Here is a 54,606-nt window from a genome sequence, read left to right on the forward strand (position 1 = left end):
GGCTTCGACGACATGCAGGAGTCGGCGAGCTTCTGGCCGGCTCTCGCGGACGATGAGGCGGGTCGGCACGAGCGAGACACCGGTGCGCTCACCCGACTCGAGCTCGCGCAGGAGGATGTCGACCGAGCGGCGGCCCGTGTCCCCGAAGAACTGGCGCACCGTCGTGAGAGGCGGCCAGAAGCTCGCCGACTCCTGCATGTCGTCGAAGCCCGCGACGCTCACCTCGCCGGGCACGGCGCGTCCGGCCTCGTGCAGGGCGCGCAGCACGCCGAGCGCCATCTGGTCGTTGGCGGCGAAGATCGCGGTGACCTCCGGATCGGCGGCGAGCCGCTTGCCGAGGCGGTAGCCGGAGTCGGTGGACCAGTCGCCGACCAGCACCTCCGGCACCGGGGCGCCGCGCTCGATCAAGGACGACTCCCACGCCTCGTGGCGGCGCTCGGCGGAGTAGGAGCGGTCCGGGCCGGCGATGTGGTGCACGGTGCGGTGGCCGAGTCCGAGCAGGTGCTCGACGGCCTGGCGGGCGCCCGACATCTGGTCGGTGTCGACCACCGGGTACTTCTCGCCGCCGGCGGAGTCGACGACCACCACGGGCAGGTCCGGCGGGAGGACGATGTCGGCCTCGTCGAGCAGGTGCGCCTCGACGATGATGATGACGCCGTCGACCGCCTCCTCGCTCAGCCGGTGGAACGCGACCGACACCTCGCCCTGGGTGGGGTGGGAGACGGGGATGAGGGTGATCGAGTAGCCCGCGTCGGCGGCCGCGATCGCGATGGCGTCGAGGGTGCGCATGTTGCCGAACGAGGACAGCGTGAACATGATCACGCCGATGCTGTGGAAGCGGCCCGTCCGCAGGGCCCGCGCCGCGCTGTTGGGCCGGTAGCCGAGGGCCCGCATCGCCTCGAGGACCCGCTCGCGCGTCTCGCCGTCGACGTTCTGCTTGCCGTTCGACACCCGCGAGACCGTCTGGCCCGAGACGTTCGCGCGCCGGGCCACGTCGGCCATCGAGACGCCGCGTCGCGGCCGGGTGGACGGGGACGGGCGGTCGGTCTCGAGTGACATGGGCTTCCCTTTATAGCGCGCCGCCCGTCAGCCGTGGTGCATCGTGCGCCGAACCGTGACGCAGGAACAGTCGCGGGTGGCGACGTGGACATGCTACGGTGACGCTCTGCCATGTTGACGTGAACATGACGGGCCCGCACTACTCCCCGAACGGAATCCCATGACGACGACGTCTCCCCCCGTCCCGCTGAGCGAGGTCGCCCCTCCGGCGTCCCCCCTCGCGGCCCCGAAGTCGCGGGCGAAGAGCGAGTGGAAGGGCCTGGCGTTCGTCGCCCCCTTCCTCGTCGTCTTCCTCCTGGTCTTCATCGCCCCGGTCGTCTACTCGATCTACCTCAGCCTCTTCCGCGAGCAGCTGGTGGGCGGCAACTCCTTCGTCGGCTTCGCGAACTACGCCGCGATCTTCACCGACCCGAACTTCTGGGAGGGCTTCGGCCGCGTCCTGCTGTTCCTCGTCGTGCAGGTCCCCGTGATGCTCGTGCTGGCCCTCGTCGCGGCGCTCGCGATCGACAGCGGCCGCCTCCACGGCACCGGCTTCTTCCGCATCGTGGTCTTCCTCCCCTACGCCGTCCCCGCGGTCGTCGCGGTGCTGATGTGGGGCTTCATCTACGGCGACAACTTCGGCCTGGCCGCGAACGTCAACGACCTGCTCGGCTCCGACGTCGTCCAGCCCTTCTCGCGCGACTGGATCCTCGCCTCGATCGGCAACATCGTCACGTGGGAGTTCGTGGGCTACAACATGCTCATCTTCTACTCCGCGCTGAAGACGATCCCCGGCGAGCTCTACGAGGCGGCCGAGATCGACGGCGCCGGCCCGATGCGCGTCATCCGCTCGATCAAGCTGCCCGCCCTGCGCGGCGCGATCGTCATCGCCACGATCTTCTCGATCATCGGCAGCTTCCAGCTGTTCAACGAGCCGAACATCCTCCGGACGCTGGCGCCGAACATCATCACCACCTACTTCACCCCGAACATGTACGCCTACAACCTGTCCTTCGCCGGTCAGCAGTACAACGCGTCGGCCACGGTCGCCATCGTCATGGGCGTGATCACCGCGGTGATCGCCTACGTCGTGCAGCTCCGCGGCGCGCGGAAGGAGAACTGATGGCCCTCGCGACCGCTCCCCGGACGCCCGCCCGCGCCCCGAAGCGCCCGGCCGCCCGCCGCGGCTCCTCGGTGCAGCCCAAGAAGTCGATCGCCTTCACCCTGCTGATGTCGGTCTTCATCCTCTACAGCCTCGTGCCGCTGGCCTGGCTGGTCATCAACGCGACGAAGACGCAGGCCGGCCTGCTCTCGAGCTTCGGCCTCTGGTTCGACGGCGATTTCGTCTTCTTCCAGAACATCGCCGACACCCTCAGCTACCGCGACGGGATCTTCCTCCGCTGGCTCGGCAACACCCTGCTCTACGTCGTCGTCGGCGCCGGAGGAGCGACGCTCCTGGCCACGCTCGCCGGCTACGGCCTCGCGAAGTTCCGCTTCACGGGCCGCAAGGCGGTCTTCGCCGTGGTGCTCGGAGCGATCGCGGTCCCCGGCACGGCCCTCGCCGTCCCGACGTTCCTCATGTTCAGCCAGCTCGGCCTGACCAACACCCCGTGGGCGATCATCATCCCCTCGCTGATCAGCCCGTTCGGCCTGTACCTGGTGTGGGTCTACGCGGTGGAGTCGGTGCCCACCGAGCTGCTCGAAGCGGCGCGGATGGACGGGGCGGGCGAGTTCCGCACCTTCTTCACCATCTCCATCCGCCTCCTCGCCCCCGGCATCGTGACCGTGCTGCTGTTCTCGGTCGTCGCGACCTGGAACAACTACTTCCTCCCGCTGATCATGCTGAGCGACCCCACCTGGTACCCGCTCACCGTCGGCCTCAACCAGTGGAACGCGCAGGCCACCGGCGTCAGCGCGCAGCCGATCTACAACCTCGTGATCACGGGCTCGCTCCTCACGATCATCCCCATCGTCGTCGCCTTCCTCGGACTCCAGCGCTTCTGGCAGTCCGGTCTGAGCGCCGGCAGCGTCAAGGGCTGAGCCCTCCCCCTACCCATCCCCCGGCCGGAGCGTCCTGCCCCGTCCACAGCACCCGCAGCACGAAGAAGTGAAGGGAAACACCACCATGAAGATCGCCCGTTCCGCCCTCAGGCGGACCCTGACGGTCGCGGCCGTCGCGGCCCTGGCCGCCGGCTCCCTCGCGGCCTGCTCGTCCACCTCCGGTGGCGGCACGACCACGAGCGCCGGCTCCGCCGCCGACCTCGACTCCGCCCTCGAGGCCGGTGGCAAGATCACCTACTGGAGCTGGACCCCCAGCGCCGAGGCGCAGGTCGCCGCGTTCGAGAAGGCCTACCCCAAGGTCGACGTCGAGCTCGTCAACGCCGGCACCAACAAGGACGAGTACACCAAGCTCGAGAACGCGATCAAGGCCGGCTCGGGCGCCCCCGACGTCGTCCAGATCGAGTACTACGCCATGCCGCAGTTCGCGCTGTCGGACTCGCTCCTCGACCTGTCGCAGTACGGCATGGGCGACCTCGAGGACAAGTACTCCGCCTCCACCTGGGGCAGCGTCAACATCGACGGCAAGCTCGTCGGCCTCCCGCAGGACTCGGGCCCCATGGCGCTGTTCTACAACAAGACCGTCTTCGACCAGTACGGCATCGCCGTCCCCGCCACCTGGGACGAGTACGTGGCCGCGGCCGAGAAGCTGCACACCGCCGACCCGTCGAAGTACATCACCGCCGACACCGGCGACGCCGGCTTCGCGACCAGCATGATCTGGCAGGCGGGCGGCGAGCCGTTCACCACCGACGGCACGGACGTGAAGATCGACCTCGCCGACGAGGGCACCGCCAAGTGGACCGGCGTCTGGAACCAGCTCGTCGAGAAGAAGCTGCTCTCGGACACCCCCGCCTGGGGCGACGAGTGGTACAAGGGCCTCGCCGACGGCTCCATCGCCTCGCTGGTGACCGGCGCCTGGATGCCCGGCGTGCTGGAGTCCAGCGTCCCCGACGCCTCCGGCGACTGGGCCGTCGCGCCGATCCCGACCTACGACGGCACCGCCGTCAGCGCCGAGAACGGCGGTGGCGGCCAGTCCGTCACCAAGCAGAGCGAGAACCCGGCGCTGGCCGCCGCGTTCCTGCGCTGGCTGAACAGCGACCAGGCCTCGGTCGACGTCTTCCTGCAGAGCGGCGGATTCCCGTCGACCACGGCCGACCTCGACAGCTCGGACTTCACCGGTCAGGAGTCGGAGTACTTCGGCGGCCAGAAGATCAACGAGGTGCTGACCCAGGCCTCGAAGGACGTCCGCTCCGGCTGGTCGTACCTTCCCTACCAGGTCTACGCGAACAGCGTCTTCGGCGACACCGTCGGCCAGGCGTACGCCAACGGCACCAGCCTCGACCAGGGCCTCGCCGACTGGCAGAGCAAGCTCGTCCAGTACGGCAACGCGCAGGGCTTCACCGTCTCGGAGTAGCACCACTGCTCGACGCGGGGCCGGCCGGATCGCTCCGGTCGGCCCCGCGTCGTTCTCACGCTCGGACACACCGGGCACCGATCCTGAGGGGGATCCAGATGACCACCGCTCCCGAGAGCCGCTTCGCCATCGGCACCGCCGACTTCGAGCTCGACGGCCGCCCGCACCGCATCCTGTCGGGGGCGCTGCACTACTTCCGCATCCACCCGGACCTCTGGGCCGACCGGATCCGCAAGGCCCGCCTGATGGGCCTGAACACCATCGAGACCTACGTCGCCTGGAACGCGCACGAGCCGCGCCGCGGCGAGTGGCGCGAGGACGCCGGGCTCGACCTGGGCCGCTTCCTCGACCTGATCGCCGCCGAGGGCATGCACGCGATCGTGCGCCCCGGCCCCTACATCTGCGCGGAGTGGGACAACGGCGCCCTTCCGGCCTGGCTCTTCCGCGACCCCGAGGTGGGCGTGCGCCGCTCGGAGCCGAACTACCTCGCCGCGGTCAGCGACTACCTGCGCCGCGTGTACTCGATCGTGGCCCCGCGCCAGATCGATGCCGGCGGGCCCGTGGTCCTCGTGCAGATCGAGAACGAGTACGGCGCGTACGGCTCCGACAAGGAGTACCTGGCCGAGCTCGTGCGGGTGACCCGCGACTCCGGCATCACGGTCCCGCTGACCACCATCGACCAGCCCACTCCGCAGATGCTCGCCGACGGCAGCCTGCCGGGCCTGCACCTCACCGGCTCGTTCGGCTCGCGGACCACGGAGCGCCTCGCGACGCTGCGCGAGTTCCAGCCCACCGGCCCGCTGATGTGCATGGAGTTCTGGTGCGGCTGGTTCGACGACTGGGGCACCCAGCACCACACGACGGACGCCGACGCCTCCGCGCAGGAGCTCGACACCCTGCTCGCGGCCGGCGGCTCGGTCAACATCTACATGTTCCACGGCGGCACCAACTTCGGCCTGACCAGCGGCGCGAACGACAAGGGCCGCTACGCCGCGATCACGACGAGCTACGACTACGACGCCCCGCTCGACGAGGGCGGCGACCCGACCGCGAAGTTCTGGGCGTTCCGCGACGTCATCGCGCGCTACGCGCCGGTGCCGGAGGAGGTGCCCGCGGTGCGCCCGCCGGCCCCCGCCCTGACCGCTCCGCTCGTCCCCGGCCCGGCGCTGCTCGGCCTCGGCCAGGCGTTCGGACCGGCCGCGCACCTCGACGCGATGGCCAGCTTCGACGACCTCGGCCACGACGACGGCTTCGTGCTCTTCACGACGACGCTCGACGGCTCCTCCGCTCCGGCCCGCCTCGTGGTGGGCGAGGAGGTGCGCGACCGCGCCTGGGTGCTGCTGGACGGCGTGCCGGTGGGCGTGCTGGCGCGCGACCACCACGAGCGGGCGCTGACGCTGCCGAGCGGACGGGGCGAGCTCGCGATCCTGGTCGAGAACCAGGGCCGGGTGAACTACGGCACGCGCATCGGCGAGCACAAGGGCCTGATCGGAGGCGTGACGCTCGACGACGCCGCGCTGACCGGCTGGGCGGCGCGTGCCCTCGCGCTGGAGTGCCTCCCCGACCTGGCCGTCGCGGCGCCGGCGTTCTCGGCCGGACCGCAGCTCGCCTCCGGCTCGTTCGACCTCGACGAGCAGGCCGACCTGTACGTGGACACGCTGCACTGGGGCAAGGGACTGGTCTGGGTGAACGGCTTCCTCCTCGGGCGCTACTGGCGCCGCGGACCGCAGCGGACGCTGATCGTCCCCTCGCCGGTCACCCGCGCCGGACGCAACCGCGTCGTGGTGCTCGAGCTGGAGGGCATCGCCGAGCCGGAGATCCGCCTGCTCGCGGGAGCCGAGCTCGGGCACACCGAGATCTGAGCTGCGGAGCGGAGGCGGCGGGAACGGCCGTCGGAGGCGTGGGCTCGGAGTTCCGGGCTCCGTTGTGCGAGTGGGGCCGGGCCGCCTCCGGGACGCACGCGCTGCCGGACCGCCTCCGGTCTGCGGGTGCCACCGGGTCGCCTCCGTCCTGCGGGCGGCGCCGGGCCGCCTCCGGGACGCGAGGCTCTGCTAGCCTCAGGCGCCCCGGTGCGGCGCCGGCGGGCGAAGGGGGAGACATGATGTCCAAGACACTGCTGCGCACGACTCTGATCGGAGGCGCGCTGCTGCTCGCCCTCTCGGGCTGCGCGGGGACCGCGACGAGCGGATCGACCCTCCGCCCGTTCACTCCGACGCTCCCCTCGTCGTCGGCCGCCCCGTCCGCCACCGCGACGGCCGCCGCCCCTGCCGCCGACACCGCTCAGAAGACCGGCGAGCAGGTGGCCGCCGTGCTGACCGGCGTGCAGTTCGTGCCCGGCGAGTACGCGAGCATCCAGGAGATGCTCGACTCGATCTACCCTGGCCTCACCGCGACCGACGCGAGCTGCCTCTCGCCGTTCGGCCTGGGCTGGGACACCGCGCAGCCCGCCGCCGGACTCTCGTACGGCACCAGCGCCGACCGCTCCATGACCGCCGTCGTGTCGAGCACCGGCACCGCCGACGCGGCCGCCTCGCTCCTCGCGAGCGCCACCGACGCGACCACGCGCTGCGCCTCCGGCTCGACGCTCTTCGCGATGCAGGGCGTGCCGGTCGAGACGACCGTCGAGCGCACCGAGCAGACGCTGACCGGCGCCGACGAGACGCTCGGCTGGAAGGTGTCCGGAGCCGTGGGCGGCAAGCCGTTCTCGCTCGTGGGCATCACCGCGCGCGTCGGCGGCGACGCGGTCGCGCTCGTGGGCTGGGACCCGACGACGAACACCTCGTACGTCCCGCGCGCGACGCAGCTCGTCGTCGACGGGCTGTAGGGCGCTGGGCGCTGGGCGCTGGGCGCTGGACGCTGGACGCTCTGAGCTCTGGCTCTGAGCTCTGAGTCCTGCGCTCGGCCGTCCTCCCCTCCGCGAGAGTCCAGGAGTTGTCGCACTCGACGCCGAGTGCGACAACTCTTGAACAGTGGGCGGACGATCGGGCCGAGCGCCTGAGCTCAGAGCGCTGGTCGCTGCGCGTTGGGCTTCGGGCTTCGGGCTTCGGGCTTCGGGCTTCGACGCTCGCTCCTCCGCGAGAGTCCAGGAGTCGTCGCAGTCGACGCCGAGTGCGACGACTCTTGAACAGTGGGCGGAGGATCGGGACGGAGCGGGCACCGGGCACCGGGCACCGGGCACCTCCCCGGGCTCCGGTCACCCCGCACCCGGCGCGGGAGCGCGGCTCAGGCCAGCCAGGAGAGGGTGCCGCCGTGGGCGGCCGCGCTCGCGAGCGGGACGCCGTCGGCGGCGAGCAGGAACGGGGTCGGCTCGGGAGCCGTGCGGTCCCCGCGCGCGGCGACGAGGTGCGGGAGCAGCGCCTCCGCCTCGAGCGTCACCAGGCTCGCGCCGCGATCGGCGACCGTCGCCAGGACGCTCTCGCGCGCGGCCCATGGCAGGTAGACCAGGGCCCCGAGCGAGACGACGACCGTCCGCAGACCCGGCGGCACCGCGTCGAGCAGGGCGGGCAGCTCGGCGGCCGCATCGCCCGCGACGATCGTGGGAGGGTCGTCCTGCAGAGTCTCCACGGCCGAGCGGAGCCGCGCGGTCCGCTCCGGGCGGTCGGGCGGGAGCAGTGCCTCCAACCAGGCGACGTCCTCGGGCGAGCGGACGTCGAGCGGCGCCAGGTCGAGCCCCCGGCGCCACGCGACGACCGGCAGCCGCCCCGGCGCCTCGCCTCCGCTCACTGCGCACCGCAGCAGAGGCGCGCCCGACCCGAGCCGCGTCTCGCCGTCGCTCGCCGTGACGGCGTAGGAGTACCGCTCCGGCGCCAGGCAGAGCCCTGCGGAGGCGCCGATCTCGACGAGCGCCACCGGCTCACCGGGCTCCGTGATCCGCTCCAGCGCCGCGACCAGGGGCGCGCACCGCAGCGCCTCGTTGGTCTGCGTCCTCCGCTCCGCCGCCACCGGCGCCACCCGCGCCCACTCGCTCCGGAGCCACGCGGCGAATCCGGCGCCGTCGACGTCGGGCACGCCGAGCAGCCGCGCGACCGAGAAGAGCAGGGACGGCTGCCGGTGCTGCGCGGGCAGCTCGTCGATCAGGGCGAGGAGGCGCGCATCCTCCGCGACGGCGAGCGCCCACTCGACCTGCTGCTCGGAGGTCTGCGCGAGCTCGACGGCGGCGCGGCGGAAGCGGTCGGCGGAGGAGGGCATGCCTCCATCCTGAGGGAGCGGCGGAACGGTGCCCGCATGCGGGCGGAGGACCTGCGCGCCGGGCAACGGCCCCGCCCCAGCGGATGTCGGTGGTCGCCGGTAGAACGGACTCATGTCCGACACCGCTCCGAACCCCGCGTCCGCGCCGGTCCGCGAGCGGCGCCTGCTCGACATCCGGCGGATCTACGCCGAGCCGGCCGCGCTCGAGCTGCCCCGCGGGCAGGAGGTCGTGGCGCGATGGCCGGGCGCCGAGATCGTTCCCGTCGAGTCGCACTGGCTGATCCCGGAGGTGCACGGCGACGAGGCGAACGTCGCGCGCTGGGTGCGCATCAAGACGGAGGCGCTCGTGCTCGGGGTGAAGAAGTCGCTCGTCACGCGCCCGAACGGCCGCTCGGCCGACTTCATCGCCCCCTCCACCGCCAACGGCTGCGCCATGGCGTGCGTCTACTGCTACGTGCCGCGGAGGAAGGGCTACAGCAACCCGATCACGCTCTTCACGAACATCGAGCAGATCCAGCGCCACCTCGCCCGGCACATCGCCAAGCAGGGCCCCAAGGCCGAGGCGAACCAGTGCGACCTGGAGGCCTGGGTCTACGACATCGGCGAGAACAGCGACTGCTCCGTCGACGCGCTGCTGAGCGAGAACGTCCGCGACCTCTGCGAGCTGTTCCGGATGTCGCCCACCGCCAAGGCGTCCTTCGCGACCAAGTACGTCAACCGCGAGCTCCTCGAGTGGGACCCGCTCGGGCGCACGCGCATCCGCTTCTCGCTGATGCCCGCCGAGACAGCGAAGGTCACCGACATCCGCACCTCGCCGATGGCCGAGCGGATCGCGGCGATCAACGACTTCGTCGACGCCGGCTACGAGGTGCACGTCAACTTCTCGCCGGTGATCCTCACCGAGACCTGGCAGCAGGACTGGACCGAGCTCTTCGACCAGCTCGACGCCGCCCTCCACCCGCGGGCGAAGGCGCAGCTCGCGGCCGAGGTGATCCTCCTCACCCACAACGAGGGCCTGCACGAGGTGAACCTCGGCTGGCACCCGAAGGCGGAGTCGCTGCTCTGGCAGCCGGGACGCCAGGAGCAGAAGGTCTCCGAGAACGGCGCCGTCAACATCCGCTACCGACGCGACCTCAAGCGCGCCGCCCTCGACCGCTTCCGCGCCCTCCTCGCCGAGCGCCTCCCCTACTGCCGCGTCCGCTACGCCTTCTGAGCTTCGGCACCCCCGCCGGAGCGGTGGCGCGACGACTCGCGCAGGAGCGCACCCTCCTCCTCCCGCACACGCCGAGACACCGCCGTCTCGCCGGGACACCACCGCCGAGGCGGCGTCTCGCGCACGAGCGCGCCGTCTCGACGCAGCCGCACCGCCCACCGGCGGCACCCCGCAACTGAGCCCCGGAGTCGCCCGGCTGGGAGTCCGCCCGGCGGCCGGGGCCACTGCTTCGCATTACGGATAGCGGCACGTGCCCTCCGAACGAGGGGCGTACTTTCGGAGAACAGCCGGAGGGACGGCCCGACCGCCCGACTCCACGGGCCTGCAGAGCAGGCGTCAGCGGGGATCGACGGCTCGGCGCGACGGCATCCGGACTCGACATCCCGGAGCCCGGCACCCCCGGCTCGACACTCCGGACACTCGACTCGGCGGCACAGCACACCCCGGGTCCTGCTCCCCACGAACACCCCCCACCATCTCGCACTCCCCCTCCCGGCGGCACTCGCCGGGGCACCTCACAGTCGCGGTCGGCACCCGCGACACAGCACAGAACGGCGGCACGCACCATGGGCGCTCTCCTCTACGGCACTCCCCCCACCTCGCACGAGATCGACGACCGCGCGCTCGCGCACCTCCAGATCGTCATGATCAACAAGTTCCGTCGCGACGAGGCGTTCGCCTTCCAGCTCGACGCCTCGAGCGCGCACGGCACCGGACGCCAGACGCTCTGGCTGCACCCGACCATCCCTCTCCAGTTCTCGTTCCACGGAAGCCGCATGCCGGCGATCAACGCCACCTGGGTGCGCGCACTGATGGAGGAGGCCAACAGCGGCCGGGGCCTGCGGATCGTCACCGAGCCGGCGCAGCAGCCCGAGTCCTCCGGGCTCACGCACGCTGCCTGAGCGCGCCGTGTCCAGGCGCGACGACGACGAGCCGATGGAGGTCACCGACTTCGTCGAGCTCGCCGGTGCGGTGCACGACGACGCGGGCTTCGAGTGCTCCTCCACTGTCGACGGTGTGACGGGCGCGCTCTGCGTGCTGCCCGACTCCCTGGTGCTGCGGAGCGCCGGCACCGGCGACTCGACCCGCGTCGGCACCCGCGACATCCGCTCCTGGCGGGCCACTCCGGCCGGCGCCACCTTCTCGCTCGCCGTGGAAGCCGGAGCGCGGCACACCGTGGTGCTGCTCACGCAGTTCCAGGCGGCGACCGTCCAGGCCATGACCCGCGCCGCCGGACCCGCGACTGGTTTATCCGCTTAACGAATTCCCCGTTCGGGGCACGCGGTGAGGAGCGCTCCTCGTGCGACCCTGATCGGGATGAACGAGAAGGACGAGGTCATGCGCTCCGACATCGGCGGGCGTGACATCGAGCAGGCGCGGGCCCTCTTCGAGCAGTCGTACAACGGGCACCGCTTCGTCGTCGAGCCCGGCGAGGACTTCTCGTACCGCTACACATCCGTCGGCGACGGCGATGTGACGCTCCGCGGCAGCCAGTTCGCCGGCTCCGTGCAGGGCTCGATCCAGACCGAGGGCGAGTACGTCGTCTCGTGGCTGACCGCCGGCGCGGGCGTCACCGATCTCGACGGCGACGCGGTGACCCTCGGATACGGGCAGCCGGCGATCTTCGTCAACGACCGCCCCAGCCGGTTCGAGTTCCACGACTACCGCCAGAACCTCATCCACTTCGACGGCGCGTACCTCGAGGGCATCGCGGAGGAGGTCGAGGGCACCCGCGGCCCCCTCCTCTTCGACACGACCTCACGGCCCGAGGGCGCGGCGCTGCGGCGCTGGTCGGCGACCGTCGCGACGGTCGCCCGGGTGATCTACGACGCCGACAGCTCGCCGCTGCTGCGCCGCGAGGCCGACCGCGCGGTCGCCGTCGCCCTGCTCGAGACCTTCCCGCACTCGACGCTGGACACCCCCGGCGACCTCCGAGTACCCCGCTCGGGGCGCCTCCGCCAGGCTATCGAGTACATGTACGAGCACGCCCACGAGCCGCTCCGGACCGAGCAGATCGCCGACGCGGCGGGCATCGGCCTGCGGACGCTGCAGACCGAGTTCCGGCGCGAGTTCGGCTTCACCGCGGTCGACTACCTGCGGCGGATCCGGCTGGACGGCGTGCAGAAGGAGCTGCGGGCGGGCGAGTCCGGAGTCGTCAGCGTCAGCGAGGTCGCACGGCGCTGGGGCTTCGCGCACCTCGGCCGGTTCTCGGCCTCGTACGCCCACCGCTTCGGCGAGCGCCCCAGCACCACGCTCGACACCTGAGGCGTCAGAGGTAGTCGGTCCCGCCGTCGTCCTCGCTGTCGTCGCCCTCGCCGCGCGGCTGCACGGTCGGCCGCGCGGGCTGGAGCCGTCGGGTCTTCTCGCGCATCGACTCCACCGCCTCCGGATCGTCGAGGTCGACGCCGCGGTCGAGCGCCGGGCTGGTGAAGAGCTGGCTGGCCGGTCCGACCAGGAGACGGGTCTCGCCTCGCAGCCCCTCGTCCGAGAGCGACGGCACCACGACCAGGTCCGACTTCCCCACGTTCGCCAGCGCCTGCGCGTACTCGACGACCGCCGAGCACACCTCGTCGCCCAGCAGCACGAATCCGCTCGCGTAGTACAGCTTCTGCATCTCGCCCTCCCCTGGATCCCGGACCGCCCCTCCGGTCGGCCCGTCCCCCGACGCTAGGACGGCGCCGACCGGCCGCCCCACCCCTTGACGGGGGTGGGGCGGAGGGGTCAGAGTCCGCGCGGAGGGGCCAGAGTCCGCGCGGAACGGGCAGTCGCAGCGCGGTCGCGAGCGCCTCGACGACGCGGGTCGCGCGCACGTCGCCGACCCCCTCCATCCGGTTGGTGAGGAACGCGAAGCCGACTCCCGCGTCCGGGTCGGCGGAGGCGACCTGTCCGCCCGCGCCGTCGTGCCCGAAGCCGCTCGGAGTGAGGCGGCCTACCAGGCGGTCGCGGAGGCGGGGCTCTCGATCCCCGGCGACGTCGCCGTGGTGTCGTTCGACGACGACGAGCTGGCCGCCTACCTCCGCCCCGGGCTGACGACCGTGGCGCTGCCGCACGAGGAGATGGGCCGCCGGGCGGTCGAGCTGCTGCTGAGCGGCGCGCTGGGCGAGCGGGTGCTGGTGCCGATGCCGCTGGTGGAGCGGGCGTCGACGCGGCGGGCCGGCTGAGGCGACTCCGGCGCCGCCCGCGTCGCCCTGGTAGTCGTCGGGCGAGAGGGCCATGCCGCTCGCGACGAAGTCCGCGGTCGCCGCGCAGTCCGTGACGACGACGTCGCCGTCGGAGCGCGCGAGCCCGTAGAGGCAGACGGACTCGTCGGCGAGCTCCGCGGCCGAGAAGGAGTCGAGGCTGAGGGTGGCGAAGTAGTCGACTCCGGCGATGCTGCCCAGGTAGCGCGTCGGCCCCCAGTGGAAGACGCGGAGGCTCGCGAGGGTCGACAGCGGGCGCGTGGCGACGTCGTCGGGGACGGCCCAGGGCTCGGTGAAGACATCCAGCGACGGGCGAGGGGCCAGCGCGACGGAGGCGGCCGTGCCGAGGGCGGCGAGCCCGAGCACGGCGACGAGGGCGGCGATCACCCCGAGGCGGCGGCGCGGTCGGGGCGTGGCGGAGGTGCGGGAGTCGGAGTCGTCGCCTCCGGTGGTCTCACTGCGCTCGCCCCAGCCGGGCGCCGCGTCCCGGCCGGTCTCGTCACGGCCGACCTCGTCCCGGCCGGTCTCGTCCCAGCCGGTCCGGTCACGGCGCGTCCCGCCCCGGCCGCTCGCCGTCCCGCGGCCGATCCGGCCCTGGGCCGCTGCGGGCCCGACGGACGCGGCCAGTCCCGCGACCGCGGCGTCGAGCGCCTCCTCCCGCTCGCGGAGCTGCGCGCGCAGCAGTGCCAGCTCCGCGAGCGCCGCGGGGTCCGCCTCCGCACTGAACGCCCGGCGCTCGAGCGCGGCCCGCTGCCTCCGCTCCTCCGGCGACGCCCCGTCGCGGCGCCGCTGCAGGGCGGCCCGGCCGCGACCGCGACCTCCGAGAGCCGCGTCGAGCGCCGCCTCCGTCGCGGGATCGAGCTCGTCGAGCAGCCGCGCCGCGCGTGCCGGCGTGACCGCGGTGCCGACGGACGCCGGCACGTCAGCCCCGGTCGCGCACGGCGCGCGCCAGCGACTCGAGGCGCTCCCGGTACTCCGGCCACCACTCCTCCGGCACCGGCGGGAGGTTGTCGCCGGGCGTCCGGAGTCCGACCCGCCCGTCGATCAGCTCGCGGACGATGTCGGCGTGGCCGGCGTGCCGGTGCGTCTCCGCGGTGATGTGGACGAGGATCCGGTGCAGCGTCACGTCGCGGTTCGTCCACCAGGGGACCTGCCCGGGAGCGTCGAGCGGGAGGGCCGCGACCGTCGCGTCGGAGTGGGCCCACACGCGGCGGTACAGCGCGACGACGTCGGCCAGGGACTCGTCGGCCGTCGCCCACATGTCCGAGTTCGGCTCCGACTCGTCCTCCATCCACGGCATCGACTCCGGGAACGGCCGCCCGAACACGGCGCCGAGGTAGCCCGCCTCGGTGCCCGCCACGTGCTTCACCAGGCCGAGCAGGTTCGTGCCCGTCGCGACCAGCGGCCGCCGCACGTCGTACTCGTCGAGCCCGTCGAGCTTCTGCAGCAGGGCGTCGCGCCCCTCCTGCAGGTAGCGGAGGAGGGTCTGCTTCGCGTCGTCGCTCATCCCCCCAGCCTGCCGCGCCCGCCCGAGCCGCGCCAGAGCGGTGCCGGAGCCGCGCCGTGCCCAGACCGCAGGAAGGATCGCCCCGCGGGCACCGGGATCCGCGGATCCACGGCCCGCCGGAGCGATCCTTCCAGCGTTGTCCACGGGGTCAGGCCGGGACGCCCGCTCCCGCCCGCTGGACCCGCGTGCCGACGAGGCGCTGCGAGGAGGCGTCGACAGCGGCGGCCGCGCCGACCAGCTCGAGCGCCGCCTCCGTCTCGCGGGTCGCGCAGTCCGGGCCCACCCACAGCTCGACGCGGCCGGGCTCGACGATCCGCACGCCCTCGCGTCCGGTGAAGGCCAGGCGCGCGGCCGGGACCTCGAACCGGACCTCCGCCTCCTCGCCGGGCTCGAGCGCGACCCGCGCGTAGCCGAGCAGCTGCGCCACCGGCCGGGTCACGCTCGCGAACACGTCGCGGGCGTACAGCTGCACCAGGTCGGTGCCCGCCCGCTCGCCCGTGTTGCGCACGCGCACGGTCGCCGTGAAGGAGCCGTCCGTCGGGGCGGACTCCTCGACCGCCAGCTCCGTCCGGGCGAAGGCCGTGTACGAGAGGCCGTGGCCGAACGGCCGCACCGGCGTGCTGTCGGCGGAGGTCACGTCCGACGGCCCGCCGAGGATCGGGTGCAGGTACGAGAACGGCTGCGCCCCGGCCGAGCGCGGCAGCGAGACCGGCAGGTGGCCGGAGGGGTCGACCCGTCCCGAGACGACGCCCGCGATCGCGCCGGCGCCCTCCTCCCCCGGGAAGAACGCCTGCAGCACGGCGGCGGGAGCCGACGGCCCGTCGAGCGCCCAGCCCACGGCGTAGGGGCGGCCGGTCAGCAGCACGAGCACGACCGGGGTCCCGGTCGCCACGACGGCCTCGACCAACTCGCGCTGGCGGCCCGGGAGCTCGAGGCTCTCGACGTCGTTGCCCTCGCCGACCGTGCCGCGGCCGAACAGGCCCGCCCGGTCGCCGACGACCACGATCACCACGTCGGAGTCGGCGGCCGCCCGGACCGCCTCGGCGATCCCGGAGGCGTCGTCGCCCTCGACCGAGCAGCCCTCGGCGAGCAGCAGCTCGGCCGAGCCGAACTCGTCCGCCAGCGCGTCCGCGACCGTCGGGATCTCGAAGCCCAGCGGCACGCCCGGGTGGTGCGCCAGCACGTGGTTGGCGAAGGAGTAGCAGCCCATGAGCGCGGGCGCGCTGTCGGCGTTGGGGCCGATCAGCGCGAGGCGGCGCGGCGCAGCGAGCGGCAGGACGCCGTCGTTCGCGAGCAGCACCACCGACTCCTCGGCCAGGCGGCGGGCGATGTCGCGGTGGGCCGGCGAGTCGAGGTCGATCGACTCGGGGGCGTCGTCGAAGCGCGCGTCGAGCAGTCCGAGCCGCTCCTTCTGCGCGAGCACCCGCAGCACGGCCCGGTCGACGAGCGCCTCGTCGGCCTTCCCGGCCCGGATGCGCGCGGCCAGCGGCGCGAGGAACGCGTCGCCCGTGGGAAGCTCCACGTCGATCCCCGCGGCGAGCGCCAGCTCGGCCGCCTCGCCCAGATCGGCGGCGACCGCGTGCATGAGGTGGAGGAACGCGACCGAGAAGTAGTCGGCGACGACCACGCCGTCGAAGCCCCAGCGCTCGCGCAGCACGCCCGTGAGGTAGGTGGGCGTCGCTCCGACCGGGTCCCCGTCGATCTCGGCGTAGGAGTTCATCACCGAGCGGGCGCCCCCGTCGCGGATCGCCATCTCGAACGGCGGCAGCAGCACGTCCGCGATCTCGCGCGGTCCGGCGTGCACCGGCGCGTGGTTGCGGCCGCCGCGGGAGGCGGAGTAGCCGATGAAGTGCTTCAGCGTCGCGTCGACGCCGGTGGACTGCAGTCCCTGCACGTACGCGGTGCCGATCGTGCCGACCACGTACGGGTCCTCGGCGATGCACTCGTCGACCCGGCCCCAGCGGGGGTCGCGGATCACGTCGAGCACCGGCGCCAGGCCCTGGTGGATCCCGAGCTCGCGCATCGAGCCGCCGATCACGGCGCCGAGCTCGGCCACGAGCTCCGGGTCGAACGAGGCTCCCCAGGCGAGCGGAGTCGGGAACGTCGCGGCCTGCCAGGCGGCGAGCCCGGTCAGGCACTCCTCGTGGACGATCGCCGGGATGCCCAGCCGCGTCTCCTCGACGAGTCGGCGCTGCTCCGCCCACAGCCAGCGGGCGCGCTCGAGCGGATCGACGGGGCGCGTGCCGTAGACGCGGGTCAGCTGGCCGATCCCCTCGCGGGTCGCCTCGGCGTACCCGGTCGAGGTGGCCATCTCTCCGGCGAGCGGGGCGACGACCTCGCCGCCCTGGTCGACCCAGTAGCCGACCAGCTGGGAGAGCTTCTCCTCCAGCGTCATCCGGCCCAGCAGCTCGGTGGTGCGGGCGGACGGGGCCTGGGGATCCTCTGGTGCGTGCGGTGCGGTCACGGTGCGACCCTCTCTGCGGGTGGGGCGACGGGTGCGGACGGGACGGGGGACGCGGCGGACGGGCGGAGCGATCCGCTCATCCCTTCACCGCCCCCGTCAGCCCGCCGACGATGCGGCGCTCGAAGACGCTGAAGAAGATCAGCGCCGGGATCATCGACAGCGACACGAAGGCGAGCACCTTCGCCGTGTCGACCGAGTACTGCGACGAGAACGCCTGCACTCCGAGCGGGAGCGTGAAGGTGGACTCGTTGTTGAGGATGAACAGGGGCAGCAGGTAGCTGTTCCAGCTCGCGATGAACGCGAGGATCCCCGTGGTGATCACGCCGGGCATCGCCAGGCGCACGACCATCCGGAAGAAGAAGCCGATCCGGCTGCAGCCGTCGATGAAGGCCGCCTCCTGGATCTCGTCCGGGATCGCGCGGAGGAACGGCACCAGGATGATGATCGTGGTCGGCAGGCCGAACGCGATCTGCGGCAGCACCACTCCGGCGAGCGAGTTCATCAGGCCGAGGCTCTTGATCACCAGGTAGAGAGGAGTGATCGCCACGGTCATCGGGAACATCAGGCCGGCGGCGAAGAGCGCGTAGAACACGCCGCGCCCGGTGAAGTCGTAGCGGGCCAGGACGTAGCTCGCCATCAGGCCGAGCACGACCACGCCGAGCGTCGTCGCGAGGCCGGCGATGGTGGAGTTGCCGACCTCCTGCCAGAAGACTCCGCCGGTGATCACGTCGAGGTAGTTCTGCACGTTCCACGGCGAGGGCAGGCCCGCCGGGTCGGTGGTGATCTGCGCGTTCGTGCGGAAGCCGCCGAGGATGATGTACGCCACCGGGGCGAGCATCAGCGCGATCACGACGATCGCCACGACGTAGGCGATCGTGGTGCCGCGGCCCAGGGGCTGCCGGCGCCGCTTCACCGCGAGAGGCCGAGGGGTCTCCGGAGTGATCGGCGGGGCCGTCATCGTCGTGCCGGTCATCGCTTGTCTCCCGTCAGTGCGCCCGCCGTATCGCGCCGGAGCACGAAGCGCTGGTACAGCAGCGCCACCACGAGCGAGATCAGGAACAGGACCACCGCGACGGCGTTCCCGTACCCGTAGTTGCCGGCGTTGCGGCCGTTGGTGACCAGGTAGATCGCCATGGTCGAGGTGCCCGCGGTCGAGGACACGTACTGGCCCCAGATGATGTAGACGAGGTCGAACAGCTGCAGTGCGCCGATGATCGACAGGAACGCCCAGATCCGCAGGGTCGGCGCGAGCAGGGGCAGGGTGATCCGCCGCTGCACCTGCCAGTAGGAGGCGCCGTCGATGGCCGCGGCCTCGGACAGCTCCTCGGGGATGCCCTGCAGACCCGCGAGGAAGAGGATCACGGCGAAGCCGATGTACTTCCACGTGATGATCAGCATCAGCGTCCAGATCGCGATCGCCGGATCCGAGAGCCAGTCCTGCTTCAGCGCGCCGAGGCCGACCTTCTCGAGCAGGCCGTTGACCGCGCCGCTGGTCTGGAGCATCAGGCTCCAGCCGGTGCCGACGACGACCTCCGAGATCACGTACGGCACGAAGATCAGGACGCGGATGATCGACTGCCCGCGCAGCTTGCGGTTCAGCAGCAGCGCCAGGAGGATCGCGACCGGCCCCTGGAGCACGAGCGAGAGCACCACGATGATGCCGTTGTGCGCGAGGGCGTCGTGGAAGGTGGGGTCCTGCAGGATCGTCAGGTAGTTGCGGAAGCCGACGAAGTCCGTCGGCACTCCGTAGCCCTGCCAGGTGAAGAAGCCGTAGTAGGCCGCCATCACGACCGGGAAGATCACGAAGGCGAGGAAGACGATCAGCGCCGGGCCGACCAGGAGCGCGATCTCGAAGCGCCCCGCCCAGCCCACGCTGCGGCGGCGCCGGCGCACCGGAGGCGTCGAGGTGACGCCTCCGGTGCGCGCGGTCCCGCGGGGCTCATCCACTCCGAGGAGCGGGCTCTCGCGGAGTGCCATGGTGGCTAGGCCTTCGCCGCGGCGGCGTTGACGGCCTCGACCAGCTGCTCGGGGTCGCTCTTGCCGGCCAGCAGGTCGACGACTCCGACGTTCAGCGCGTTGCCGACGTTGAGGCCGTAGACGGTGTCGAGCCACTGCGAGACGTACGGGGCCGAGTTGTAGGCCTCGAGGATCTGCTGCAGGTACGGCTCGGTAACCGCCTCCTGCGCCACGGTGTTCACCGGGGGCGCGTTGAAGGCCGCGTAGTACTCCTTCTGCACGTCGGAGGTGGCCAGGTAGTTGAGGAAGTCCACGCACTCGTCGGGAGCGCCCGCGGAGCAGGAGTAGCCGTCGACGCCGCCCATGATCGCGCCGGCCTCGCCGTCGCCGCCGTCGATCTCGGGGAACGGGAACCAGCCCAGGTCGGGCAGCGGCTTCTCGTCGGGGGTGAGGGAGGCGATCACGCCGGGGTTCCACGCGCCCATGAGCTCCATCGACGCCTGGTGGTTGGCGAGGAGTCCGGCCGAGCTGCCCGCGCCCTGCTGGGCGGCGGTGGTGAGGAAGCCCTCGTTGAACGGCTCGGTGGCCGAGAAGTCCTGCAGGTCCTCGCCCGCGCGGACCCAGCAGTCGTCCGAGAAGTCCTTGGTGTCGGCCGCCTCGGCCATGGTGTCGGCGCTGCACTCGCGGAGCGCGAAGAAGTAGTACCAGTGCGCGGCGGGCCAGGCGTCCTTCGCGCCGAGCGCGACGGCCTGGGCTCCGCTGCCCTTGATCTTGGTGATCGCGGAGTCGAGCTCGTCGATGGTCTTCGGGGTCTCGGTGACGCCCGCCGCCGTGAAGAGGTCCTGGCTGTAGAACAGGCCGCCCGGGAGGACGGCGACCGGCATCGCCCAGACCTTGTCGTCGAGCGTGTTCGCCGAGAACGAGCCCTCGGGGATCTCGCTGCGCGCCTGGTCCGAGATGCCGTCGGTGAGGTCCTTCAGCTGTCCGCCCGCGACCATGGCGGCGAGCTTGCCGCCTCCGCGCTGGAGGAAGACGTCGGGGGCGTCGCCCGAGTTGAGCGCCGTCTGGAGCTTGCCGTCGAGGTCCTCGTTCTGGATGGCCTGCGACTCGATGGTCACTCCGGGGTTCGCGGCCTCGAAGTCCGCGATCGTCTTGTCCCAGAACTCCTGGCCGGGGCCCGTGGTCGAGTTCTGCCAGAGGGTCATCGCGACGGTGCCGTCGCTCGATCCCGAGTCCTGGCCCGAGCAGCCGGTGAGGGCCGCGACCGTGCCGAGCAGGGCTGCTGTCGCCACTGCGATCTTCCTGAACTTCATCGTCCAACCGTTCTCTTCATCGAGGGCGCCGCCTGGTGCACCGGCGCCGTGGGGGTTCCCGCCTTCGCGGGTGGAGTCAGTGTCCGCAGTGCTTGCGAAAGTGGTCAAACGTTTTCGAAATGGTTTTCGAAGCACGGGTTACAGTCGGCCACATGACCACCCGACCGACCATCCACGACGTCGCCGCTGCCGCCGGCGTCTCGGTGGCGACGGTGTCCAAGGCCGTGAACGGCCGCTACGGCATCGCCCCCTCCACCGCCACCCGCGTGCTCGAGGTCGTGCGCGAGCTCGGCTACGAGTCGAGCCTCGTCGCGAGCAGCATGCGCTCCCGGCGCACGGGCGTGATCGGCGTGCTCGTCGCGGGGTTCGAGCCGTTCAGCGCCGAGATCCTGAAGGGCGTGGGGTCGGTGCTGGCGGAGTCGCGGTTCGACCTGCTCGCCTACTCCGGCTCCCACGAGGGCGAGCAGGAGGGCTGGGAGCGGCGCTCGCTCAGCCGGCTCAGCGGCACCCTCATCGACGGGGCGATCATGGTGACGCCGAGCGTGGTGAGCGCGCCCTCCGACATCCCGCTCGTCGCCGTGGACCCGCACACCGGCCGCGCCGACCTGCCGACCGTCGAGTCCGACAACTTCGGCGGCGCCCTGCTCGCCACCCGCCACCTCGTCGCCCTCGGGCACCGCCGCATCGGCTTCGTCGCGGGCCGCGGCGACCTGCGCTCGGCGCGGCTGCGGGAGGCCGGCTACCGGGCGGCGCTGGCGGAGGCCGGCATCGCCTTCGACGAGCGCCTGCTGCGGGTGGGCAACTACCACCGCGACACCGCCCGGCGGCCCGCCTCCTCGCTCCTGTCGCTGCCCGACCGGCCGACCGCGGTCTTCGCCGCCAACGACGTCTCGGCGCTGGCGATCATCGAGACCGCCGCGCACCTGGGCCTCGCCGTGCCCCACGACCTGTCGGTGATCGGCTTCGACGACGTGCCCGAGGCCGCTCGCTTCGATCCGCCGCTGACCACCGTCCGCCAGCCGATGCAGACGCTCGGAGCGACCGCCGCCGAGATGCTGATCGCGCTGATGGCCGGGCGCGAGCCGCGCTCGCTGCACGTGCAGCTGCCGACGCAGCTCGTCCGCCGCGCGACGACGGGACCGCCGGCATGAGCGGCGACGGGACCGCCGGCACGGGCGACGAGCTGGAGGACGACGGCCCGACCGCGGTGCACGCCGCCCTCTTCGACGCGCTGGAGCTGGTGGACCTGCCCGCGCTCGAGGCGCTGCTCGACGAGCGCTTCGTGATCGAGCACCCGACCGGCCTGGTGCAGTCGCGGGAGGAGTGGCTCGCCGACATCGACGAGGCGCGCAAGGAGTACCACGAGATCGACCACGTCGAGAGCGCCCTCTCGGGCGGCGCCGCGCACCCGGTGCTCACCTCCCGCACCATCACCGAGGCGACCATCGGCCGCCTGCACGCGACCTGGCGGCTCCAGCTGACGAGCCGCCTCGTCCGCCGCGACGAGGGGTGGGTGATCACGCGGACCGTGGTGACGAGCTGGTGAGGCGGGCGGACCGGCGCGTCCGTGGCCGGCTGCGGGCGCGGCGGGCAGGATCGACACCGTGCTCCTCCAGGTCGTGACCCGCTCCGCCCGCCCGGCCGCCGAGATGTTCGACCGGGCGCGCGACATCGACCTGCACACCGCCTCGCAGGCCGGCGCTCGCGAGCGCGCGGTGTCCGGGACGACCACCGGGCTGATCGGCCTGGGCGAGCACGTGACCTGGAGCGCCCGGCACTTCGGCGTCCCGCTCCGGCTGACCAGCACCGTCACCGCGCTCGACGCCCCGCACTCCTTCGTCGACGAGCAGACCAGCGGGCCCTTCGCGACCTTCCGGCACGAGCACCGCTTCGAGCCCCACGGCTCCGGCTCCGTGATGATCGACCGGCTCGAGTACTCCGCGCCGCTCGGCGTCCTCGGGCGGATCGCGGAGCGGCTGGTGCTCGACCGGCACCTGCGGCGGCTGCTGGAGGAGCGCGGCGCGTTCCTCGCCGGGGGCGACCGGTGAGGCTCCTGATCCGGACCCTGCTGACGCTCGTCGCCGTCGCCGGGGTCCTCTCGCTCGCGACGACCTCGGTCCTGTTCGCCCTGTCCTCCCTCGACACCGGCCGGGACCCCGGCGAGCTGCTCCCCCCGCTGGCCCGAGCGCTTCTGGCGACCGCCGTGACGGCGGCCGTCGGCGGGCTCCCCTACTCCGCGGGACGGGGTCGCGCGCCCTGGCCGGTCCTCTGGTCGGCCTCCGCGGTCTGCATCCTCGCGATCGCCTGGATCGTGGTCTCGATCGCGGCGTGGACCGACGCGGGCGACGGGACGGACGCCGTCGTCACGCTGCTGACCGTGGTGCCCGCGGCCTGCTGCTCGATCGCCGCGGTGCCGGTGACCGAGCTCGTCCTCCGGGTGGGAACGCGCAGGATCGACGCCCGCTAGCGGATCCGTCCCGCCGCTTGACCTTGACGTTGCGTCAACCCGTACCGTCGCTTCCATCGCCGCCGGAGTCCCCGGCGACGCGGAGACGGAGGGCGCTGTGGAGCAGGAGTGGACCGTGCACGAGGTGGCGCGGCTGGCCGGCACGACCAGCCGGACGCTGCGGCACTACGGGGCCGAGGGGCTGCTGCCGCCGAGCCGGGTGGGCGCGAGCGGCTACCGCTACTACGACGCCGCCGCGCTCGTGACGCTGCAGCGGATCCTGCTGCTGCGCGACCTCGGTCTCGGGCTGCCCGAGATCGGGCGGATCCTGCGGCGCGACGCGGAGCCGGTGGCCGCTCTCGAGCGGCACCTCGGCGTGCTCCAGGAGGAGCGCCGACGGCTCGACCGCCGCATCCGGGCGGTCACCGGGACGATCACCACGATGAGAGAAGGGAACGGGCCGATGGCCGAGGAGATGTTCGACGGGTTCGACCACGCGGAGCACCGCGAGGAGGTGGAGCGCCGCTGGGGTGCCCCGGCGTACGCCGACGGCGACCGCTGGTGGCGCTCGATGAGCGCGGACGAGCGCGAGCAGTGGCAGCGGCGGCAGGCGGACCTCGCCGACGCGTGGACCGCCGCGGCGGCGAGCGGGGCGGATCCGACCGGGGAGGAGGCGCTCGCTCTCGCCGATCGGCACCGCGCCTGGCTCGCCGAGGTGCCGGGCACGCCCCGCGACGCGACCGGCGGCCCGAGCGACGAGTACCTGCTCGGGCTCGGCGAGATGTACGTCGACGACGAGCGGTTCGCGGCGCACTACGGCGGAGTCGCCGGCGCCCGGTTCGTCCGCGACGCGCTGCGGGCGCTGGTCGAGCGGCGGGACTGACGGAGGTTCCGTCTGCCGGGCCGGGACCCCGCTCCGGAACGGCATGATCGCCTGATGGGACGCATCCGATTCAGCAGTCCGGGCTGGGACGAGGACACCGATCGGGGGCCTGCGCCCGACCCCGACCGTGCCCGGCACTCCCGGGACGACGGGGCGAGGTTCACCGCGATCGCGCTCACCTGCCTGTCGGTCCTCCCCGCGATCGTCCTCACGGCCGCGTTCCTCCTCGTGCGGCTCCCTCCGCTCGACCGCGACGACCAGCCCGACTGGACGGCGCCGAGCGCGGACGTCCTTGCTCCGTGGCTGCTGCTGTTCCTGCTCCCGCCGCTGGTCACGGGGCTGCTCGCCCGTCTGGTCGGCGGGCGGGACTCCTCCCACGGGTTCGGTCGCTCCGCCGCGGTCTGCCTCGTGGTGATGGCGCCGTTCCTCGGGCTCTCGGCCCTGTCGCTCCTCGGCTAGGCGCGGCCTCTCACGCCTGCAGGACCACCGCGCCGTAGTGGGTGCCCGCGCCCGTGCCCACCAGCAGCACCGACTCCCCCGGCTGCACGCGCGAGCGGTGCAGGGCCAGCGGGATCGCGCTGCCGATCGTGTTGCCGACCTCGCCGAGCGTGATCGTCATCCGGTCGCGGCCCCAGAGGCGGGCCATGCCCTCGAGCCCCGCCGCGCTGGTCTGGTGCGGGACCACCCGGTCGATGCCGGGGAGCCCAGTCGAGAGGCCGGGCCGCACCTCCTCGAGGAACCCCGGGAAGTGCCGCAACGCGTCGACGAGCAGCGCCTTGCCCTGCATGTCGAAGCGGAAGTCGGCGAGCCGGTCCTGCGCCTCCTCGATCCGGATCCGCGAGCCGAAGCCGCGCAGCTCCGCGTGGCGCACACCGCTCGGGCGGGTGCGGAAGTGCGTGGTGACCAGGCCCTGCCCCGGAGTCTCGGCGCGTCCGATCACGACGGCGGCGGCCGCGTCGCCGAAGAGCAGGGCGCTCTCGGGCTGGCCCGGGTCGATGCCGCGGCTGCCGCAGTCGGTCGAGACGATGAGCACGGTGTCGGCGCGACCCGTGGCGAGGAGGAATCCCGCCTCCTGCAGCGCGAAGAGGAACGACAGGCAGGTGGCGCCGACGCTGTACGCCGAGACGTCGTCGAGGCCGAGTCCCGCCGCGAGCAGCGCGCCTCCGTCCGGGATCGCCTGCAGCTGAGTGCCCGAGGCGTTGAGCACCACGTCGACCGTGTCGAGCCCGGCCGCCGCGAGCGCCCGGCGGGCGGCGAGCAGGCCGAGCTCCAGCGGGTCCTCGTCGTCGGTGACCCAGTGGCGGGTGCGTACGCCGGAGCGGCGCTCGGCCTCGTCGGCGGGCAGGCCGCAGAGCGCGGCGACCTCGGCGGTCGTGACGATCCGCTCGGGCAGCGCTTCGCCCGTGCCGAGGACGCGGAGCGGGAGGAGGTCGGGCACGCGGGCCCCTTCCTGCCCCGGGACGTGCGGAGCGAATCCCTGTATAGCGCGCCTCTGCACCTCCGCGCGCACTGTTCGGCGCGGTTTGACGGCACGGGCCCCCGCCGACACCATGGTCCCGGAGCGGGGGACGGATGGACGCGCGCGGTTTCTGGGTGGTCGTGCCCTTCCTCGACGAGGAGAAGCTGCTCGGCGGCGCCCTCGACGCGCTCGCCCGCCAGACCGATCCGGACTTCACCCTCCTGCTCGTCGACAACGGCAGCACCGACGGCTCGCGCGCCGTGATCGAGGAGTTCCGCCGCCGACGCCCGGAGCGGCAGGTCGCCGTGATCGACGAGGCGCAGAAGGGCACGGGAGCCGCCTCCGACACCGGCTTCCGCCACGCGATCGCCGAGGGCGCGTCGGCCGTCGCCCGCACCGACGCCGACTGCCTGCCGAGCGCCGACTGGGTGGCGCGCCTCAAGGCCGACCTCCGCGGCGGCGCCCGTTTCGTCGGCGGCCGCCTGTCCCCGCGGCGGGACGAAGCCGTCTACCGCTGGTACGACGGCGTGCTCGGCACCGCGCTGATCCGCCTGATGGAGCACGCGCCGGGCGTCTTCTACCGCCGCCCCGGCCAGCGGTACCGGATGTTCATGGCGGCCGGCTGCAACCTCGCGATCGACGCCGCGCTGTACCTCCAGGTCGACGGCTTCCCGCGCTCGAGCATCGACGACACCGACGAGGACCTGGAGCTGCACCTCAAGGTCTGCCAGGTGATCGGGCGGAGCGAGGCGCTGCTCGACAAGGACGCGGTCGTGCTGATGTCGATCCGGAAGGGCAAGGCGCTCGGGTACCTGGGGATCCTGCTCTGGTACTGGGGCCGCAAGCGCGGGTTGGAGGTCGTCGATGTCCGCTGAGCGCCGGCGCCGCGTGCTGATCACCGGGGCGACGGGCTTCCTCGGCGGCTACGCGGTGCGCGAGTTCCTGGCCGCGGGCGACGACGTGCTCGCTACCGGTCGCGCCCCCGAGGCGCTGGCGCGGCTGGAGGAGGAGGGCGCCACGGTCCTCCGCGCCGACCTCGCCGAGCTGGGCGCGACGACCGTCGAGGCCGACGTGCTCGTGCACGCCGCCGCTCTCTCGAGCCCGTGGGGCACGTGGAGCGAGTTCGAGCGCGCGAACGTCGCGGGGACCGAGGCGATGATCGCGCTGGCCGAGCGCTGCGGGATCCGCCGCTTCGTCTTCGTCTCCTCGCCGAGCATCTACTCCGCCCGCCGCCACCAGTACCTGGTTCGGGAGGAGGAGGTCGACACCGGCAGCCGGATGAGCCTCTACATCCGCAGCAAGATCGAGGCCGAGCGGCTGCTGCAGGAGGCGCACCGCTCCGGCCGGATCCCCGAGCTCGTGATCCTGCGCCCCCGCGGCCTGATCGGCGTCGGCGACCCCAGCCTCCTCCCCCGCTTCGTCGCCGCGAGCCGCCGCCGAGGCATCCCCCTCTTCGACGGCGGCCGGAACCCCGTCGACATCACCTGCGTCGAGAACGCCGCGCACGCGCTGGTCCTCGCGGCCGACGCTCCCGTGGCCGACGGCGGCGTCTACAACATCACCAACGGCGAGCCCGCTCCGCTCGGCGACCTCCTCGAGCGCTTCTTCGCCGCGATGGGCGAGGAGCCGCGCTTCATCCGGGTGGACCTGCGCGTGCTGACTGCGCTCGCCGAGATCCTGGAGCGGGTGTACCGGCTACTGCCCGGCCGCGAGCCGCCGTTCACCCGCTACACCGTGGCGACCCTCGCCTACGCGCAGACCCTCGACATCTCGCGGGCGCGGACCGAGCTCGGCTACGAGCCGACCGTGCCGCTGGCCGAGGGCATCCGCCGGGTCGGCGAGCACCTAAGGAGGACGCGTGGCTGAGTCGTCGCTGCAGGTGATGGCGTGCGGGAGCACCGTCTTCCCGCTGTCCCGGGTGTTCCGCGGGAAGGGGCTCCCCCGCCGCGTCTTCCCCTCGAACGTCTTCCTCTACACGCACGCGAGCGGCCGGCGGGTGCTCGTGGACACGGGCTACCCGCTGACGTTCCGCGGAACAGGCCTCGTCGGACGGCTGTACGAGCGCATCCTGCCCGCGTCCGTGCCGGACGACGAGACCGTCGACCAGCGGCTGCTCGCCCTCGGCCTGACCCCGGCCGACGTGGAGTTCGTGGTGCTCACGCACCTGCACCCGGACCACGTGGGCGGCGTGCGCTGGTTCCCGGACGCGACGTTCGTGCTGTCGTCTGGCCAGGTCGCCTCCGTGCGGCGGAACCGCGTGCGCGAGGGGATCTTCCGCGCGCTGCTGCCGCCGTGGTTCGCGGCCGGGATCGTGACGGACGAGCAGCCCGTGACGACGATCAAGGGGCTGAGCGGATTCGACCTCTTCGGCGACGGATCGCTGCTCGTGGTGCCGCTCCCGGGGCATGCGCGCGGGCACCTGGGGGCGCTCGTCGAGGGGCGCGTGCTGGTCGCCGGGGACGCGGCGTGGGGGCGGGAGTTCCTCGGCTGGTCCGGGCGCCTGCGCCGGCTGCCGCGGTTCATCAGCGACGACGCGCGGGCGCACGAGCGGACATCCGAGATGCTCGAGCGGGTCGAGGCGGCGGGCGTGCGGCTGCGCTTCTCGCACGACGCGTATCCGGAGGGGGACGTGCGGCTGGGTGGGGCGGCGGCCAGTGGCGGACAGGACCTCATCGACCTCGACGGTGAGAGCTCCCGTCTCCGCTAGACGGGAGGCGACTCAGGTTCACGCGATCCTCGGCGGATCAGCCGTTCGGACGTCCCGCGAGAGGCCCTGTCACCGAGGCTTGTCATCGGGCATGTCTTTCGGGACGCTGCGGACCGCGAGATCTCGAGTTCCGATGCTCGACCAGCCGGCGGTCGTCAGCGGGGCAGGTGCTCGTAGGGGACGCGGCGGCTCAGCCAGGCGAGCAGACCGGCGGCGAGCGCCGCGATCGCCGCCGGGATGAGAAGCAGCCAGAGGGCCGAGGTCACGGCGACGAGGACGAGCGCCGCCGCGGCGACGCCGGCGCCGATCGCGAAGTTCCAGCGCACGTCCGTCGCCACTCCGCCCTCGGGACGCGTCCACAGCACCACGAGGGCCGTCGCGATCGGCCCGAGCAGCAGCCCCAGCACGAACCAGCGCCAGCGCGAGCGGCCCTTCTGCTCGGCGAGACCGGCGGTGACGATCGCGAGTCCGAACCAGATCCAACCGGAGTCCTGGGTGAGTGTCATGCGTGGAGCCTAGGGCGCGGGCAGGATCGCCCCGGCGAGGTCGCCGATCGGGCATGTGGGCCTGTCGCCCGCGTCTCCCGCCCAGCGTTCCCCGGCACGGCCGCTGACCTGGACCGCTACCCAGGCACCACCGCGAAGGCGACTCCGACGACGACGCCCAGCACGAGAGCCGCCGAGCCGAACCCGATCAGGAGGGCGAACGTCAGCGGACGGGTCTCGCGGAAGCTCATCGTGCCGGGGATCAGCTCGTTGATCTCGGCGGGGCTGAGCGTCTTCTCCGGGGCGGGCGGCGCCTCGATCTTCCGCCGACGAGCGGCTCCGGTCAGGCGCGCCCACACGCTCCGGCCACCGGTGTGCACGCCACGCGCCGCCGGCAAGAGCGGCGTCGTCACGGCGGCGACGACGGCTCGCAGATCCTCGATCTCCCAGTCCGACCCGCGGAGCCGCAGCGACCGGCTCCCGTCCGACAGGAACAGGATGAGCGACGGGGGCAGATCGATCCCCTCACTGTTGGGGCCGGCGGGCACCCACGCGAGCAGCGCCTTCACCGACGGGTCGGCGCGGTCGAAGGTCACGACCCTGCCTCGAGCGTCCGTGCACTCGATCGCCCGGACCGAGATCCGCAGCGACGCGCTGGCGAGGAACCGCCGGTTGCGGAGCGCCAGCACTCCGACGATCACCAGAGCCACCACGGTGGCGAAGCCGAACAGCCCGAGGTAGACGGCCAGCGCTGCCCCGCGGTCGTCGGCGATCACGACGCCCCAGACGCTCCCCGCCAGCAGGACCAGCGCGGGAAGGACGGCGACGGGCCTCAGCCGTCGCGACTCGTTCTTCTGCCGGGCCCTCGAGGGCCGGAACTCGCGAACCGGCTCCGAGCGGTCCGTCCGTCGCCGTTCCATCAGACGGACGCGACGGCCGGGGAGCCGGCGCGGGCGCGATTCCGAGGAGGGTCGTCGAGGCTGCGGCGCATGGCGTCAGGGTAGCGGTGGCGTTTGGTCGGGCCGCGCAGGACGTCACCTGACGACAGGTCGACCTCTCCCGAGGTGCCGCCGCCGAGCACGATCATCCGAGCGAGGGCGCGTCCGGGGCGACAGACTGGGCTGGTGTCCTCACCGATGACGATCCGCGCCGTGCTGACCTCGGCGCCGCGTGAGGAGATGCACCTCAGGCTCCATCTCGCGATGAGCGAGCGAGCGCGGCCCCTCGCGGCCGTCCCCGACGACCGGCCTCCTCACGACCTGCCGTACCGGGCGGCGCGCTCGACGCACCCTCGACGCCGGGCGCGGCGGCAGCACGCCGGGCGCACAGCGCCCTGACGCGACTCCCGCGCCGCCGACAACACGCCGCCCCCACTCGACGCCCGCACGTACCCACTCCAGACAGGACCCGCCATGACCTCCTCCCTCTCCCACCCGGCGAGCCGCTGGGCTCTCGACCACATGCCCCTCACCGCGCAGGCCGTCCGGGAGCTCGCTCCGGTGCTCTCCGGGAGGAAGCTCGCGATCTGCCTCCACGTCGAGCCCAAGACCGCCGCCCTCGTGTCGCTCCTCGTCGAGGCCGGCATGGACATCGCCTTGACGGGCTCGCCCGGAACCACGAAGGACGACGTCGCCGACGACCTCCGCGCCCTCGGCGTGCACGTGCACACGAAGCAGAGCGACGGCGAGGCGGAGCACCTCCGCAACATCGAGAAGGTGCTCGAGCACGATCCCGATCTCACCCTCGACAACGGCGCCGACCTCACCCTCCGCCTCATCGACTCGGGCGTCCCGGACCACTACCTCGGCGGCACCGAGGAGACCACCACCGGCGGCCTCCGCCTGCGGGAGAACAGCGCGACTCTCCCGCGACCGGTCGTCGTCATCAACGACTCGCCCCTCAAGCTGATCGTCGAGAACGAGTACGGGGTCGGCCAGAGCGTCGTCCAGGGCTTCATGAACGCCACGAACCTCATGATCCCGGGCACCCGCGCCGCGGTCATCGGCTACGGCCCGTGCGGGCGCGGGGTCGCCGACACCCTCTCGCAGCTCGGAGCGCGGGTCTCCGTCGCGGACGTCGACCCGATCCGCTCGCTGCAGGCGATCCTCCGCGGCCACCGCGTCGGACCCGTCGCCGACGTCCTCTCGGACGCGCAGTTCGTCTTCACCGCCACCGGCGCACCCGGCGTCATCGGCGCGGCGGAGATCGACGCGTTCGCCGACGGCGCCGTGATCGCCGGCGTCGGCCACTTCCCGTGGGAGATCGACGAGGAGGCCCTCGCGGCCGCCACGGAGTCGACCACCGAGTTCGCCGACGGACAGCGCCGGCAGGGCATCCGCCTGAAGAACGGCAAGCGGATCGTCCGCCTCGAGAACGGCCGGATGATCAACCTCACCGCGGCCGGCGGCAACCCGATCCAGGCGATGGACCTCGGCCTGACCCTGCAGGCCCGGAGCCTCGCCGCCGTCGTCACCGCGGACCTCGACGCCGCCGTGCAGCCCGTCCCGGCCGACGTCGAGCACCGCATCGCGACCGACCTCGTCGCCCTCCTCAGCCGCTGAGCGGCGAGCGGCGGGTCCTCGGCGGCGATCCGCGGAGCGGCGGCGGCGCACGTCAGAAGACGGCGATCGGAGTGACCGGAACGCCGGTGAGCCCGAGCAGGTGCGGTGGGGCCACGCTGAGCAGGAACGACCAGCGGGACAGCTCGGCGCAGACCACGGCGAGCTGCTCCACGTCCGCGCTGTCGATGAGGGGCATGCCCAGCCGTGCGAGCGCGACCCTGCGCATCGGCATCGGCATCTCGGGATCGTGAGGGGGGGGGGGGAAGCTGTCGCCGACGTCCCCCGCGTGGAGCGCCACGCCCCGCTCGTGCATCCAGGTCACGGCGTCGACGGTCCTGCCGGGGGCCTGCTCCTCCGAGTCCCAGGAGAAGCCCCACCAGCTGCGGACGACGAGCGCGTCGCCGGACTGCCGGGGGACGCCTCCCCGGCGCTCAGCCGCTTCGAGGTCGGCGGCGACGATCGCGTGCGCCGCCGGCAGCCTCCCCTGCGGCGCGAGGTCGAAGCCGGGCTTCGGAGCATCGCCGACGCAGGACCTCGTCCAGACGGTGTTCACAACGAAGGATGGATCTGCTCCAGGACCCCGCGATCCGCGCGGAACGGGCGCCGGAGCCTCATCCTCACTCCGTTGTGAACAGGACCAGGCGAGCGGGGCCGACGTAGGACGTCCACCCGGGCGCCCTCTTCCGGACGTGGCCGGAAGAGGGCGTTGCCCACGGCGCTCGCAGCTGTCACGGTCGCAGGGCGGCCGACGACGGCCGACCCGACCGGAAGACCCCCATGCGCCTCCGAAGCACTGTCCGCCCGCTCGCGCTCCTCACCGGCGCCCTCCTCCTCGGGACCGGCCTCGCCGCCCTCGACGGGCCGCTCGCCGGCACCGCGGCCGCGGCTCATGCGGCCGACAATCCTGTCGCGGGCGGGCGCGTCGTGGGCTGGGGATACGACGAGGACGGTCGGGCGAGCGCCCCCGAGGATCTGACCGACGCCGTCTCCATCGCGGCCGGCCAGTACTACGGCGTCGCGGCGAGGAGCGACGGCACAGTGGCCGTCTGGGGTGACAATCTCGAGGGCGGCCCCATCCCGGCGGACGACCTCCGCGGCGTCGCGGCCGTCTCCCCCGATCTGGCGCTTCTCGAGGACGGCACCGTCGCGCCGCTCTTCCCCCCGGAGGACCGGTACACCGAGCCGCCGGCGGGGCTGAGCGGCGTCACCGCGATCGACTCGAGCGGCACCCACAGCGTCGCGCTCCGCGACGACGGGACAGTGGCGATCTGGGGATACGACCAAGGGCGAGTGCTGGAGGCGCCTCCCGGTCTGGACGACGTCGTGGCGATCTCCGCCGGGTCCTTCCACACCCTCGCCGTCACGAGAGACGGCAGCGTCGTGAGCTGGGGCTACGACGGCCCCGACGACATCTTCGCGGGCTACTCCGACATCGTCGCGGTCGCGGCGGGACGGACCCACGACCTCGCCGTCCGCGCCGACGGCAGCGTCGTCGCCGAGGGGAGCGACAGGGACGGAGAGAGCGACGTCCCCGCCGGGCTGACCGGTGTCGTCGCGGTCGCCGCCGGGTACGGGCACAGCGTGGCGCTCCGCGAGGACGGCACCGTCGCCGCCTGGGGCGACGACGGTGCCGGCCAGTCCACGGTTCCCGCAGGACTGAAGGGGGTCACCTCGATCGACGCCGGCTACGGCTTCACCCTCGCCACCGGGACCCGTCCCGTCCTCACGGCTGCCGCGCCTCCCACGGCGACGGTCGGCACTCCGTTCTCCTTCGCCTTCGGAGGGGATGCGCGCCTCGCGGACCACACCCTCGGCAGCGGGACGCTCCCGCCCGGACTGACCCTGACTCCCGAGGGGTTCGTGACGGGCACGCCCGCAGAACCCGGAACCTCCGACTTCACCGTCACCGCGACCAACTCCTTCGGAACGACCACCATCGCCTCCCGGCGGATCACCGTCGAGGCCGCCCCGCCTGCACCCGTCGCGCCGACGATCAGCGGAACCGTCGCAGCCGGCGTCGTCGGCTCGGCCTACGACTTCACCTACGCGGTCGCGGGAACTCCGGCGCCCGTCGTGACCGTGTCGTCGGGCGCCCTGCCCCCGGGTCTCACCCTCGATCCGACGGGGCGCCTCACCGGCACTCCGACCAGGACCGGCGCCTACGTCTTCACCGTGCAGGCCGCCAGCACCGCCGGAACCGCGACCGCGCAGAGCACTCTCACCGTGTCCCCTGCGTCCGCGACCGCGAAGGCCGACCTTCGCGTCGACGTCTCCGCTCCGACCACCGCGGTGAAGGGGAGGACGTTCACGTACACGCTCATCACGAAGAACGCCGGACCCTCCACGTCGACGTCCGTCTACTCGAAGGTGATCCTCCCGCCGGGGGTGCGGTTCGTCTCCGCGACGGGGAAGTACACCCGTATCGGCAGCGTCGTGGTCTTCCAGCGCTCCAGCCTCGGCAACGGGCGGACATCCACCGAGAAGATCGCCGTCACGGCCGTGAGCGCAGGCACGGGCACAGCGCTCGCAACCACCTTCTCCGTGAGGACTCCGGATCCGTCGATCCGCAGCAACGCCGACACCGCTGCCACCACCGTCCGCTGAGGAGCGTCGGGCGGGCGACGAGGCCCTCCCGCCCGTCCTCGGGCATCACGCCGGGCGCAGCCAGTCCGTGATCGCGCTGACGACGCGGTCGAGGTGGGACTCGAGCAGGAAGTGCCCGCCGTCGACGAGCTCGATGCGCGCGTGAGGGGCGTCGCGGAGGAACGCCTGGGCGCCGGCGGGGGCGAAGATCTCGTCGTTCCGGCCCCAGACGGCGAGGACGGGGACTCCGGACTCGCGGATCCACGCATGCACGGCGGGGTACAGGGCGCGGTTGGTGGCGTAGTCGCGGAAGAGCGCCAGCTGCACGTCGACCTGGCCGGGGCGGGCGAGGAGCGCGAGGTCGTGCTCCCAGGCGTCCGGATCGACGGTGGTGGAGTCGGGGACACCGTGGGTGTACTGCCACTCGACGGCCTCCCGGCCGAGGGCCGGTCGGAGGGCTTCGCGCGTCTCGTCGGTCCGCTCGGCGGCGTCGGCCCAGATCGGGTCCCAGAAGCCGGGCACGAAGCCCTCCTCGTAGGCGTTGCCGTTCTGCGAGATCACGGCGACGACCGCGGACGGATCGGCGAGGGCGAGGCGCCAGCCGACGGGGGCGCCGTAGTCCTGGACGTAGATCGTGTACCGGGTCACCCCGATGGTCTCGAGGAAGCGGCCGGTCACCGCGGTCAGGGCCGCGAACGTGTAGTCGAAGTCGTCGACGGAGGGCGCGGACGAGCGTCCGAAGCCGATGTGGTCGGGGGCGATGACGCGGTAGTGGCCGGCGAGGGCGGGGAGGAGGTGGCGGAACATGTGCGAGCTGCTCGGGTACCCGTGCAGCAGCAGGAGGACGGGCGCGTCGACGGGCCCGGCCTCCCGCCAGAAGACGTCGAGTCCGTCGACGGACACGGTGCGGTGATGGACGACGACCATAGCTAACCCCTTCAAGTAGATTTACTGGTTAGTCGGACGCTAGCATGGATCGAACGGGCCGCACGGCGCGGGAGGACGGGGAACGATGGATCGGGACGAGGAGCTGCTCCTGGCGGTGCTGAACAGCGCGCCCGTGGTGGACGGACAGCCGACGGACGACCTCGGCGACACGTCCGGTCGCGGGCTCGCCCGGCGGTGGGGCGGAGCCGGCACCGAGGACGAGCTCGAGCGGCTGCGCCGCGCCCGCGACGCGCTCCAGGCCGTCGTGCGCTCGGGCGCGCCCGCGGCCGTCGCGGAGCTCGCGGACCTGGTCGCGCACGCCGTGCGCACTCCGCGCGTCACCGGTGAGGGCGTCGTGTGGGAGCTGAGCGCTCCCGAGCCGGATCGACTCGCGGTGGAATCCGTCCTCGCCTGGTCCGCTGTGAACGCCCGGTTCCCCGGGCGGCTCCGCGCCTGCGCGAACGACGAGTGCAACCTCTTCCTCCTCGACCGCAGCCGCCCCGGCACCGCCAAGTGGTGCTCGATGGCGACGTGCGGCAACCGGATGAAGGCCCGCGCGCACGCGAGCCGGTCGCGGGTCTGAGGGCGGCCGGGAGGCACAGCGGCGAAGGCTAGGCGCAGCGCAGCCGGGCCGTCGATGCGGACGCCTGCGCTCGAGCCCGTTGCAGGGCCTCCTCGCGTCCGGCCGCGTCCAGGCGGGCGGGACCGTAGGTGACCACCGGGGGCAGGACGTCGTACCCGACGAACTCGAGCATCCCGCGATGGATGTGGAAGAGGAACGACTGCAGGTCGCCGTAGCCGTCGGCGGCGCCGGGCGCGAAGGCCGCTTCGCCGCCGCCCGTCGTCAGCAGGAGCATCGCGCTCCTGCCACGCAGGCCGCCTTCGGCGAAGACGCCGTGCTCGCCTCCGAACGTCGCGCCCATCACGAAGACGCGGTCGATCCAGCCCTTCATGATCGCCGGCATCGAGAACCACCACAGGGGGAACGAGAGCACCAGGAGATCCGCCTGCATCAGCTCGTCGAGGTCGCTCGTGACGGGCTCCCCGAGCGTCTTCTCGAGGACCGCGGTCATCTGCTGCGCCTGCGGCTTGAAGTAGCCTGAGCCGGGCGCGAACTGGTCGCGGTGCAGCACCGGGTCCCGGCCCTCGGCGTACAGGTCGAGCCGGCGCACCTCCATGCCGTCGGCCCTCAGCTGCTCGAGGACCGCGTCCGCCTGCGCCGAGGAGAAGGACCGCTCCTCGGGATGGGCGTGGACGAGCAGAGCGCGGCGAGCGGGAGCGGCCTCGGAAGCATCGGTCATGCCGCCGATCATATCGACGATTCGCGATACGTCGCTAGATCGAGGCTCCGAGCCGCTTCAGGAGCCCGTCGACGTCGGCGTCGCTCCTCCGGTAGTGGGTGTACTTCCCGACGCGCGTCGAGCGGACGAGGCCCGCGCGCTCCAGGGATCCCATGTACGACGAGATGGTCGACTGCGCGAGACCGCTCTTCGCGGCGAGATGCGTGACGCAGACCCCGAACTCGGCGCGGTCGGCGATCGGCTCGAACTCGCTGAACGACGCCTCGGGAGAGCGGAGCCACTCCATGATCTGCAGCCGCGTGGGATTGCCCAGCGCCTTCAGCACCTCGACCAGTCCCGTGTCCACCGCGCCATTCTCCTCTGCTCGCCGCCCGGGCGCCTCCGCACCGGAATCACCCTCCGCCCGGACGCACCCCGCTCACGGCAGCAGGATCACCTTGCCGTCGAGCGTCCGGGACTCGGCGAGCTCCATCGCCTCGACGATCCCCGTGAGCGGGAAGCGGGCGGCGATGTTGGCCGTCAGCGAGCCGTCGGCGAGGAGTCCGAGCACGCGGCCGAGGTCCTCCTCGAGCCGCGCACGGAAGCGCGCGGGGCGCAGCGAGTGGCCCGCCCAGAGGTCGTAGAAGACCGCGCGCCGGCCATTGGGGGCGAGCTGGTAGGCCTGGATCCGCGCGAGCTGACGGAGGAAGGGGGGCCAGATACTCCCGGTGCTCGCGCTCACGATGGCGTAGGCGACGAGGGTGCCGCCGGGTGCGAGGAGCGACCACGCCAGCCGGGTCGTCGCTCCGCCGACGTTGTCGAACACGGCCCGCACTCCGCCGGGAGCGAGCTCGCGCACGCGAGCGGCGAGGTCGGGATCGGCGTAGTCGACGGGCTCCACTCCGGCGGCGCGGAGGGCCTCGTGGTGGCGGGGCGAGGCGGCGCCGATCACGCGGACCCCCTCGAGGCGGGCGAGTCGGTGCACGAGGCCGCCGACTCCGCCGTTCGCGCCGAACAGGAGGATCGTGTCACCGCGGGAGACCCGGGCCGCGCGGTGCAGCATCTGCCACGCCGTCACTCCGTTGACCACGACGGCCTCGGCGTCCTCCGACGCGACCGCCTCGGGGACGAGAACGCAGTCGCGGGCGGCGACACGGGCGTGCCCGGTCCAGCCGCCGGTCTTGGTGAGCGCGGCGACGCGGCGGCCCTCGAACGACGCGTCGTCGCCGGGGCCGACCGCGAGGACCCGGCCGACGAGGTCGTAGCCGGGCGTGAAGGGGAACCGCGGCTGGGCGAAGTAGCGGCCGCGGCGCATCGACTGCTCGGCGAACGAGATGCCGGTGGCCTCGACGGCGACGAGCAGCTCGCCGGCCGCAGGAGGCTCGACCGGCGCCTGCTCGAGGAGCAGCCCGGACGGCTCGACGATCCCGGGGAGGACGACGCGGGTGGTGGTGCGGGGAAGGGTGGTGGACATGAGGGGCTCCTGGAGGTCGTAGGTGAGTGACCGAACAGTCACAACGGCGGATATGGAAAGGGATGGTGGCGAAGAGGAGAAAGAGGAGGGGAGGAAGAAGAGGAGGAGAGGCGAGCGCCGCGGACTCAGTCGCGGTGCCGGATGCCGTCGGAGACGATGCGGGCCCACTCGGAGTCGACGCCGCCGAGGTCGGTCTGCACGATCAGGTGGCAGAGCTGCCCGTAGGCGATGAAGCGCTGCACGGCCGGGCCGTCGGCTCCGGAGACGACGGTGACCGTCCGGACGACCGCGGAGATCCCGCGGCGCACAGCCTCGCGGATCTCGGGGACGTCGCACGCGCTCTGCGCCTGCGACTGCAGCATGATCAGGTCGCGGTCGGCGATCAGGTCGATGTAGGCGACGGTCATCGCCTCGAGCCGGTCGGCCGGGTCCGAGGAGGGCGAGGCGTCCCCCGCCGCCGCGAGCGTGGACGCCACCTGCTCGTAGCAGCGGTCGACCGCGGCGACGAAGACGCCGAGCTTGCCGGGGAACAGGCGGAAGACGTAGGCAGGCGAGACGCCGGCCTCGGCCGCGACCTCGGTGATCGGAGTCGCGGCGTAGCCGGTGCGCGCGAAGACGTGGAGCGCCGCCGCGGTGATCCGCTCGCGCTGCGCCTCGGCGGTGGAGCGGGTGGAGGGAGAAGGCATGTGACTGATCAAACACTTACTTCTCTCGTGTGTCAAGAGCGGCGGCCGGACGGATAGAGACAGCGGCCCCGCTCAGGGGCACCCCACGATCCGGTCCGGCACGCGGCAAGGGCAGGCCTACCGATCGTGGAGCCCGCCACACACCCCCTACCCCGCACCCCCATCCCGCCCCTAGGTTGGGGGGACCCGCATCGCCGACCGCGCACCACAGAGTTCCGATGGAGGAACGCCATGGCCACGACACCCGTGCTCCGCAGGATCGCGATCGCGCTGGTCGCGGTCGTCGCAGTGGGAGTGGCGGGTGCCGCACCGGCGTCCGCTCTCGACAGGCCCGTCTCCGGATACCTGAAGGACAGCGGGCTCACGCCCGAGAAGATCCGCGACTTCCTCGGCGGACCCCTGATCTCGCCCTCGACGCAGGTGGGCTACGGCGGAGCGGTCTCGAGCGTCGACGCGAACGCGAGCCGCGTGGGCATGGAGGTGCTGAAGCGCGGCGGCAACGCAGCTGACGCCGCGGTCGCCACGGCCGCCGCCCTCGGCGTGAGCGAGCCGTACAGCGCCGGCATCGGCGGAGGCGGGTACTTCGTCTACTTCGACAAGGCCTCCGGCGAGGTCAGCACCATCGACGGACGCGAGACAGCGCCGGCCGGCATCACCTCGGACGCGTTCCTCGACCCCGCGACCGGAGCCCCGTACCCGTTCACCCCGGACCTCGTCTCCTCCGGCGTCGCGGTCGGCGTGCCCGGCACGGTGGCGACCTGGGACACCGCGGTCGACCGCTTCGGCACCCTGCCGCTCCCCGTCGTGCTGGCGCCCTCGATCGCGCTCGCGGCGAAGGGCTTCCGGGTGGACGAGACCTTCCGCAACCAGACGCTCGACAACCTCGAGCGGTTCCAGGCGTTCCCCGACACGGCCGAGCTCTTCCTCCCCGGAGGGGACGCGCCGAAGGTGGGCAGCACCTTCCGCAACCTCGACCTCGCGAAGACGCTGACCTCCATCGCCGTCCACGGGCCGGACGCGTTCTACGAGGGCGCGCTGGCCGCCGAGATCGCCGACACGGTCCAGAACCCGCGGATCGCCGAGGGGTCGGACCTCCCGGCCCCGGCCGGCACGATGACCGCCGCCGACCTCGCGGCGTACTCGGTCGCCGAGCAGGCGCCGACCCGCGTCTCCTACCGCGGACTCGACGTCTACGGGATGGCACCCTCCTCCTCCGGCGGGATCGCGGTCGGCGAGGCCCTCAACATCCTCGAGAACCACGACCTCGCGGCCGAGGACACCGGCAGCGCCCTGCACCTCTACCTCGAGGCGTCCGCCCGCGCCTTCGCCGACCGGGGCGCCTACGTCGGCGACCCCGCCTTCGTCGACGTGCCCACCGAGACGCTCCTCAGCCAGGAGTTCGCGGACTCGCGGGACTGCACGATCGACCCGGCGACCGCCTCCGTCCGCCCGGTCGCGCCCGGCGCTCTCGACGGCTCCGGATGCGCGACCGCCCCCGCCGCGGAGGAGTCGGACACCGAGAACATCTCCACCACCCACCTCTCGGTCGTCGACAAGTGGGGCAACGCCGCCTCCTACACGCTGACGATCGAGCAGACCGGCGGCTCGGCGATGACCGTCCCCGGCCGCGGCTTCCTCCTCAACAACGAGATGACCGACTTCTCCCCCACCTTCGTCGACGGGGACCCGAACCGGATCGAGCCGGGCAAGCGCCCGCGCTCGTCGATGTCGCCGACGATCGTGCTCGACGGCGGGGACGTGCGGTTCGTCGTCGGCTCGCCGGGCGGATCCACGATCATCACGACGGTCCTGCAGACCCTGGTCAATCGCATCGACCTCGGCATGACGCTCCCCGAGGCGGTGGCAGCGCCCCGCGCCTCCCAGCGCAACGGCGCGACGACCTCCGCCGAGCCCGAGTTCATCGAGGCGTACGCCGACGACCTCGCTCCCTTCGGCCAGCAGCTGGTCCCCTCGGGCGACACCTTCACCTCGGCCGCGCAGATCGGCGCGGTGGCCGCCATCGAGGTCGACCCCTCCGGCCGGATGACCGCGGTCGCCGAACCGGTGCGGCGCGGCGGCGGCGTCGGGCTGGTGGTCCGGCCCGAGAAGTGACGCACCGGAGCCTCCGCGGCCCGCTGAGAGGAACCGTCGGCCGGCCGCTCCTCTCGCCCGGGAGCGGTCCTCCGCGGGAAGGAGACGTCTGCGACACTGGGGAGATGTCGTCGTCGCGCCCGCTGCGCACCCTCCGGGGTGTCGTCGTGGCGACGGTGGCGACGCTCGTCGCGCTGTTCTCGCACGTGGCCGGCGGCGGCCAGATCCCGGGTCCGCTCGGTGTCGCGATGCCGCTCGTCCTGTCGGTCCTGGTGTGCGTGGCGCTCGCCGGGCGCAGGCTCTCCCTGGTCCGCCTGGCGGTCTCGGTGGGAGTCAGCCAGTTCCTGTTCCACACGCTCTTCACGATCGGGACCTTCGCGGGGCCGGTCGATGCGCCGACCCTGCACGCGCACCACGGTGCCGTGATCGACGTCAGCGCGGCGATGACGCACAGCGGGATGACCGGCTCCTCGATGTGGGCGGCGCACCTCGTCGCCGCCGTCGCGACGACCGCGGCGCTCCACCGCGGCGAGTCCCTCCTCGTCAGTGTCGCCGCGACGACGAGCCACCTCGTCACCCGCCTGGTGCGGGTCCTGCCGACTCCGGTGGCCGCTCCTCGACCCGCGCGACGCTCCTCCTTCGAGCTGCGCGACGTGCTCCCCCTCGCCTCGGGCGTCTTCCCCCAGGCGGCGCTGCGGCGCGGCCCCCTTCTGCAGCCCGCCTCCTGATCATCGACGCGAGCCGCGGCGAGGACCTCCCCGGAGGTCCCCGCAGCGTCTGACCGACCCGTCTCCTCCCTGGACCCTCGCGAACGGCGCGCCCCTCACCGGGACGGCGGAGGCCGACGAGCCCGACTTCGAGGCGACGACGACCATCGGCTTCCCGGTGATCCCGGAGTTCTCGCACATGAGGCGCGCCCGCTCGGAGAACACCGCCGAGCGCTTCCACCGCCGGGCCTACAACTACGACGACACCCCGACGGGCGAGGACATCTCGAACTCCGGGCTGATCTTCGCGGCGTTCCAGGCCGACGTCACCGCGCAGTTCGTGCCGATCCAGAAGCGCCTGGACGAGCTGGACCTGCTCAACGAGTGGACGACGCCGATCGGCTCCGCCGTCTTCGCGATCCCGCCGGGCTGCGTCGAGGGCGGCTACATCGGCGACACCCTCCTCTGACCCTCACCGGCACCCGCCACAGCACCGAAGGACCAGAAGCATGACCACCACCGCCACGAGACCCCGCGACTCCGCCGACACCCCGCCCCCGCCGCACAGAAGCAGCGCAGGCTGGCTCGGACAGCTGCTGCTCCGCCTGCACTTCTCCGCCGCCCTGTTCGTCGGGCCGTTCATCCTCGTCGCCGCGACCAGCGGAGCGCTCTACGCACTCACCCCGCAGCTCGAGCAGGTCGTCTACGCGCAGGAGCTGCACGCCCCGAAGCGGACACCTACGTGCCCCTGGCCGACCAGATCGACGCCGCCGACGCGTACACCGGAGGCGGGCAGAGCATCGTCGCCGTCCGCCCCGCACCGAACCCCGGCGACACCACCCGGGTGATGTACGCGGACCCGTCGCTCGGCGCCAGCGAGACCCGCGCGGTCTTCATCGACCCGGCCACCGCCGACGTCCGCGGCGACCTCACCGCCTACGGCACCAGCGGCGCCCTGCCGTTGCGGACCTGGATCAGCGACCTGCACCGGACGCTGCACCTCGGGGACGTGGGCCGCTCCTACAGCGAGCTCGCCGCCTCCTGGCTGGGGGTCGTCGCCCTCGCCGGCCTGGGCCTCTGGATCATCCGCCTCCGCCGCGCCCGCGTGAAGAGGGACCTGCTGCGCCCCGCGCCGAGGACCACCGGCTACAAGCGCCTGTTCTCCTGGCACGCCTCCACCGGCGTCTGGCTGCTCGTCGGCGCCCTGTTCCTCTCGACCACAGGCATCACCTGGTCGCTCTACGGAGGCGGGAACTTCGAGACCCTCCGCTCCGCAGTCGGCTGGACCACGCCCTCGCTGGGGACGACGCTCGGCGACCGGACCGGCGAGGTGGCCGACGAGCACGCCGGGCACGCCGGACACGGCGCGGCCACCGGCGACGCCGTCGAGTCGACGGCGGGCTACTCGCCGGCCGCCTACGACTCGGTGCTCTCGGTCGCCCGCGAGGTCAACGTGAACACGGGACTGGTCGAGATCCGGCCGCCCGCGGCGGAGGGCTCGGCCTGGGTCGTGCAGGAGATCCAGCGCAGCTTCCCGACCGAGGTCGACGGCGTCGCGATCGACGGGAGCACGATGCAGGTCGTCGACCGGGTCGACTTCGCCGACTTCGGCCTCGTCGCCAAGCTCTCCCGCTGGGGCATCGACACGCACATGGGCTCGATGTTCGGGCTGCCCAACCAGCTGCTGCTGTTCGTCACCGCGGCCGGCATCGCCACGATGGTCGTGCTCGGGTACCTGATGTGGTGGAAGCGCCGCCCCACCCGCGGTCCCCGACGGCTCGGCGGCACCCCGCCGGCCCGGGGAGCGCTCCGGCGCGCGCCGTGGTGGGGAGTCGCGTCCGTCCTGGTCGTCGCCGCCGCGCTCGGGCTGTTCCTCCCGCTCCTGGGGGCGAGCCTCGCGGCCTTCGTGATCGTCGACACGCTGCTGGGGCTCCGACCCGCGCACCGCTGAGCGCGCGGGCGCCGGCCCGGTGAGGTCCACCGGGCCGGCGTCACAGCCCCTTCGGGAAGCCGAGGGAGCGCAGCACGGGGTCGAGGCCCTCCCACTGCTGACGCCGCTCCGCGTCCCGGTCGGCGTCGCTCCCCCGGAGTCCGACCGCCTTCCTCACCGTTGTCTCCGTGGATTCGGGGCAGTTGTCGGCTCTGGAACGCGCCAGGGGTCCCGGGTACGGCTGACCGCCTTCAGCCGCCTGATGGCATGCCGTGATGAGCCGCCCGGGACCCCGCAACGGCAGGACCGCTCATGGAGAGACGCGACCAGATCGCCCCGTGATGACATGCCGGCGAGGTCGTTCACGGCGCACCGCACCCGCTGAACGGAAGGACCCTGCGTGCCCCGACTCCGGGCCGGAATCGACGCCGGCAAGGCCGACCACCACTGCCGGTGAGGGTGCATCGATGATGCTCATCGCGCGCCTCCGAGCCAGAGTCCTGTTGCTGCGGCGATGACGCTGAGGAGGAGCGTGCCGAGAGCGTTGATGGCGGAGGCGAGTTGGCGTCCTTCGGCGAGGAGACGGACGGTTTCGAGGCTGGCGGTGGAGAAGGTGGTGTAGCCGCCGAGGAAGCCGGTGCCGAGGACGAGTCGCCACGGCTCGGGGGCGATGCCTGCGAGGGCGAGGCCGGTGATCAGGCCGAGGAGGAGTGATCCGGTGACGTTGATGACGGTGGTGCCCCAGGGGTAGGCGCCGCCGGTGCGGGCCTTGATGAGCCCGTCGAGGAGGAGCCGTGTTGCGGCTCCGATTCCACCGGCGAGGGAGAGCGCGAGGAACAGTGCGGGTGTCATGCCGGCACCTTCCTCTGCGTGCGTCGCCGGTGGAGTGCTGCGGCGAGGGCGACTCCGGTCCAGGACGCGAGGGCGCCGAGCAGGACGGTGCCGAGCGCGTAGAGGGCGGCGGGTGCGGGGTGTCCTGTGGTGAGCAGGTGGGCGGTGTCGGTGGCGAGGGTGCTGTAGGTGGTGAAGCCTCCGAGCGCTCCGGTACCGAGCAGCAGCCGTGCGGTGCGGCGTCGGCCCTCGTCGCTGCCGGCTCTGGCGAGGCTCTCCAGGAGTACGCCGAGCAGGAGCGCGCCGACGATGTTGATGGCGAAGACGACGGTGTCGAAGGCGGGATCGGCGGGAAACGCGAGGGTCAGGCCCTCCCGCGCCCCGGTCCCGACCGTGCCGCCGGCGGCGACGAGGAGGAGGTATCGCGGACGCAGGTGCACGGGTCGTGGCGTCCCGTCGGGGGCGTCGTCGACGTCGAGGTCGCTGTCGACCGGCAGCTCGGGGTCGGGGTCCGGGGGGCGGTGACGGTGGCGGTCATCAGTCACGGGGAGTGGGACCTTTCGGGAGGGGGCGGGTCAGTGGGTGAGACCGTAGTGCAGCGTGGGGTCGAGGTGTTCGATGTCGACGAGGCGGTTGTACTTCGCGACCCTCTCGCCGCGCGCGGGGGCGCCGGATTTGATCTGCCCGACTCCGGTTCCCACCGAGAGGTCGGCGATGAAGGTGTCGAGGGTCTCGCCGGAGCGGTGGGAGACCATGCAGCGCATGCCGGCGTCGTGCGCGGCCGCGATCGCGTCGAGGGTGCCGGTGATGGTGCCGATCTGATTGGGCTTGATGAGTGCGGCGTTGGAGTAGCCGTTGCGGGCTCCGTCGCGGATGCGGTCGGCGTCGGTGACGTAGAGGTCGTCTCCCACGAGCTGCACCCGGTCGCTGATGGCGTGGGCGAGGAGGGCCCAGCCCTCGTGGTCGTCCTCGGCGAAGCCGTCCTCGATGCTGCGGATCGGGTAGTCGGCGATCAGCTTCTCGTAGTAGCGGGCGAGTGCGTCGCGGTCGAGATCGGTGCCGGCGACGGTGTAGTGGCCGTCGCCGTGGAAGAAGCCGTTCGCGGCGGGATCCATCGCGATCGCGATGTCACCGGTGCCGGGCTGGTATCCGGCGTCGGTGATCGCTGCGACGAGGAGGTCCAGGGCGTCTTCGGGCCGGTCGATGGGGGGCGCGAAGCCGCCCTCGTCGCCGAGCCCGGAGGTGCCGTAGGCGGTGCGGACGCGGGCGGCGAGGGCGTGATAGATCTCGGCGCCGACCTGCACGGCCTCCTCCTCGGTGCCGGCGGAGACGGGGGCGATCATGAACTCTTGGAAGTCGAGGCCGTTCGCGGCGTGCGCGCCGCCGTTGATGACGTTGAAGTGCGGGACGGGCAGGGAGGCGGTCGCCCCGGTGTGATCGGCGATCCACCGGTGCAGGGGCAGGCCGGTGCGCGCGGCGAAGGCGCGGGCGGCCGCGATGGAGACGGCGACGACGGAGTTCGCTCCGAGGCGGGCGAGGTTCGCGGTTCCATCCAGTGCTCGCAGCGCTTCGTCGATCTCGCGAAGCGAAGTCCAGGAGTGGTCGAGCAGGAGGGCGCGGATCTCGCCGTCGACGGCCGCGACAGCGGAGCGGACTCCGCGTCCGCCGAACGCGGGGCCGCCGTCGCGCAGCTCGACCGCTTCGAACGCGCCCGTCGAGGCGCCCGCGGGGGCGGAGGCGTCCAGGACGGTGTCGTCGTCCAGACGCAGGGTGACAGCGACGGTCGGGAAGCCGCGGGAGTCGAGGATCTGCCGTGCGGCGACGTCGGTGATGACCAGCGGGTGTCCGGCGGGGTGGGTGACGTACTCGCCCGTCCCGTGGATGCTGGTGCGGGTGTGGCTGATGTAGGCGTTCATCAGGTTCCTCCTTCGTGGGCGAGCGTGATCGCCGCCCGGTCGGCTCTTGCGGGGTCGAGGTAGCGTCCGCTCCTCGAGATCGGTGTCCCGGACGGCCCGGTGTCGTACAGGTACGGCTGACCGGTCGGGATGTTCAGATCGCGGACCGCGGCATCGCCGAGGTCCTCGAGAAGGGCGCGCAGCGCGCGCAGGGAGTTGCCGTGCCCGACGATGAGCACCGTCTCGCCCTCCTGGAGGGCGGGCAGGATTCGCTCCTCGAGGAGCGGCTGCAGTCGGTGGACGACGTCGCGCAACGACTCCGTCTCCGTCATCGCCTCGGCCGGCTGCCCACGGAACGCCGCGGACCTGTGCAGCTGCACGAAGGCGGCGGCGGACAGAGCAGGCGGGCGGACGTCCATCGACCGGCGCCACTCCAGGAAGGCGTCGGCCCCGTACCGGGCTCCGACGGCGCTTGTGGACAGGCCGGTGAGCGCTCCGTAGTTGCGCTCGTTCAGCCGCCACTGGGCCGCGACGATCCGCGGCCGCCCTGGAAGGGCGCCGGCGATGATCCGGGCCGATTCGGTGGAGCGTTGCAGGGTCGACGTGAGGATCAGATCGGGGTCGATCGATGCGTCCCTCAGTAGCGTCGCGGCCTGTCGCGCTTCGTCACGTCCGAGGTCGGTGAGGGGGACGTCGAGGACGCCGCAGAAGAGACCGTCGGCGTTGCCGGTGCTCTCGCCGTGGCACACGAGGACGAGCGGGGGATGCGCGGGCATGGGTCACCTACCTGGTCTCTGATCGAGAAGGTAGGAACCATCAGCCTCGGCGGCAGTTCGAGCTCACGCTCGGGCGGGATCCATCACCACTGCCGTCAGCCTACGCCCGCACCTCGGTCAGGACCAGGGCAGCGGCTCCGAATCATCGACCGGGGCGAGGAGGATCATGAGGGCCGGCCGGTGCTGACGGTGAGCGAGACGGGCGCCGACGGCACCGGAGAAGACCTCCTGCACGGTGCGACGCAGAGACGGCTCCTTCGTGCCGACAATGATCATGACCGCATCGACACGGTCCGCGAGCGTCGCCAGAGCGTGTGCAACGTCACCGGCCATCTGATGCGTCTGCCACGGGACACGGTCACCGACGATCCGGTCAAGCCGCTCGAGGATCGCAGGATCTGGAGCCAGTGGAGTGTCGCATATGCACTGCGGGCGACACCGGCCCCTTCCCAAGGGTCCGGTCCCCGCCAGCTGCCCGCGCGTACACGTGCGGACGCTGCGGCGTACCCGAATCGCCTGCTACTGACGAAGCGCGCCTCGGGAACGAACGGTGGGATCACGCTCGACCCGACGATCGGGGTGTCGTCGAGGATGGCACGCGGTCGAACCGATCACCACGGAGACCACCGCGCGCGAGGCGGTGAGAAGCAGCTCAGGCGCAAGGGGGTCGCGAATCGTCGTCGGCGCGGTTCACTCACTGCATGGATGGTCTGCCCTTCGTTGTTCTCGTCGTCGTCTTTCTCGCCGCCGCCGCAGTGGTGTGGGTCGCCGGCATCCAGTTGTCGAAGGCCACGGACGTTCTGGACGCGCGCCTGCACCTGGGGAGTGCGCTGGGCGGTCTGATCGTTCTCGCCGTCGCGACGAACCTGCCGGAGATCGCGATCACCGTGTCCGCCGCGCTCTCCGGGAACCTGGACGTCGCGGTCGGCAACATCCTCGGCGGCATCGCACTGCAGACCGTGGTCCTCGTCGTCCTCGACCTGTTCGGCAAGCGCGGAAAGGGTGCGAAGCCGCTCACCTACCGTGCCGCGTCCCTCACACTCGTGCTCGAGGGGCTCGTGGTCGTCGCGGTGCTCGCCGTCGTCATCGCCGGCAGCCAGCTGCCCTCCGGACTGGAAGTGCTGCGCCTGACCCCGGACGTCGTCCTCATCGCCGGCCTCTGGGTCGTCGGGCTGCTGCTCGTGCAACGCTCCGGCAAGCACCTCCCCTGGCACGAGGACGGGCGGGCCCCCGACGCGACAGCATCCCCCTCGAAGAAGAAGACGCACCCGATGAGCACACGCAAGGCGACCATCGTGTTCACGATCTCCGCCGCGGCGACCCTCCTCGCCGGTGTCGTGCTCGAGCGCGCCGGTGACGCGGCATCCTCGCAGCTCGGTCTCTCAGGAGTGCTGTTCGGAGCCACCGTGCTCGCTCTCGCCACCTCCCTCCCCGAGATCTCGACCGGGCTGCAAGCCATCAAGCAGGGCGACGACAACCTCGCCATCAGCGACATCTTCGGCGGCAACGCCTTCCTCCCCGTCCTGTTCCTCGTCGCCACCGTCCTCTCCGGCACCGCAGTCCTCCCGCAGGCGAACTCGTCCGACATCTACCTCACCGCTCTCGCCGCCCTGCTCACCCTCGTCTACATCGTCGGACTGATCTTCCGACCCACCCGCCGCATCGCCGGCATGGGAATCGACTCGTTGATCGTGCTCGCGCTCTACACCGTCGGCATCGCCGGGCTCTTCGCCATCACCGCGACATGACGTCCGTGCCGCCGTGTGCAGATCGACCGGATCGCTGTAGCTCGAGCAGACACGGCCGCTGGCGTGATCGGCGTTGCGACGAGCCGTGCACCGGTCAGCGCATCTCGTGCGCGATCTCCAGGAACGCCGCCGCGGACGACCCGATGCGATCGGACCAGATGGCGCGGAGGGGTCGCACGAGTGCTGGTCCGCGGAGGGGCACTCGTATCAGTGAGCGCGCGGCGAGATCTGTTTCGACGGTGAGGATGCTCATGACTGCGGGCGCGATGCCGGCGCGGGCGTTCGCTCGGATGATCGCCGTCGTTTCAAGGATCGCGGCGGGAGTCGTGGGTGCGAGCCCGGCGTCGTGGAGCCATGCTTCGAGGGTCGTCCGGGTGCCGGAGCCTTCTTCTCGTGTCAGCAGTGCGGTGCCGGCCAAGTCCTCGGCGCTGATACTCGCCGCGCGTGCCCAGGGGTGGTCCGGTGCTACGACGACAGCGAGTTCGTCCTCCGCGACCACGTCAGAGGAGAGCGTGGCCGTGGACGCCGGTGTCTCGACGAATCCGAGTTGCGCGGCACCGGATCTCACGAGCTCTGTGACCGTGGCTGAATTGCCGGCGATCAGTTGCACACTCACCTCGGGTGTGCGCTGTCGGAATTCGAGGAGCCAGCGTGGGAGCAGCAGTTCGGCGATGGTCTGCGACGCCGCGAGGACCAGTGAGCCGGTCGGCTGTCGCAGTGCCGCCGCGCCCGCCTCGAGGCGGCGGGACGCCTCGAGGACCGGGCCGGCCAGCTCGAGCACGAGCCGGCCCGCGTCGGTCATCAGGGAACCGGTCGGAGAGCGGCGCACGAGCGGCTGCCCGATGGCGCGCTCCGCTACCCGCAGACGCGCCGAGACGGCCTGCTGGGTGACGCCGAGGGCTTCGGCAGCGCGGGAGAGCGAGCCCGCCTCGGCGACGCGTTCGAGCACCTCCAGCGTGTCGAGATCCAGGATCCGGTCCGTCAATCGCCGCGTCGCCACAAGCACTCATTGTGCCCCGCCAACACGATCGCTGTATCGGCTGGGGACGGCGATGCTCAGGCTGGAGTCATGACAACTCTCTCCCCCGCCCGCGCATCTTCCTCGATCGGGCATCCTCCGCGGTCGAGGCGCTTGTTCCGGGAGCTGGAGCATCCGGGACTGATCGTGTCGAACCTGACGCCGAACTGGTTCGCGTCGATCATGGGCACCGGCATCGTCGCGGTCGCCGCCGCGTCCCTGCCACTCCAGTTCCCCGGACTGCGGACCGGGGCCACCGTCGTCTGGGCGATCTCCGCACTGCTGCTCGTCGCGCTGACGGTCGCGACCGGGCTGCACTGGGTCCGCTACCGCGGTACAGCGATGAGGCACCACCTGAATCCGGTCCTCTCGCACTTCTACGGCGCGCCTCCCATGGCGTTCCTCACCGTCGGCGCGGGAACCCTCCTCCTCGGCAAGGACTGGATCGGCGTGCCGGCCGCTGTCACCATCGACTGGGTGCTCTGGGGTGCGGGGACTCTCGGCGGGCTGGCGACGGCGGTCCTGGTGCCCTACCTCGCGTTCACCCGGCATGAGAACAAGCCCGATTCGGCGTTCGGTGGCTGGCTGATGCCGATCGTTCCGCCGATGGTGTCCGCTTCCACCGGCGCATTGCTGCTGCCGTACGCGCCCGCCGGGCAAGCGCGGGAGACGCTCCTGTGGTCCTGCTACGGCTTCTTCGGCCTCAGCCTGATCGCGTCACTGGTGGTGATCACCCTGATCTGGAACCGGCTCGCGCAGCACAAGGTAGGAGCGGCGGGGATGGTGCCGACGCTGTGGATCGTCCTCGGTCCGGTCGGACAGTCGATCACCGCTGTGAATCTGCTCGCCTCGAACGCGCCCACCGTCGTGGACGCCGGCATGGCGCGTGCGCTGCTGGTCGTGGCTCTGGTGTACGGCTTCGCGATGCTCGGCTTCGCGCTGCTCTGGACCGTCATCGCCCTCGCGATCACCCTCCGCACCGCGAAGGAGCACCTGCCGTTCAGTCTGACGTGGTGGTCGTTCACGTTCCCCGTCGGCACCTGCGTCACCGGACTGAACGGCCTCGCCCTGCACTCCGGTCTCACGGTCGTCGCCGGCCTCGCCGTGCTCTACTACGTCGGCCTGGTCGCCGCGTGGATCATCGTCGCCGCCCGCACGTTCCACGGTTCCGTGATCCGCGGCACCCTGCTCGCACCACCGCGGCCGGCCTGACCGGGATCGAGGAGCATCGTGGATGTCCGAACCTTGAACGCCCTCGCCGAGACCTGGCGGAGTACCGCGGACGCGACCGGACGCTTCGTTCCGGGCTTCGATCCCCGCTCCGGCGGCACCGCCAGTCGCGTCCTGGTGCTGATGCAGTCACCCGGCCCTCGGACGATCGCCGCGGGATCCGCTGCCGTCTGCAGCGAAGACAACCTCGGGCCCACCGCCGCCGCGTTCCGGGCGGCCCGCATCGAGTCCGGACTCTCCCGCGACCACTACGTCCGGTGGAACCTCATCCCGTGGGAGATCCCTGGCCGCGTCCGCCCCGCGGACATCGAGCAGGGCCGGCTCGCGCTCGGTGAGCTGCTGGAGCTGCTGCCCGCGCTCGAAGCCGTCGTCACCTACGGGACCGTGGCGCTCGACGGGGTCATGCGCTATCTGACCCTGCACGATGATCCCCGTGTCGTCCCCGTCCTCGCGGCACCGCACCCCTCACCGGCCAACGGGCGTCACCGCGCCGACCAGCACCTCCGCTCCGTGAACGCGCTCCGCCTCGCGAATCGTCTCGGATCCGGTCGGCGAGTCGCAGACTGACGGCACTGAAGGGAGACGTCCGCGTCTCGGTCGTCACCGGTCGCCGTGACCGATGAGGTGTTGATCTCAGACGGCCCCCGTCCTCGAACCGCTGACGGGAACGGCCTGGTCGTCCACGACGTCGACGGTGTACGCCGCGCCGTGCTCGAGCGTGTGGCCGACGGTGCACTGGCGGTCGACCGCCCGGTGGGTGCGCTCGGACAGTGAGGCGATCCGCTCGGGATCGAGCGCCGACAGGTCGGCGCGGATCACGGCGGCGATCGAGTCGTAGCGGTCCTCCCCCTCGGGCTTGGTCGCGGTGATGTCGGTGGTCGCTTCGAAGTCGGCTCCGAGCCGGCTGGCGAGGATGTGGTCCGAGGAGAGCATGCCGCAGGCGGCGAGGGCGAGGTGCAGCAGCTCGCCGGGCGAGAACACGCCGTCGGCGTCCGACCCGCCGATGCGGACCTCGGCTCCTCGCGCGTTGCGGCCGATGAAGCTTCTCGGGCCCTCGCGGGTGATGTGCAGCGGCGTGGTCTCGGTGCTCATGGTCTGCTCCTGTCCGGTGCCCGCGGCACCGCGGGCAGTGACGGTGTCTCCTGCGGGTGGGCGGTGTCTCAGGTGTCGGTGCGGACGAGGGGGGAGTTCGTGCCGCGGACCCTGATGTCGACGCCGGTGATCTCCGACCGGGCGACGCCCGTGGACGCCGCCAGGTCGACGGCGCGCCGCCCGGCCGCCGTCCAGGTGGCGACGGTGATCGTGCTGCCGTCTGTGCGGGTGATCACGAGTTCGTACTCCGCGTCGGCGGGCGCATCACCACTGTAGGTGCAGCTCCACTCCAGCCGGGTGCCCCACGGCTTCCCCTCGACCTGGATGTCCGCAGCGAGAGCGGGATCGGCCGCGATCGGGTCCATCGGTTCGAGGGTCGCCTCGCTCGCCACGGGAGCGCCCGCGATGCCCGTGCCGAGAGCGACACCTCCGAAGACGGAGGCGGTGACGGCGGCCGCGACGGCGAGGGACGTCACCAGCCGGCGCCGACGTCGGCGCGTCCGGACACGGTGGGCGATGGCGGGCAGCGTCACCATCGACGGCGGCGCCTCCTCGCCGTCGTCCGATGCGCTGATGGCGAGACCGTCCTCGACGGAGAGGCGGCCGACGATGCCGGGCAGTCCTGCCAGCTCTGCCACGGCCGCGCGGCAGGCCGCGCAGCCGCTGAGGTGCTGCTCGTACTCGAGTCGCTGATCTGCGGGGAGAGCGCCGAGGACGTAGGACGCGTCCCAGTCGCGGTACTCGTCCTCCGTCGCAGAGCTTCCGTGGTGGTCGTTCATCGGGTGACGCCCCTTTCCTGCAGAGCCAGTCGCAGTCCGCGCAGTCCGTAGTGCAATCGAGATTTCGCTGTTCCCTCGGGGATGGAGTGCCGGCGGGCGATCTCGGGGACGGTGTGTCCGAGGAAGTACGCGTCCACCACGATCTGACGATGCTCCACCGACAGCGATGCGAGAGCGTCGGCGACCAGGATGCTGTCCAGGACCGCGTCGGTGCGATCGGGGACGGCGCCGCCGCCGTCCTCGTCCTTCGCCGGCACCTCGCGTCGGCTCCGAGCGGATCGGGCGTCGTCGATGACGAGGTTGCGGGCGACGGTGAACAGCCACGCGCGAGCGGCGTCGGCGTCGCGTTCGAGGACCTGCGGGCGCTGCCAGGCCCGGACCATCGTCTCCTGCACGACGTCCTCCGTCAGCGCCGCGTTCCGAGTGAGGTTCTGCACGAAGCGCCGCAAGGCCGGGCCGTGACTCTCGTACAGCGCCGCCAGGAGCTCATCGACGGGGCGGGGCACAACGCTCACCGCCTCGAAGCGCCACGGTGCGCTCCCTCATCACGGTTGCTGCGATCACTGCCGGTCATCCCTTCCGTCCATGCCTGTCGAGAACCGGCGACCCGGCCCGACGATGCGCTTCGCTGCGCGGGGACGGGTCGCCGTCGCATCAGGACGCCGGGGTGGCGGTGCTCATGGCCGCGGCTTCCTTGTTCATCGTGCCGTCAGGGAGGAGGACGTACCAGGCGTCCTTCACACCCTGCCCGTTGACCTGGCCCGGCGCGGTGTCCTTCGCGAACCGGTAGACCGGCCATCCGTCGACGGTCAGCTGGGTCGTCCCGTCGGTGCGCGTGATCGAGCCGACCTCTCCGGTGATCCCGTCCGCGGCGGTCGTGCTGGACGCCGTCACGGCCGGCCAGGTCGTGGCGCACTCGTCGTAGCAGCTGCTGCTGCCCGAGTTCTGCGTGTCCTTCATGAACGTGTAGACGGTGTAGCCGGCCTCGTCCGTGATGATCTCGCCCAGCGGCGAGGACGCCGTCGTGAGAGCCGCCGTCTCAGCGGAGGCGGTCGCGGTGGCGGAGGCCATCGCGGTGGCGGAGGGGCTGTCGGCCGGCGCTTCCGACGAGGCGGCCGAGCCGGCGGCCGTCGAGCATCCGGCGAGAAGGACGGCGGCGAACGCCGCAGTCGTCACAGTGGTCGCGATTCGCTTGAGCATGATGCCTCCTGTAGTGCGGGGGCCGAGGTGGTCCCACCGAGGACACGACACAGCAGTCGCGGACGTTCAACGACGCGAGAAGATCGCTGGGAGAGCATCCGCGCAGCGGGCGGATTCAGTGAGAGCGACGATCCGTTGCGCGCTCCTTCGCGTGAAGGCCCGAGGCCGCGCGCTGCTCTCCACGGCGGCGTGCGAGCAGTGATCGACCATGTGCGCGACGGCTGCGGCCTGCCCGGCCGCCCGCGCGGCAGCGGTGGCGGCCCGCTCGCCCGCCTGCGTCGCGGCGCGGGCTGCGGCGTGCGCCGTGAAGGCCACCGTGCGGCACTCGGTCATCGGAGCCTCACCCCGCCCCCAGGCGAGGAGGACGTCGAGCGCGCGCCGGGGCCGGGCATTGTCCGGGTCCCGCTCCTCGAACGCGGGGAGGGCGCGCTCCGCGCACTCCGCCGCCCACCGCGCGAGCGCCCGGTGGACCTCCGGCTCCGGATCCGCCCAGGCCGGCTCCTCCGCTCCGCTCACGGGTCTTCCTCCGATTCCGGAGCTCAGCTGGCTCTTCCCAGATGAGGGTGCAGGTCGGCCGGGAGCGTCGGTCCGCAGATAGACGTCGAGGTCACCCGACGACGGAGGTTCCTACGCCATCCGTCCGAAAGACCTCGACGTGACCGACGCTACCCCGCCGGCCGGCTTCGGCCGCCCTGACCTGACCGCCTTCGCGTCTCATCCCAGTCGACCCTGATCGAGTCTGCTGACCCCCTCGTCGAGAACGCAGCGACATCACAGCCACCCAACCCCGACCGTCAGGGAAGCCGGGACACGTCACATGACCTGTGCTGCGGGCGTGTCGAGTGGGTCGTCCAGGGGCGACGCAGGAGCGTCGACGCGACGTGCTGAGAGGTGGTTCCAGTCGAGCGCTAGGACACCGGCTACAGGCATGGCGATAGGTCAGGAACGGCGTCGCTCCCTGCGCAGGAGGGAGCGCAGAGTCTCGGCATTCGCGTAGCCGACCCGTAGCGCGATCTCGGCGGAGGTGAAGTCCGTGGTTGCTGAGAGGTGCCGAGCTCGTTCGATGCGAAGCCGTTGGACGAAGCCGAGCGGAGTGAGGTTGAGCGCCGCACGGACTCGTCGTTCGAGGGTGCGCCGGCTGGTGCCGAGCGACTGCGCGACGAAGGCGACGTTGAACGGTTCGTCCAGGCGGGCGCGCACGAAGCGTTCGAACTCGACGACGATCGGGTCCTCGTGCCGGAGATGGTCGTAGGCGACGAAGGCCGCCTGAGACGGACGCTCGTCGATGATGAGGAGCTTGGCGACATGTTGGGCCAGGTCGGGGCTGATCGATCGCACGAGTGAGAGTGCGAGGTCGATGTGGGCGAACGCGGCGCCGGCGGTGACGAGGTTCCCGTCGACCACGACCATGGTGTCGAGATCGAGGGCGACGGTCGGATAGCGCTTCAGGAACTCCGGCCCCAGGAACCAGCTGGTCGTCGCCCT

56 protein-coding genes, 3 pseudogenes and 1 riboswitch (1 of these 60 only partly in view) are annotated in these 54,606 nt (G+C 72.2%); of the genes and pseudogenes, 30 read left to right on the forward strand and 29 right to left on the reverse strand.

Translation table 11 applies throughout. The features are described from left to right. Positions 1-1,059, reverse strand: a 1,059-nt coding sequence (locus C5C63_RS05045) for a LacI family DNA-binding transcriptional regulator (RefSeq protein ID WP_146086358.1), incomplete at its 3' end; no start/stop codon positions are given. Between the two features lie 160 nt (positions 1,060-1,219). On the opposite strand from C5C63_RS05045, the gene C5C63_RS05050 reads away from it, so the two are divergent. The 5 genes from C5C63_RS05050 (at position 1,220) to C5C63_RS05070 (ending at position 7,337) form a co-directional block, all read left to right on the forward strand. Beyond that, entirely contained in the window at positions 1,220-2,161 is a 942-nt protein-coding gene (locus C5C63_RS05050; RefSeq protein WP_104223405.1) for a carbohydrate ABC transporter permease, read from the forward strand. A 107-nt stretch (positions 2,162-2,268) separates the two neighbouring features. Continuing rightward, a complete protein-coding gene (locus C5C63_RS05055; protein WP_258062773.1) occupies positions 2,269-3,078 on the forward strand; it encodes a carbohydrate ABC transporter permease in 810 nt (269 codons plus the stop codon). 85 nt (positions 3,079-3,163) lie between these two features. Beyond that, complete coding sequence (locus tag C5C63_RS05060; RefSeq protein ID WP_104223423.1) at positions 3,164-4,513, forward strand: sugar ABC transporter substrate-binding protein; 1,350 nt, start codon at positions 3,164-3,166, stop codon at positions 4,511-4,513. Positions 4,514-4,611: 98 nt separating this feature from the next. Then, entirely contained in the window at positions 4,612-6,375 is a 1,764-nt protein-coding gene (locus C5C63_RS05065; protein WP_104325609.1) for a beta-galactosidase family protein, read from the forward strand. Positions 6,376-6,611: 236 nt separating this feature from the next. Next, on the forward strand, positions 6,612-7,337 hold the full coding sequence (locus tag C5C63_RS05070) for a hypothetical protein (RefSeq protein ID WP_104295376.1): 726 nt from the start codon (positions 6,612-6,614) through the stop codon (positions 7,335-7,337). A gap of 398 nt (positions 7,338-7,735) precedes the next feature. Here C5C63_RS05070 and C5C63_RS05075 read toward each other — a convergent pair whose 3' ends face one another. Continuing rightward, positions 7,736-8,701 (reverse strand): DUF2332 family protein, encoded by a 966-nt coding sequence (locus tag C5C63_RS05075; protein ID WP_181110558.1) that lies wholly within the window; start codon positions 8,699-8,701, stop codon positions 7,736-7,738. 112 nt (positions 8,702-8,813) lie between these two features. Here C5C63_RS05075 and C5C63_RS05080 point away from each other — a divergent pair, with 112 nt between their 5' ends. From C5C63_RS05080 to C5C63_RS05095, 4 genes are all read left to right on the forward strand, one after another. Beyond that, positions 8,814-9,914 (forward strand): spore photoproduct lyase family protein, encoded by a 1,101-nt coding sequence (locus C5C63_RS05080; RefSeq protein ID WP_104292353.1) that lies wholly within the window; start codon positions 8,814-8,816, stop codon positions 9,912-9,914. Between the two features lie 566 nt (positions 9,915-10,480). Then, positions 10,481-10,816, forward strand: a complete 336-nt coding sequence (locus C5C63_RS05085) for an ATP-dependent DNA ligase (RefSeq protein ID WP_104223411.1) — start codon at positions 10,481-10,483, stop codon at positions 10,814-10,816. Positions 10,817-10,823: 7 nt separating this feature from the next. Further along, entirely contained in the window at positions 10,824-11,174 is a 351-nt protein-coding gene (locus C5C63_RS05090; protein ID WP_104223412.1) for a hypothetical protein, read from the forward strand. Positions 11,175-11,231: 57 nt separating this feature from the next. Next, positions 11,232-12,179 carry an AraC family transcriptional regulator gene (locus C5C63_RS05095; protein WP_104325611.1) on the forward strand — a complete coding sequence of 316 codons (948 nt, stop codon included), beginning with the start codon at positions 11,232-11,234 and terminating at the stop codon, positions 12,177-12,179. Positions 12,180-12,183: 4 nt separating this feature from the next. Here C5C63_RS05095 and C5C63_RS05100 read toward each other — a convergent pair whose 3' ends face one another. Beyond that, positions 12,184-12,528, reverse strand: a complete 345-nt coding sequence (locus C5C63_RS05100; protein WP_104223414.1) for a hypothetical protein — start codon at positions 12,526-12,528, stop codon at positions 12,184-12,186. A gap of 286 nt (positions 12,529-12,814) precedes the next feature. Here C5C63_RS05100 and C5C63_RS05110 point away from each other — a divergent pair, with 286 nt between their 5' ends. Further along, on the forward strand, positions 12,815-13,075 hold the full coding sequence (locus C5C63_RS05110; RefSeq protein ID WP_374954091.1) for a substrate-binding domain-containing protein: 261 nt from the start codon (positions 12,815-12,817) through the stop codon (positions 13,073-13,075). Positions 13,076-14,015: 940 nt separating this feature from the next. On the opposite strand, the gene C5C63_RS05115 is transcribed toward C5C63_RS05110, so the two are convergent. From C5C63_RS05115 to C5C63_RS05135, 5 genes are all read right to left on the reverse strand, one after another. Then, positions 14,016-14,600 (reverse strand): DinB family protein, encoded by a 585-nt coding sequence (locus C5C63_RS05115; protein ID WP_104261380.1) that lies wholly within the window; start codon positions 14,598-14,600, stop codon positions 14,016-14,018. A 148-nt stretch (positions 14,601-14,748) separates the two neighbouring features. Then, positions 14,749-16,995 carry a glycoside hydrolase family 3 N-terminal domain-containing protein gene (locus C5C63_RS05120; RefSeq protein ID WP_104325612.1) on the reverse strand — a complete coding sequence of 749 codons (2,247 nt, stop codon included), beginning with the start codon at positions 16,993-16,995 and terminating at the stop codon, positions 14,749-14,751. Positions 16,996-17,140: 145 nt separating this feature from the next. After that, on the reverse strand, positions 17,141-18,037 hold the full coding sequence (locus C5C63_RS05125) for a carbohydrate ABC transporter permease (RefSeq protein WP_104224899.1): 897 nt from the start codon (positions 18,035-18,037) through the stop codon (positions 17,141-17,143). Then, positions 18,034-19,041, reverse strand: coding sequence for a carbohydrate ABC transporter permease (locus tag C5C63_RS05130; RefSeq protein WP_104325613.1), 1,008 nt, complete (start codon positions 19,039-19,041; stop codon positions 18,034-18,036). The genes C5C63_RS05125 and C5C63_RS05130 overlap by 4 nt, the downstream gene beginning before the upstream one ends. A 5-nt stretch (positions 19,042-19,046) precedes the next feature. After that, entirely contained in the window at positions 19,047-20,333 is a 1,287-nt protein-coding gene (locus tag C5C63_RS05135) for an ABC transporter substrate-binding protein (protein ID WP_104226346.1), read from the reverse strand. Positions 20,334-20,485: 152 nt separating this feature from the next. Here C5C63_RS05135 and C5C63_RS05140 point away from each other — a divergent pair, with 152 nt between their 5' ends. From C5C63_RS05140 to C5C63_RS05165, 6 genes are all read left to right on the forward strand, one after another. Then, a complete protein-coding gene (locus C5C63_RS05140) occupies positions 20,486-21,484 on the forward strand; it encodes a LacI family DNA-binding transcriptional regulator (protein WP_104224902.1) in 999 nt (332 codons plus the stop codon). Further along, entirely contained in the window at positions 21,481-21,879 is a 399-nt protein-coding gene (locus tag C5C63_RS05145; RefSeq protein WP_104239174.1) for a nuclear transport factor 2 family protein, read from the forward strand. The genes C5C63_RS05140 and C5C63_RS05145 overlap by 4 nt, the downstream gene beginning before the upstream one ends. Before the next feature lie 58 nt (positions 21,880-21,937). Then, positions 21,938-22,381 carry an SRPBCC family protein gene (locus C5C63_RS05150; protein ID WP_258065389.1) on the forward strand — a complete coding sequence of 148 codons (444 nt, stop codon included), beginning with the start codon at positions 21,938-21,940 and terminating at the stop codon, positions 22,379-22,381. Then, a complete protein-coding gene (locus C5C63_RS05155) occupies positions 22,378-22,800 on the forward strand; it encodes a hypothetical protein (protein ID WP_104325614.1) in 423 nt (140 codons plus the stop codon). Before C5C63_RS05150 ends, C5C63_RS05155 begins: the two co-directional genes overlap by 4 nt. Positions 22,801-22,897: 97 nt before the next feature. Further along, positions 22,898-23,662: a TipAS antibiotic-recognition domain-containing protein gene (locus tag C5C63_RS05160; RefSeq protein WP_104325615.1), complete on the forward strand. Its 765-nt coding sequence runs from the start codon at positions 22,898-22,900 to the stop codon at positions 23,660-23,662. A gap of 54 nt (positions 23,663-23,716) precedes the next feature. Further along, positions 23,717-24,121, forward strand: a complete 405-nt coding sequence (locus C5C63_RS05165; RefSeq protein WP_104325616.1) for a hypothetical protein — start codon at positions 23,717-23,719, stop codon at positions 24,119-24,121. Positions 24,122-24,131: 10 nt separating this feature from the next. Here C5C63_RS05165 and C5C63_RS05170 read toward each other — a convergent pair whose 3' ends face one another. Beyond that, positions 24,132-25,100, reverse strand: coding sequence for a 3-oxoacyl-ACP synthase III family protein (locus C5C63_RS05170; protein ID WP_219812379.1), 969 nt, complete (start codon positions 25,098-25,100; stop codon positions 24,132-24,134). A gap of 134 nt (positions 25,101-25,234) precedes the next feature. On the opposite strand from C5C63_RS05170, the gene C5C63_RS05175 reads away from it, so the two are divergent. From C5C63_RS05175 to C5C63_RS05185, 3 genes are read left to right on the forward strand one after another with little or no spacing between them, the layout of a single operon-like run. After that, a complete protein-coding gene (locus C5C63_RS05175; RefSeq protein ID WP_104325617.1) occupies positions 25,235-25,996 on the forward strand; it encodes a glycosyltransferase family A protein in 762 nt (253 codons plus the stop codon). Next, complete coding sequence (locus C5C63_RS05180; RefSeq protein ID WP_104234109.1) at positions 25,986-26,987, forward strand: NAD(P)-dependent oxidoreductase; 1,002 nt, start codon at positions 25,986-25,988, stop codon at positions 26,985-26,987. Before C5C63_RS05175 ends, C5C63_RS05180 begins: the two co-directional genes overlap by 11 nt. Continuing rightward, positions 26,980-27,828, forward strand: a complete 849-nt coding sequence (locus C5C63_RS05185; RefSeq protein ID WP_104234110.1) for an MBL fold metallo-hydrolase — start codon at positions 26,980-26,982, stop codon at positions 27,826-27,828. Before C5C63_RS05180 ends, C5C63_RS05185 begins: the two co-directional genes overlap by 8 nt. Before the next feature lie 155 nt (positions 27,829-27,983). On the opposite strand, the gene C5C63_RS05190 is transcribed toward C5C63_RS05185, so the two are convergent. Together C5C63_RS05190 and C5C63_RS05195 are read right to left on the reverse strand one after the other, a co-directional pair. Next, a complete protein-coding gene (locus tag C5C63_RS05190; RefSeq protein ID WP_104234111.1) occupies positions 27,984-28,334 on the reverse strand; it encodes a hypothetical protein in 351 nt (116 codons plus the stop codon). Between the two features lie 116 nt (positions 28,335-28,450). Beyond that, on the reverse strand, positions 28,451-29,233 hold the full coding sequence (locus tag C5C63_RS05195; RefSeq protein ID WP_104234112.1) for a hypothetical protein: 783 nt from the start codon (positions 29,231-29,233) through the stop codon (positions 28,451-28,453). A gap of 492 nt (positions 29,234-29,725) precedes the next feature. Here C5C63_RS05195 and C5C63_RS05200 point away from each other — a divergent pair, with 492 nt between their 5' ends. Continuing rightward, entirely contained in the window at positions 29,726-30,874 is a 1,149-nt protein-coding gene (locus C5C63_RS05200) for an adenosylhomocysteinase (RefSeq protein WP_104325618.1), read from the forward strand. 52 nt (positions 30,875-30,926) lie between these two features. Here C5C63_RS05200 and C5C63_RS05205 read toward each other — a convergent pair whose 3' ends face one another. Continuing rightward, positions 30,927-31,427 (reverse strand): cyclase family protein, encoded by a 501-nt coding sequence (locus tag C5C63_RS05205; RefSeq protein ID WP_104325619.1) that lies wholly within the window; start codon positions 31,425-31,427, stop codon positions 30,927-30,929. A gap of 224 nt (positions 31,428-31,651) precedes the next feature. On the opposite strand from C5C63_RS05205, the gene C5C63_RS05210 reads away from it, so the two are divergent. After that, positions 31,652-33,478, forward strand: a complete 1,827-nt coding sequence (locus C5C63_RS05210; RefSeq protein ID WP_104325620.1) for a putative Ig domain-containing protein — start codon at positions 31,652-31,654, stop codon at positions 33,476-33,478. Positions 33,479-33,523: 45 nt separating this feature from the next. Here the strand turns inward: C5C63_RS05210 and C5C63_RS05215 are convergent, their stop codons facing one another. Continuing rightward, entirely contained in the window at positions 33,524-34,384 is an 861-nt protein-coding gene (locus tag C5C63_RS05215; RefSeq protein ID WP_104325621.1) for an alpha/beta fold hydrolase, read from the reverse strand. A gap of 85 nt (positions 34,385-34,469) precedes the next feature. On the opposite strand from C5C63_RS05215, the gene C5C63_RS05220 reads away from it, so the two are divergent. Next, positions 34,470-34,967 (forward strand): CGNR zinc finger domain-containing protein, encoded by a 498-nt coding sequence (locus C5C63_RS05220; RefSeq protein ID WP_104292334.1) that lies wholly within the window; start codon positions 34,470-34,472, stop codon positions 34,965-34,967. A gap of 28 nt (positions 34,968-34,995) precedes the next feature. On the opposite strand, the gene C5C63_RS05225 is transcribed toward C5C63_RS05220, so the two are convergent. From C5C63_RS05225 to C5C63_RS05240, 4 genes are all read right to left on the reverse strand, one after another. Further along, on the reverse strand, positions 34,996-35,685 hold the full coding sequence (locus C5C63_RS05225) for an NAD(P)H-dependent oxidoreductase (RefSeq protein ID WP_104292387.1): 690 nt from the start codon (positions 35,683-35,685) through the stop codon (positions 34,996-34,998). Positions 35,686-35,719: 34 nt separating this feature from the next. After that, a complete protein-coding gene (locus C5C63_RS05230) occupies positions 35,720-36,031 on the reverse strand; it encodes a helix-turn-helix transcriptional regulator (RefSeq protein ID WP_244230566.1) in 312 nt (103 codons plus the stop codon). 72 nt (positions 36,032-36,103) lie between these two features. Continuing rightward, positions 36,104-37,138 carry a medium chain dehydrogenase/reductase family protein gene (locus C5C63_RS05235; protein ID WP_104325622.1) on the reverse strand — a complete coding sequence of 345 codons (1,035 nt, stop codon included), beginning with the start codon at positions 37,136-37,138 and terminating at the stop codon, positions 36,104-36,106. Positions 37,139-37,263: 125 nt separating this feature from the next. Next, positions 37,264-37,824, reverse strand: a complete 561-nt coding sequence (locus C5C63_RS05240) for a TetR/AcrR family transcriptional regulator (RefSeq protein ID WP_104325623.1) — start codon at positions 37,822-37,824, stop codon at positions 37,264-37,266. Between the two features lie 231 nt (positions 37,825-38,055). Between C5C63_RS05240 and ggt the strand changes: the two genes are divergently transcribed. The 5 genes and pseudogenes from ggt to C5C63_RS05260 all read left to right on the forward strand — a co-directional run. Next, positions 38,056-39,936, forward strand: coding sequence for a gamma-glutamyltransferase (ggt, locus tag C5C63_RS05245; RefSeq protein ID WP_104250437.1), 1,881 nt, complete (start codon positions 38,056-38,058; stop codon positions 39,934-39,936). Between the two features lie 104 nt (positions 39,937-40,040). Beyond that, positions 40,041-40,643: a hypothetical protein gene (locus C5C63_RS05250; RefSeq protein WP_104292330.1), complete on the forward strand. Its 603-nt coding sequence runs from the start codon at positions 40,041-40,043 to the stop codon at positions 40,641-40,643. Positions 40,644-40,719: 76 nt separating this feature from the next. Next, positions 40,720-41,091 (forward strand): annotated as a pseudogene (locus C5C63_RS05255) (Dyp-type peroxidase); the annotation flags it as partial. Positions 41,092-41,131: 40 nt separating this feature from the next. After that, positions 41,132-41,368: pseudogene (locus C5C63_RS16960) on the forward strand (PepSY-associated TM helix domain-containing protein); the annotation flags it as partial. Next, positions 41,323-42,573, forward strand: a pseudogene (locus tag C5C63_RS05260) (PepSY-associated TM helix domain-containing protein); the annotation flags it as partial. The pseudogenes C5C63_RS16960 and C5C63_RS05260, both read left to right, overlap by 46 nt. A 453-nt stretch (positions 42,574-43,026) precedes the next feature. Here the strand turns inward: C5C63_RS05260 and crcB are convergent. From crcB to C5C63_RS05285, 5 genes are all read right to left on the reverse strand, one after another. Then, positions 43,027-43,404, reverse strand: a complete 378-nt coding sequence (crcB, locus tag C5C63_RS05265; protein ID WP_104224798.1) for a fluoride efflux transporter CrcB — start codon at positions 43,402-43,404, stop codon at positions 43,027-43,029. Then, complete coding sequence (locus C5C63_RS05270) at positions 43,401-43,928, reverse strand: CrcB family protein (protein WP_258062373.1); 528 nt, start codon at positions 43,926-43,928, stop codon at positions 43,401-43,403. Before C5C63_RS05270 ends, crcB begins: the two co-directional genes overlap by 4 nt. 30 nt (positions 43,929-43,958) lie before the next feature. Beyond that, complete coding sequence (gene eno, locus C5C63_RS05275) at positions 43,959-45,299, reverse strand: phosphopyruvate hydratase (protein WP_104224797.1); 1,341 nt, start codon at positions 45,297-45,299, stop codon at positions 43,959-43,961. Next, entirely contained in the window at positions 45,299-46,054 is a 756-nt protein-coding gene (locus C5C63_RS05280) for a 2,3-diphosphoglycerate-dependent phosphoglycerate mutase (protein WP_104292329.1), read from the reverse strand. Before C5C63_RS05280 ends, eno begins: the two co-directional genes overlap by 1 nt. Before the next feature lie 24 nt (positions 46,055-46,078). Next, positions 46,079-46,151, reverse strand: a riboswitch (Fluoride riboswitch). A gap of 20 nt (positions 46,152-46,171) precedes the next feature. Then, the gene (locus tag C5C63_RS05285) at positions 46,172-46,387 is read right to left on the reverse strand and encodes a hypothetical protein (protein ID WP_104292328.1); all 216 of its coding nucleotides are present in this window, start codon (positions 46,385-46,387) and stop codon (positions 46,172-46,174) included. Between the two features lie 368 nt (positions 46,388-46,755). On the opposite strand from C5C63_RS05285, the gene C5C63_RS05290 reads away from it, so the two are divergent. Then, complete coding sequence (locus tag C5C63_RS05290; RefSeq protein WP_104292327.1) at positions 46,756-47,802, forward strand: sodium:calcium antiporter; 1,047 nt, start codon at positions 46,756-46,758, stop codon at positions 47,800-47,802. Between the two features lie 94 nt (positions 47,803-47,896). On the opposite strand, the gene C5C63_RS05295 is transcribed toward C5C63_RS05290, so the two are convergent. Beyond that, positions 47,897-48,802: a LysR family transcriptional regulator gene (locus C5C63_RS05295; RefSeq protein ID WP_104292326.1), complete on the reverse strand. Its 906-nt coding sequence runs from the start codon at positions 48,800-48,802 to the stop codon at positions 47,897-47,899. A gap of 165 nt (positions 48,803-48,967) precedes the next feature. Here C5C63_RS05295 and C5C63_RS05300 point away from each other — a divergent pair, with 165 nt between their 5' ends. Further along, a complete protein-coding gene (locus C5C63_RS05300; RefSeq protein WP_258065390.1) occupies positions 48,968-50,032 on the forward strand; it encodes a TDT family transporter in 1,065 nt (354 codons plus the stop codon). An 18-nt stretch (positions 50,033-50,050) separates the two neighbouring features. Next, a complete protein-coding gene (locus C5C63_RS05305) occupies positions 50,051-50,617 on the forward strand; it encodes a uracil-DNA glycosylase family protein (RefSeq protein ID WP_258062371.1) in 567 nt (188 codons plus the stop codon). A gap of 66 nt (positions 50,618-50,683) precedes the next feature. Here the strand turns inward: C5C63_RS05305 and C5C63_RS05310 are convergent, their stop codons facing one another. The 6 genes from C5C63_RS05310 to C5C63_RS05335 form a co-directional block, all read right to left on the reverse strand. Continuing rightward, positions 50,684-51,142 carry an OsmC family protein gene (locus tag C5C63_RS05310; RefSeq protein WP_104263392.1) on the reverse strand — a complete coding sequence of 153 codons (459 nt, stop codon included), beginning with the start codon at positions 51,140-51,142 and terminating at the stop codon, positions 50,684-50,686. Positions 51,143-51,210: 68 nt separating this feature from the next. Beyond that, positions 51,211-51,921, reverse strand: a complete 711-nt coding sequence (locus C5C63_RS05315) for an anti-sigma factor (RefSeq protein ID WP_104292325.1) — start codon at positions 51,919-51,921, stop codon at positions 51,211-51,213. Beyond that, positions 51,918-52,427, reverse strand: a complete 510-nt coding sequence (locus C5C63_RS05320) for a sigma-70 family RNA polymerase sigma factor (RefSeq protein ID WP_056865923.1) — start codon at positions 52,425-52,427, stop codon at positions 51,918-51,920. Before C5C63_RS05320 ends, C5C63_RS05315 begins: the two co-directional genes overlap by 4 nt. A 148-nt stretch (positions 52,428-52,575) precedes the next feature. Further along, positions 52,576-53,121, reverse strand: a complete 546-nt coding sequence (locus C5C63_RS05325) for a hypothetical protein (protein WP_104257434.1) — start codon at positions 53,119-53,121, stop codon at positions 52,576-52,578. 66 nt (positions 53,122-53,187) lie between these two features. After that, positions 53,188-53,637: a putative immunity protein gene (locus C5C63_RS05330; RefSeq protein WP_104325624.1), complete on the reverse strand. Its 450-nt coding sequence runs from the start codon at positions 53,635-53,637 to the stop codon at positions 53,188-53,190. Positions 53,638-54,060: 423 nt separating this feature from the next. Further along, positions 54,061-54,606 carry the 3' portion of a GlxA family transcriptional regulator gene (locus tag C5C63_RS05335; RefSeq protein WP_104325625.1) on the reverse strand. It continues 396 nt past the right edge of the window, so only the last 546 of its 942 coding nucleotides appear in the window; its start codon lies off the right edge, out of view; its stop codon occupies positions 54,061-54,063.

Origin of the sequence: Rathayibacter sp. AY1B8, from assembly GCF_002932775.1 — a bacterium.
Taxonomy (GTDB): Bacteria; Actinomycetota; Actinomycetes; order Actinomycetales; family Microbacteriaceae; genus Rathayibacter.

Excerpts from the sequence above, each read along its gene's own strand:
- C5C63_RS05050 (WP_104223405.1), top strand. The coding sequence starts at position 1,220 with ATGACGACGACGTCTCCCCCCGTCCCGCTGAGCGAGGTCGCCCCTCCG.
- C5C63_RS05055 (WP_258062773.1), top strand. The coding sequence starts at position 2,269 with ATGTCGGTCTTCATCCTCTACAGCCTCGTGCCGCTGGCCTGGCTGGTC.
- C5C63_RS05060 (WP_104223423.1), top strand. The coding sequence starts at position 3,164 with ATGAAGATCGCCCGTTCCGCCCTCAGGCGGACCCTGACGGTCGCGGCC.
- C5C63_RS05065 (WP_104325609.1), top strand. The coding sequence starts at position 4,612 with ATGACCACCGCTCCCGAGAGCCGCTTCGCCATCGGCACCGCCGACTTC.
- C5C63_RS05070 (WP_104295376.1), top strand. The coding sequence starts at position 6,612 with ATGATGTCCAAGACACTGCTGCGCACGACTCTGATCGGAGGCGCGCTG.
- C5C63_RS05075 (WP_181110558.1), bottom strand. The coding sequence starts at position 8,701 with ATGCCCTCCTCCGCCGACCGCTTCCGCCGCGCCGCCGTCGAGCTCGCG.
- C5C63_RS05080 (WP_104292353.1), top strand. The coding sequence starts at position 8,814 with ATGTCCGACACCGCTCCGAACCCCGCGTCCGCGCCGGTCCGCGAGCGG.
- C5C63_RS05085 (WP_104223411.1), top strand. The coding sequence starts at position 10,481 with ATGGGCGCTCTCCTCTACGGCACTCCCCCCACCTCGCACGAGATCGAC.
- C5C63_RS05095 (WP_104325611.1), top strand. The coding sequence starts at position 11,232 with ATGAACGAGAAGGACGAGGTCATGCGCTCCGACATCGGCGGGCGTGAC.
- C5C63_RS05100 (WP_104223414.1), bottom strand. The coding sequence starts at position 12,528 with ATGCAGAAGCTGTACTACGCGAGCGGATTCGTGCTGCTGGGCGACGAG.
- C5C63_RS05115 (WP_104261380.1), bottom strand. The coding sequence starts at position 14,600 with ATGAGCGACGACGCGAAGCAGACCCTCCTCCGCTACCTGCAGGAGGGG.
- C5C63_RS05120 (WP_104325612.1), bottom strand. The coding sequence starts at position 16,995 with ATGACGCTGGAGGAGAAGCTCTCCCAGCTGGTCGGCTACTGGGTCGAC.
- C5C63_RS05125 (WP_104224899.1), bottom strand. The coding sequence starts at position 18,037 with ATGACCGGCACGACGATGACGGCCCCGCCGATCACTCCGGAGACCCCT.
- C5C63_RS05130 (WP_104325613.1), bottom strand. The coding sequence starts at position 19,041 with ATGGCACTCCGCGAGAGCCCGCTCCTCGGAGTGGATGAGCCCCGCGGG.
- C5C63_RS05135 (WP_104226346.1), bottom strand. The coding sequence starts at position 20,333 with ATGAAGTTCAGGAAGATCGCAGTGGCGACAGCAGCCCTGCTCGGCACG.
- C5C63_RS05140 (WP_104224902.1), top strand. The coding sequence starts at position 20,486 with ATGACCACCCGACCGACCATCCACGACGTCGCCGCTGCCGCCGGCGTC.
- C5C63_RS05145 (WP_104239174.1), top strand. The coding sequence starts at position 21,481 with ATGAGCGGCGACGGGACCGCCGGCACGGGCGACGAGCTGGAGGACGAC.
- C5C63_RS05165 (WP_104325616.1), top strand. The coding sequence starts at position 23,717 with ATGGGACGCATCCGATTCAGCAGTCCGGGCTGGGACGAGGACACCGAT.
- C5C63_RS05175 (WP_104325617.1), top strand. The coding sequence starts at position 25,235 with ATGGACGCGCGCGGTTTCTGGGTGGTCGTGCCCTTCCTCGACGAGGAG.
- C5C63_RS05180 (WP_104234109.1), top strand. The coding sequence starts at position 25,986 with ATGTCCGCTGAGCGCCGGCGCCGCGTGCTGATCACCGGGGCGACGGGC.
- C5C63_RS05190 (WP_104234111.1), bottom strand. The coding sequence starts at position 28,334 with ATGACACTCACCCAGGACTCCGGTTGGATCTGGTTCGGACTCGCGATC.
- C5C63_RS05195 (WP_104234112.1), bottom strand. The coding sequence starts at position 29,233 with ATGGAACGGCGACGGACGGACCGCTCGGAGCCGGTTCGCGAGTTCCGG.
- C5C63_RS05200 (WP_104325618.1), top strand. The coding sequence starts at position 29,726 with ATGACCTCCTCCCTCTCCCACCCGGCGAGCCGCTGGGCTCTCGACCAC.
- C5C63_RS05210 (WP_104325620.1), top strand. The coding sequence starts at position 31,652 with ATGCGCCTCCGAAGCACTGTCCGCCCGCTCGCGCTCCTCACCGGCGCC.
- C5C63_RS05215 (WP_104325621.1), bottom strand. The coding sequence starts at position 34,384 with ATGGTCGTCGTCCATCACCGCACCGTGTCCGTCGACGGACTCGACGTC.
- C5C63_RS05220 (WP_104292334.1), top strand. The coding sequence starts at position 34,470 with ATGGATCGGGACGAGGAGCTGCTCCTGGCGGTGCTGAACAGCGCGCCC.
- C5C63_RS05225 (WP_104292387.1), bottom strand. The coding sequence starts at position 35,685 with ATGACCGATGCTTCCGAGGCCGCTCCCGCTCGCCGCGCTCTGCTCGTC.
- C5C63_RS05235 (WP_104325622.1), bottom strand. The coding sequence starts at position 37,138 with ATGTCCACCACCCTTCCCCGCACCACCACCCGCGTCGTCCTCCCCGGG.
- C5C63_RS05240 (WP_104325623.1), bottom strand. The coding sequence starts at position 37,824 with ATGCCTTCTCCCTCCACCCGCTCCACCGCCGAGGCGCAGCGCGAGCGG.
- ggt (WP_104250437.1), top strand. The coding sequence starts at position 38,056 with ATGGCCACGACACCCGTGCTCCGCAGGATCGCGATCGCGCTGGTCGCG.
- C5C63_RS05250 (WP_104292330.1), top strand. The coding sequence starts at position 40,041 with ATGTCGTCGTCGCGCCCGCTGCGCACCCTCCGGGGTGTCGTCGTGGCG.
- crcB (WP_104224798.1), bottom strand. The coding sequence starts at position 43,404 with ATGACACCCGCACTGTTCCTCGCGCTCTCCCTCGCCGGTGGAATCGGA.
- eno (WP_104224797.1), bottom strand. The coding sequence starts at position 45,299 with ATGAACGCCTACATCAGCCACACCCGCACCAGCATCCACGGGACGGGC.
- C5C63_RS05280 (WP_104292329.1), bottom strand. The coding sequence starts at position 46,054 with ATGCCCGCGCATCCCCCGCTCGTCCTCGTGTGCCACGGCGAGAGCACC.
- C5C63_RS05285 (WP_104292328.1), bottom strand. The coding sequence starts at position 46,387 with ATGGCCGGTGACGTTGCACACGCTCTGGCGACGCTCGCGGACCGTGTC.
- C5C63_RS05290 (WP_104292327.1), top strand. The coding sequence starts at position 46,756 with ATGGATGGTCTGCCCTTCGTTGTTCTCGTCGTCGTCTTTCTCGCCGCC.
- C5C63_RS05310 (WP_104263392.1), bottom strand. The coding sequence starts at position 51,142 with ATGAGCACCGAGACCACGCCGCTGCACATCACCCGCGAGGGCCCGAGA.
- C5C63_RS05315 (WP_104292325.1), bottom strand. The coding sequence starts at position 51,921 with ATGAACGACCACCACGGAAGCTCTGCGACGGAGGACGAGTACCGCGAC.
- C5C63_RS05325 (WP_104257434.1), bottom strand. The coding sequence starts at position 53,121 with ATGCTCAAGCGAATCGCGACCACTGTGACGACTGCGGCGTTCGCCGCC.